The 54,927-nt window shown below is 50.5% G+C and carries 66 protein-coding genes, 1 tRNA gene and 7 pseudogenes (1 of these 74 only partly in view); 59 read left to right on the top strand and 15 right to left on the bottom strand.

Annotated elements, in window-relative coordinates:
* Positions 1-44: 44 nt before the first annotated feature.
* Both AACU94_RS13370 and rsmC read right to left on the bottom strand, forming a co-directional pair.
* Positions 45-131 (bottom strand) — tRNA-Leu (locus tag AACU94_RS13370).
* A gap of 310 nt (positions 132-441) precedes the next feature.
* A complete protein-coding gene (rsmC, locus tag AACU94_RS13375) occupies positions 442-1,473 on the bottom strand; it encodes a 16S rRNA (guanine(1207)-N(2))-methyltransferase RsmC (protein WP_001272311.1) in 1,032 nt (343 codons plus the stop codon).
* A 102-nt stretch (positions 1,474-1,575) separates the two neighbouring features.
* On the opposite strand from rsmC, the gene holD reads away from it, so the two are divergent.
* The 6 genes and pseudogenes from holD to AACU94_RS13400 all read left to right on the top strand — a co-directional run bounded on the left by holD (position 1,576) and on the right by AACU94_RS13400 (position 5,444).
* Entirely contained in the window at positions 1,576-1,989 is a 414-nt protein-coding gene (gene holD, locus AACU94_RS13380) for a DNA polymerase III subunit psi (protein ID WP_135489584.1), read from the top strand.
* Entirely contained in the window at positions 1,958-2,404 is a 447-nt protein-coding gene (rimI, locus tag AACU94_RS13385) for a ribosomal protein S18-alanine N-acetyltransferase (RefSeq protein WP_001092450.1), read from the top strand. Before holD ends, rimI begins: the two co-directional genes overlap by 32 nt.
* Before the next feature lie 14 nt (positions 2,405-2,418).
* Entirely contained in the window at positions 2,419-3,096 is a 678-nt protein-coding gene (gene yjjG, locus AACU94_RS13390; protein ID WP_000870705.1) for a pyrimidine 5'-nucleotidase, read from the top strand.
* Between the two features lie 90 nt (positions 3,097-3,186).
* A pseudogene (locus tag AACU94_RS24735) lies at positions 3,187-3,255 on the top strand (hypothetical protein); the annotation flags it as partial.
* A gap of 226 nt (positions 3,256-3,481) precedes the next feature.
* Complete coding sequence (locus AACU94_RS13395; RefSeq protein WP_021536712.1) at positions 3,482-4,705, top strand: tyrosine-type recombinase/integrase; 1,224 nt, start codon at positions 3,482-3,484, stop codon at positions 4,703-4,705.
* Between the two features lie 187 nt (positions 4,706-4,892).
* Positions 4,893-5,444, top strand: a complete 552-nt coding sequence (locus AACU94_RS13400; protein ID WP_021541576.1) for a hypothetical protein — start codon at positions 4,893-4,895, stop codon at positions 5,442-5,444.
* A 104-nt stretch (positions 5,445-5,548) separates the two neighbouring features.
* Here AACU94_RS13400 and AACU94_RS13405 read toward each other — a convergent pair whose 3' ends face one another.
* The 7 genes and pseudogenes from AACU94_RS13405 to AACU94_RS13430 form a co-directional block, all read right to left on the bottom strand.
* Positions 5,549-5,737: a hypothetical protein gene (locus AACU94_RS13405; protein ID WP_021536714.1), complete on the bottom strand. Its 189-nt coding sequence runs from the start codon at positions 5,735-5,737 to the stop codon at positions 5,549-5,551.
* 322 nt (positions 5,738-6,059) lie between these two features.
* On the bottom strand, positions 6,060-6,254 hold the full coding sequence (locus AACU94_RS13410) for a DNA-binding protein (protein ID WP_001061365.1): 195 nt from the start codon (positions 6,252-6,254) through the stop codon (positions 6,060-6,062).
* A pseudogene (locus AACU94_RS13415) lies at positions 6,254-6,493 on the bottom strand (DUF551 domain-containing protein); the annotation flags it as partial. The gene AACU94_RS13410 and the pseudogene AACU94_RS13415, both read right to left, overlap by 1 nt.
* 255 nt (positions 6,494-6,748) lie before the next feature.
* Positions 6,749-6,874: pseudogene (locus AACU94_RS24740) on the bottom strand (hypothetical protein); the annotation flags it as partial.
* Positions 6,855-7,235, bottom strand: coding sequence for a hypothetical protein (locus AACU94_RS13420; protein ID WP_135489586.1), 381 nt, complete (start codon positions 7,233-7,235; stop codon positions 6,855-6,857). The pseudogene AACU94_RS24740 and the gene AACU94_RS13420, both read right to left, overlap by 20 nt.
* Positions 7,226-7,762, bottom strand: coding sequence for a 5'-deoxynucleotidase (gene yfdR / locus AACU94_RS13425; RefSeq protein ID WP_135489587.1), 537 nt, complete (start codon positions 7,760-7,762; stop codon positions 7,226-7,228). The genes AACU94_RS13420 and yfdR overlap by 10 nt, the downstream gene beginning before the upstream one ends.
* Before the next feature lie 744 nt (positions 7,763-8,506).
* The gene (locus AACU94_RS13430) at positions 8,507-9,181 is read right to left on the bottom strand and encodes a LexA family protein (RefSeq protein WP_021530636.1); all 675 of its coding nucleotides are present in this window, start codon (positions 9,179-9,181) and stop codon (positions 8,507-8,509) included.
* 90 nt (positions 9,182-9,271) lie between these two features.
* On the opposite strand from AACU94_RS13430, the gene AACU94_RS13435 reads away from it, so the two are divergent.
* The 43 genes and pseudogenes from AACU94_RS13435 to AACU94_RS13645 all read left to right on the top strand — a co-directional run bounded on the left by AACU94_RS13435 (position 9,272) and on the right by AACU94_RS13645 (position 40,202).
* Positions 9,272-9,472 (top strand): transcriptional regulator, encoded by a 201-nt coding sequence (locus AACU94_RS13435; RefSeq protein WP_021527487.1) that lies wholly within the window; start codon positions 9,272-9,274, stop codon positions 9,470-9,472.
* A 43-nt stretch (positions 9,473-9,515) separates the two neighbouring features.
* Positions 9,516-10,067: a protein YmfL gene (gene ymfL / locus AACU94_RS13440; protein ID WP_021559688.1), complete on the top strand. Its 552-nt coding sequence runs from the start codon at positions 9,516-9,518 to the stop codon at positions 10,065-10,067.
* Between the two features lie 145 nt (positions 10,068-10,212).
* Entirely contained in the window at positions 10,213-10,392 is a 180-nt protein-coding gene (locus tag AACU94_RS13445; RefSeq protein ID WP_001341559.1) for a DUF4222 domain-containing protein, read from the top strand.
* Positions 10,322-10,900 carry an ash family protein gene (locus tag AACU94_RS13450; protein WP_240726476.1) on the top strand — a complete coding sequence of 193 codons (579 nt, stop codon included), beginning with the start codon at positions 10,322-10,324 and terminating at the stop codon, positions 10,898-10,900. The genes AACU94_RS13445 and AACU94_RS13450 overlap by 71 nt, the downstream gene beginning before the upstream one ends.
* Positions 10,893-11,129, top strand: a complete 237-nt coding sequence (locus tag AACU94_RS13455) for a hypothetical protein (protein ID WP_000933942.1) — start codon at positions 10,893-10,895, stop codon at positions 11,127-11,129. The genes AACU94_RS13450 and AACU94_RS13455 overlap by 8 nt, the downstream gene beginning before the upstream one ends.
* A complete protein-coding gene (locus AACU94_RS13460; RefSeq protein WP_086624028.1) occupies positions 11,126-11,944 on the top strand; it encodes a helix-turn-helix domain-containing protein in 819 nt (272 codons plus the stop codon). Before AACU94_RS13455 ends, AACU94_RS13460 begins: the two co-directional genes overlap by 4 nt.
* Positions 11,941-12,435, top strand: coding sequence for a PerC family transcriptional regulator (locus AACU94_RS13465; protein ID WP_135489589.1), 495 nt, complete (start codon positions 11,941-11,943; stop codon positions 12,433-12,435). Before AACU94_RS13460 ends, AACU94_RS13465 begins: the two co-directional genes overlap by 4 nt.
* Positions 12,435-13,088: a phage N-6-adenine-methyltransferase gene (locus tag AACU94_RS13470; protein ID WP_021527493.1), complete on the top strand. Its 654-nt coding sequence runs from the start codon at positions 12,435-12,437 to the stop codon at positions 13,086-13,088. Before AACU94_RS13465 ends, AACU94_RS13470 begins: the two co-directional genes overlap by 1 nt.
* Complete coding sequence (locus AACU94_RS13475; protein ID WP_135489590.1) at positions 13,085-13,411, top strand: LexA family protein; 327 nt, start codon at positions 13,085-13,087, stop codon at positions 13,409-13,411. The genes AACU94_RS13470 and AACU94_RS13475 overlap by 4 nt, the downstream gene beginning before the upstream one ends.
* Entirely contained in the window at positions 13,408-13,797 is a 390-nt protein-coding gene (locus AACU94_RS13480; protein WP_000767113.1) for a RusA family crossover junction endodeoxyribonuclease, read from the top strand. Before AACU94_RS13475 ends, AACU94_RS13480 begins: the two co-directional genes overlap by 4 nt.
* A gap of 19 nt (positions 13,798-13,816) precedes the next feature.
* On the top strand, positions 13,817-14,614 hold the full coding sequence (locus tag AACU94_RS13485; protein ID WP_135489591.1) for a KilA-N domain-containing protein: 798 nt from the start codon (positions 13,817-13,819) through the stop codon (positions 14,612-14,614).
* Positions 14,615-14,621: 7 nt separating this feature from the next.
* On the top strand, positions 14,622-15,611 hold the full coding sequence (locus tag AACU94_RS13490) for a DUF968 domain-containing protein (protein ID WP_108630981.1): 990 nt from the start codon (positions 14,622-14,624) through the stop codon (positions 15,609-15,611).
* A 13-nt stretch (positions 15,612-15,624) separates the two neighbouring features.
* The gene (locus tag AACU94_RS13495) at positions 15,625-16,377 is read left to right on the top strand and encodes an antitermination protein (protein WP_042098546.1); all 753 of its coding nucleotides are present in this window, start codon (positions 15,625-15,627) and stop codon (positions 16,375-16,377) included.
* Between the two features lie 191 nt (positions 16,378-16,568).
* Positions 16,569-16,772 (top strand): hypothetical protein, encoded by a 204-nt coding sequence (locus AACU94_RS13500; RefSeq protein WP_097291074.1) that lies wholly within the window; start codon positions 16,569-16,571, stop codon positions 16,770-16,772.
* A gap of 129 nt (positions 16,773-16,901) precedes the next feature.
* On the top strand, positions 16,902-17,237 hold the full coding sequence (locus tag AACU94_RS13505) for a phage holin, lambda family (RefSeq protein WP_024946499.1): 336 nt from the start codon (positions 16,902-16,904) through the stop codon (positions 17,235-17,237).
* Between the two features lie 3 nt (positions 17,238-17,240).
* On the top strand, positions 17,241-17,717 hold the full coding sequence (locus AACU94_RS13510) for a glycoside hydrolase family 24 protein (protein ID WP_135489592.1): 477 nt from the start codon (positions 17,241-17,243) through the stop codon (positions 17,715-17,717).
* Positions 17,718-17,908: 191 nt separating this feature from the next.
* On the top strand, positions 17,909-18,250 hold the full coding sequence (gene lysC / locus AACU94_RS13520; protein ID WP_445298352.1) for an Rz1-like lysis system protein LysC: 342 nt from the start codon (positions 17,909-17,911) through the stop codon (positions 18,248-18,250).
* Positions 18,251-18,829: 579 nt separating this feature from the next.
* Entirely contained in the window at positions 18,830-19,180 is a 351-nt protein-coding gene (locus AACU94_RS13525) for an HNH endonuclease (RefSeq protein ID WP_097439791.1), read from the top strand.
* 124 nt (positions 19,181-19,304) lie between these two features.
* Positions 19,305-19,799: a phage terminase small subunit P27 family gene (locus AACU94_RS13530; protein ID WP_000929184.1), complete on the top strand. Its 495-nt coding sequence runs from the start codon at positions 19,305-19,307 to the stop codon at positions 19,797-19,799.
* A complete protein-coding gene (locus tag AACU94_RS13535; RefSeq protein WP_240726477.1) occupies positions 19,796-21,529 on the top strand; it encodes a terminase large subunit in 1,734 nt (577 codons plus the stop codon). Before AACU94_RS13530 ends, AACU94_RS13535 begins: the two co-directional genes overlap by 4 nt.
* Before the next feature lie 11 nt (positions 21,530-21,540).
* Positions 21,541-21,723 (top strand): protein YmfR, encoded by a 183-nt coding sequence (gene ymfR, locus AACU94_RS13540; RefSeq protein ID WP_024233354.1) that lies wholly within the window; start codon positions 21,541-21,543, stop codon positions 21,721-21,723.
* The gene (locus AACU94_RS13545; protein WP_000466255.1) at positions 21,723-22,964 is read left to right on the top strand and encodes a phage portal protein; all 1,242 of its coding nucleotides are present in this window, start codon (positions 21,723-21,725) and stop codon (positions 22,962-22,964) included. The genes ymfR and AACU94_RS13545 overlap by 1 nt, the downstream gene beginning before the upstream one ends.
* Positions 22,942-23,592 carry an HK97 family phage prohead protease gene (locus tag AACU94_RS13550; protein WP_001193633.1) on the top strand — a complete coding sequence of 217 codons (651 nt, stop codon included), beginning with the start codon at positions 22,942-22,944 and terminating at the stop codon, positions 23,590-23,592. The genes AACU94_RS13545 and AACU94_RS13550 overlap by 23 nt, the downstream gene beginning before the upstream one ends.
* Before the next feature lie 14 nt (positions 23,593-23,606).
* On the top strand, positions 23,607-24,812 hold the full coding sequence (locus tag AACU94_RS13555; protein ID WP_135489594.1) for a phage major capsid protein: 1,206 nt from the start codon (positions 23,607-23,609) through the stop codon (positions 24,810-24,812).
* Positions 24,813-24,861: 49 nt separating this feature from the next.
* A complete protein-coding gene (locus AACU94_RS13560; protein ID WP_021543574.1) occupies positions 24,862-25,050 on the top strand; it encodes a hypothetical protein in 189 nt (62 codons plus the stop codon).
* 11 nt (positions 25,051-25,061) lie between these two features.
* Entirely contained in the window at positions 25,062-25,367 is a 306-nt protein-coding gene (locus AACU94_RS13565; RefSeq protein WP_021543573.1) for a head-tail connector protein, read from the top strand.
* A 9-nt stretch (positions 25,368-25,376) separates the two neighbouring features.
* Positions 25,377-25,715, top strand: a complete 339-nt coding sequence (locus AACU94_RS13570; RefSeq protein ID WP_021543572.1) for a phage head closure protein — start codon at positions 25,377-25,379, stop codon at positions 25,713-25,715.
* The gene (locus AACU94_RS13575; protein WP_135489595.1) at positions 25,712-26,161 is read left to right on the top strand and encodes an HK97-gp10 family putative phage morphogenesis protein; all 450 of its coding nucleotides are present in this window, start codon (positions 25,712-25,714) and stop codon (positions 26,159-26,161) included. The genes AACU94_RS13570 and AACU94_RS13575 overlap by 4 nt, the downstream gene beginning before the upstream one ends.
* Positions 26,158-26,502, top strand: a complete 345-nt coding sequence (gene gp17 / locus AACU94_RS13580; RefSeq protein WP_063084496.1) for a tail completion protein gp17 — start codon at positions 26,158-26,160, stop codon at positions 26,500-26,502. Before AACU94_RS13575 ends, gp17 begins: the two co-directional genes overlap by 4 nt.
* Positions 26,503-26,561: 59 nt before the next feature.
* Positions 26,562-27,266 carry an immunoglobulin domain-containing protein gene (locus AACU94_RS13585; protein ID WP_024188899.1) on the top strand — a complete coding sequence of 235 codons (705 nt, stop codon included), beginning with the start codon at positions 26,562-26,564 and terminating at the stop codon, positions 27,264-27,266.
* A gap of 14 nt (positions 27,267-27,280) precedes the next feature.
* Positions 27,281-27,652: a phage tail assembly chaperone gene (locus tag AACU94_RS13590; RefSeq protein WP_021543568.1), complete on the top strand. Its 372-nt coding sequence runs from the start codon at positions 27,281-27,283 to the stop codon at positions 27,650-27,652.
* A 23-nt stretch (positions 27,653-27,675) separates the two neighbouring features.
* Positions 27,676-27,954 carry a phage tail assembly protein T gene (locus AACU94_RS13595; protein ID WP_021543567.1) on the top strand — a complete coding sequence of 93 codons (279 nt, stop codon included), beginning with the start codon at positions 27,676-27,678 and terminating at the stop codon, positions 27,952-27,954.
* A 58-nt stretch (positions 27,955-28,012) separates the two neighbouring features.
* Positions 28,013-28,354: a zinc ribbon domain-containing protein gene (locus AACU94_RS13600; protein WP_021543566.1), complete on the top strand. Its 342-nt coding sequence runs from the start codon at positions 28,013-28,015 to the stop codon at positions 28,352-28,354.
* Between the two features lie 45 nt (positions 28,355-28,399).
* Positions 28,400-31,642 carry a phage tail tape measure protein gene (locus tag AACU94_RS13605; RefSeq protein WP_135489596.1) on the top strand — a complete coding sequence of 1,081 codons (3,243 nt, stop codon included), beginning with the start codon at positions 28,400-28,402 and terminating at the stop codon, positions 31,640-31,642.
* On the top strand, positions 31,635-31,976 hold the full coding sequence (locus AACU94_RS13610; RefSeq protein WP_021543564.1) for a phage tail protein: 342 nt from the start codon (positions 31,635-31,637) through the stop codon (positions 31,974-31,976). The genes AACU94_RS13605 and AACU94_RS13610 overlap by 8 nt, the downstream gene beginning before the upstream one ends.
* Positions 31,976-32,674, top strand: coding sequence for a phage minor tail protein L (locus AACU94_RS13615; RefSeq protein ID WP_135489597.1), 699 nt, complete (start codon positions 31,976-31,978; stop codon positions 32,672-32,674). Before AACU94_RS13610 ends, AACU94_RS13615 begins: the two co-directional genes overlap by 1 nt.
* 5 nt (positions 32,675-32,679) lie before the next feature.
* Positions 32,680-33,423, top strand: a complete 744-nt coding sequence (locus AACU94_RS13620; RefSeq protein ID WP_135489598.1) for a C40 family peptidase — start codon at positions 32,680-32,682, stop codon at positions 33,421-33,423.
* Positions 33,321-33,968 (top strand): tail assembly protein, encoded by a 648-nt coding sequence (locus tag AACU94_RS13625; protein ID WP_135489599.1) that lies wholly within the window; start codon positions 33,321-33,323, stop codon positions 33,966-33,968. Before AACU94_RS13620 ends, AACU94_RS13625 begins: the two co-directional genes overlap by 103 nt.
* A gap of 60 nt (positions 33,969-34,028) precedes the next feature.
* Positions 34,029-37,511: a phage attachment tail tip protein J gene (gene gpJ / locus AACU94_RS13630; protein WP_135489600.1), complete on the top strand. Its 3,483-nt coding sequence runs from the start codon at positions 34,029-34,031 to the stop codon at positions 37,509-37,511.
* A 58-nt stretch (positions 37,512-37,569) separates the two neighbouring features.
* Positions 37,570-37,933 (top strand): annotated as a pseudogene (locus AACU94_RS24745) (prophage tail fiber N-terminal domain-containing protein); the annotation flags it as partial.
* 632 nt (positions 37,934-38,565) lie between these two features.
* Positions 38,566-39,627, top strand: a pseudogene (locus AACU94_RS24750) (phage head spike fiber domain-containing protein); the annotation flags it as partial.
* Positions 39,624-39,902, top strand: coding sequence for a hypothetical protein (locus tag AACU94_RS13640; protein ID WP_135489602.1), 279 nt, complete (start codon positions 39,624-39,626; stop codon positions 39,900-39,902). The pseudogene AACU94_RS24750 and the gene AACU94_RS13640, both read left to right, overlap by 4 nt.
* A 12-nt stretch (positions 39,903-39,914) precedes the next feature.
* Positions 39,915-40,202: pseudogene (locus AACU94_RS13645) on the top strand (hypothetical protein).
* A gap of 107 nt (positions 40,203-40,309) precedes the next feature.
* Here the strand turns inward: AACU94_RS13645 and AACU94_RS13650 are convergent.
* From AACU94_RS13650 to AACU94_RS13660, 3 genes are all read right to left on the bottom strand, one after another.
* Positions 40,310-41,680 (bottom strand): reverse transcriptase domain-containing protein, encoded by a 1,371-nt coding sequence (locus AACU94_RS13650; protein WP_135489603.1) that lies wholly within the window; start codon positions 41,678-41,680, stop codon positions 40,310-40,312.
* Positions 41,667-42,209, bottom strand: coding sequence for an SLATT domain-containing protein (locus tag AACU94_RS13655; protein WP_135489604.1), 543 nt, complete (start codon positions 42,207-42,209; stop codon positions 41,667-41,669). The genes AACU94_RS13650 and AACU94_RS13655 overlap by 14 nt, the downstream gene beginning before the upstream one ends.
* A 223-nt stretch (positions 42,210-42,432) precedes the next feature.
* On the bottom strand, positions 42,433-42,681 hold the full coding sequence (locus AACU94_RS13660; protein WP_135489605.1) for a DinI-like family protein: 249 nt from the start codon (positions 42,679-42,681) through the stop codon (positions 42,433-42,435).
* A gap of 385 nt (positions 42,682-43,066) precedes the next feature.
* Here AACU94_RS13660 and AACU94_RS13665 point away from each other — a divergent pair, with 385 nt between their 5' ends.
* Positions 43,067-43,633 carry a DUF4760 domain-containing protein gene (locus AACU94_RS13665; protein WP_240726479.1) on the top strand — a complete coding sequence of 189 codons (567 nt, stop codon included), beginning with the start codon at positions 43,067-43,069 and terminating at the stop codon, positions 43,631-43,633.
* Between the two features lie 465 nt (positions 43,634-44,098).
* Positions 44,099-44,185 (top strand): annotated as a pseudogene (locus AACU94_RS13670) (capsid protein); the annotation flags it as partial.
* On the opposite strand, the gene AACU94_RS13675 reads toward AACU94_RS13670, so the two are convergent.
* Entirely contained in the window at positions 44,182-44,430 is a 249-nt protein-coding gene (locus tag AACU94_RS13675; protein ID WP_001217539.1) for a DinI-like family protein, read from the bottom strand. The pseudogene AACU94_RS13670 and the gene AACU94_RS13675 sit on opposite strands and share 4 nt — an antisense overlap.
* A 219-nt stretch (positions 44,431-44,649) precedes the next feature.
* Between AACU94_RS13675 and prfC the strand changes: the two genes are divergently transcribed.
* The 5 genes from prfC to AACU94_RS13700 all read left to right on the top strand — a co-directional run bounded on the left by prfC (position 44,650) and on the right by AACU94_RS13700 (position 49,502).
* Positions 44,650-46,236: a peptide chain release factor 3 gene (prfC, locus tag AACU94_RS13680; RefSeq protein ID WP_130217542.1), complete on the top strand. Its 1,587-nt coding sequence runs from the start codon at positions 44,650-44,652 to the stop codon at positions 46,234-46,236.
* A gap of 401 nt (positions 46,237-46,637) precedes the next feature.
* On the top strand, positions 46,638-47,243 hold the full coding sequence (osmY, locus tag AACU94_RS13685) for a molecular chaperone OsmY (RefSeq protein WP_130217540.1): 606 nt from the start codon (positions 46,638-46,640) through the stop codon (positions 47,241-47,243).
* A gap of 126 nt (positions 47,244-47,369) precedes the next feature.
* On the top strand, positions 47,370-47,531 hold the full coding sequence (locus AACU94_RS13690; protein WP_000490275.1) for a DUF1328 domain-containing protein: 162 nt from the start codon (positions 47,370-47,372) through the stop codon (positions 47,529-47,531).
* A 121-nt stretch (positions 47,532-47,652) separates the two neighbouring features.
* The gene (locus tag AACU94_RS13695) at positions 47,653-48,726 is read left to right on the top strand and encodes a patatin-like phospholipase family protein (protein ID WP_130221689.1); all 1,074 of its coding nucleotides are present in this window, start codon (positions 47,653-47,655) and stop codon (positions 48,724-48,726) included.
* Entirely contained in the window at positions 48,723-49,502 is a 780-nt protein-coding gene (locus AACU94_RS13700; RefSeq protein WP_135489606.1) for a metal-dependent hydrolase, read from the top strand. The genes AACU94_RS13695 and AACU94_RS13700 overlap by 4 nt, the downstream gene beginning before the upstream one ends.
* A gap of 116 nt (positions 49,503-49,618) precedes the next feature.
* Here AACU94_RS13700 and AACU94_RS13705 read toward each other — a convergent pair whose 3' ends face one another.
* Both AACU94_RS13705 and AACU94_RS13710 read right to left on the bottom strand, forming a co-directional pair.
* Entirely contained in the window at positions 49,619-50,482 is an 864-nt protein-coding gene (locus AACU94_RS13705) for a YjjW family glycine radical enzyme activase (RefSeq protein WP_135489607.1), read from the bottom strand.
* The gene (locus AACU94_RS13710) at positions 50,454-52,004 is read right to left on the bottom strand and encodes a YjjI family glycine radical enzyme (RefSeq protein WP_135489608.1); all 1,551 of its coding nucleotides are present in this window, start codon (positions 52,002-52,004) and stop codon (positions 50,454-50,456) included. Before AACU94_RS13710 ends, AACU94_RS13705 begins: the two co-directional genes overlap by 29 nt.
* 257 nt (positions 52,005-52,261) lie before the next feature.
* Here AACU94_RS13710 and deoC point away from each other — a divergent pair, with 257 nt between their 5' ends.
* The 3 genes from deoC to deoB all read left to right on the top strand — a co-directional run.
* On the top strand, positions 52,262-53,041 hold the full coding sequence (gene deoC, locus AACU94_RS13715; protein WP_001295412.1) for a deoxyribose-phosphate aldolase: 780 nt from the start codon (positions 52,262-52,264) through the stop codon (positions 53,039-53,041).
* A 125-nt stretch (positions 53,042-53,166) separates the two neighbouring features.
* Complete coding sequence (gene deoA, locus AACU94_RS13720; RefSeq protein WP_000477811.1) at positions 53,167-54,489, top strand: thymidine phosphorylase; 1,323 nt, start codon at positions 53,167-53,169, stop codon at positions 54,487-54,489.
* Between the two features lie 51 nt (positions 54,490-54,540).
* A protein-coding gene (gene deoB, locus AACU94_RS13725) for a phosphopentomutase (RefSeq protein ID WP_000816471.1) crosses the window boundary here: on the top strand, positions 54,541-54,927 show its beginning. Its footprint extends 837 nt past the window's final position; 387 of the gene's 1,224 nt are visible here — the first part of the coding sequence; the start codon lies at positions 54,541-54,543; the stop codon falls past the right edge of the window.

Here is a 54,927-nt window from a genome sequence, read left to right on the forward strand (position 1 = left end):
ATTCCGCCACCTTCGCCCAGTGCGAGCAATATCAACGTGGTTTTTGGTGCGAGGGGGGGGACTTGAACCCCCACGTCCGAAAGGACACTAACACCTGAAGCTAGCGCGTCTACCAATTCCGCCACCTTCGCATACCATCAATTCTTAAAAAAGAATTGCTACCACGGAGGCGCATTCTAGTTGTTTTCAGCTTTTCGTCAATAGTTAATTATCGCCTGATGTGTAATTGCTGGAAAAATGGCCATCAGGAAACTAGCGTGCAGGTTTGGTAGGTCGGATAAGGCGTTCACGCCGCATCCGACACGGTATTTGGGTGCAAATGCCAGATGCGACGCTGGCGCGTCTTATCTGGCCTACGAAGGGCTAACGTGCAGGTTTTGTAGGTTGTATAAGGCGTTCACGCCGCATCCAGCACGGTATGCGGCGACAGGTGCTAGATACTTAACCTTTCTTCGCCTGGCGGGTCATAATGGCGCGATACACCTTGAAGCGCCCGGTTTGCGCGATCACTTCGTGGAAGCCAAATGTCTCATCCAGCACGTCCGGATAAGGCAGGAAGGCGTTCGCTACAATTCGCAACTCGCCGCCGCTATTAAGATGACGCACCGCGCCGCGAATTAGCGTTTGCGCCGCATCCAGGCTGGTTTGCATCCCATCGTGGAACGGCGGGTTGGAGATGATCATATCAAAACGACCTTTCACCTCGGAAAAGACGTTGCTGGCAAAGACTTCACCTTCAACACCGTTGGCCGCAAGCGTCGCACGGCTGGCTTCTACCGCCGGGGCAGAGACATCGCACAAGGTGAGACGAATTTTCGGCGAATGGCGCGCAAAGGCAACTGAAAGCACACCCGCGCCACAGCCGACATCCAGCACTTTACCTTTCGTGTGCGGAGTTAACGTCGAGAGCAGCAACTGGCTACCGACATCCAGACCGTCGCGGCTAAACACGCCCGGCAGCGTTTTGACCGTCAGGCCATCGACGTTATACTCGCCCCAGAATTTATCGGCATCAAATACCGGCTGTTTTTCCAGACGACCAAAATAGAGGCCACAGCGACGGGCGCTGTCGACTTTATTCAACGGCGCATAATCGGCCAGCATCTGCTCGGCGCTGCGTACGCCGCTGCGGTTTTCACCAACAACAAAAATATCCGTCCCCACCGGCAGCAGAGAAAGTAAATTCATCAACTGGAACTGGGCTTCTGGTTTATTCTTCGGCCAGTAGTAAATCAGCGTATCGCAATCTGCGACGTCATCCGCCGTGGCGACCAGACTAAAACGGGCGTTATCTCCCATCTGGCGGCTTAACACCTGCCAGTGGTGGAATTGCTGGGTATGAGCACGGCTGGCCGCGGTATCTAAACGCGCGGGCAGGTCATCCTGTAAGTCTCCGGCAAACAGAATACGGCTTTGTTCGAAATCATCACTGTGACGCAGCAAGACTTCACTTGCCGGGGTAAATGCAGACATGGAATGCTCCTCAATTGATACTGGCGGCGATTATAGCCATATGTTGGCGCGGTATCGACGAATTTGCTATATTTGCGCCCCTGACAACAGGAGCGATTCGCTATGACATCCCGACGAGACTGGCAGTTACAGCAACTGGGCATTACCCAGTGGTCGCTGCGTCGCCCTGGCGCGTTGCAGGGGGAGATTGCCATTGCGATCCCGGCACACGTCCGTCTGGTGATGGTGGCAAACGATCTTCCCGCCCTGACCGATCCCCTGGTGAGCGACGTTCTGCGTGCATTAACCGTCAGCCCCGATCAAGTGCTGCAACTGAAGCCAGATAGGATCGCGATGCTGCCGCAAGGCAGTCGCTGCAACAGCTGGCGGTTGGGTACTGACGAACCGCTATCACTGGAAGGCGCTCAGGTGGCATCACCGGCGCTCACCGAATTACGGGCAAACCCAACGGCACGCGCCGCGTTATGGCAACAAATTTGCACATATGAACACGATTTCTTCCCTCGAAACGACTGATTTACCAGCGGCTTTCCACATTGAACAACGCGCCCACGCCTTTCCGTGGAGTGAAAAAACGTTTGCCAGCAATCAGGGCGAGCGTTATCTCAACTTTCAGTTAACGCAAAACGGCAAAATGGCGGCGTTTGCGATTACGCAAGTGGTGCTGGATGAAGCTACATTGTTCAATATTGCGGTCGATCCCGACTATCAGCGTCAGGGACTGGGAAGGGCGCTGCTGGAACATCTGATCGACGAACTGGAAAAACGGGGCGTGGCGACGCTCTGGCTGGAAGTCCGTGCCTCAAACGCTGCCGCCATTGCCCTGTACGAAAGTTTAGGCTTTAACGAGGCGACGATTCGCCGCAATTACTACCCCACCACGGACGGTCGCGAAGACGCCATCATCATGGCGTTGCCAATCAGTATGTAAGACAAGGTGGAATAATGAAGTGGGACTGGATTTTCTTTGATGCCGATGAAACGCTGTTTACCTTTGACTCATTCACCGGCTTGCAGCGGATGTTTCTTGACTACAGCGTCACCTTTACCGCTGAAGATTTTCAGGACTATCAGGCCGTTAACAAGCCACTGTGGGTGGATTATCAAAACGGCGCGATCACTTCATTACAGCTTCAGCACGGGCGTTTTGAAAGCTGGGCCGAACGGCTGAACGTCGAGCCGGGTAAACTCAACGATGCCTTTATTAATGCGATGGCAGAAATCTGCACGCCGCTGCCGGGCGCGGTTTCCCTGCTTAACGCCATTCGTGGTAACGCCAAAATCGGCATCATCACCAACGGTTTTAGCGCCTTGCAGCAAGTGCGTCTGGAACGCACGGGCCTGCGTGATTACTTCGATTTGCTGGTGATTTCCGAAGAAGTTGGCGTTGCCAAACCGAATAAGAAAATTTTCGATTATGCGCTGGAACAGGCGGGCAATCCTGACCGTTCACGCGTGCTGATGGTTGGCGACACTGCCGAGTCCGATATTCTCGGTGGCATCAACGCCGGGCTTGCGACCTGCTGGCTGAATGCGCACAATCGCGAGCAACCAGAAGGCATCGCGCCCACCTGGACCGTCTCTTCGTTGCACGAACTGGAGCAGCTCCTGTGTAAACACTGATTGCCTCCCCCCCGTTGATGGGTAAAATAGCCGCAATTTTTCGTTTTCAACAAGCGCGGCGCGATGCCGCTTACTCAAGAAGAAAGAATTATGACGTTGTCTCCTTATTTGCAAGAGGTGGCGAAGCGCCGCACTTTTGCCATTATTTCTCACCCCAATAATTAAGCCCAAATTAAAGCTCTTTTACTCTTTCAAAGTCCTTTCAGTTAATTGAGTGCTAATCATATAACTCATTTAATAACATGATGTTATGTGGTTTCTTTAATTGAAAATTCTTTCATGTAACTTTAAATCGATCAGCTTGCTTTCATCAAAAATCTGTACATGTGCTTGTACATAATGTACAAAACAGCAGAGGTGTTTTTTTATTTGTACAAGGTGAGTAATGGCGCTGTCTGATGCGTGGTTGCGTTCAGTCGTTGGAAAGGAACGTGATAAGGTTTTGGTTAAATCCGATCGTGATGGTCTGTCTGTCAGAGTATCACCGAAAGGTCGCGTAGTGTTCCAATATCGTTATCAATGGGCAGGGAAAGGTGAGCGCCTTGATATCGGAACTTACCCGGCAACTGGATTAAAAGAGGCCAGAGAAGAGGTTATCCGTCTCCGTGGTGAACTCGAGTCAAACCGCAATCCACGATTAGTCAAGCAGGCTGAAAAACGAAAAGCTACTGAAGCCATGACGGTAGAGTCTGTGATCCGTGCCTGGTATGAAGCATATTGTGTAAAAAATAAAAAAGGTTCTGAACAGATACTCCGCTCGTTTGAGCTGCACCTGTTCTCTAAAATCGGGAATATCCCTCACGATGCAGCTACATTGCATGATTGGTTAGAAGTCCTGGAGCCTCTTAGCACTAAGACTCCAGCAATAGCAGACCGATTGCTAATTAACGCAAAGCAGGCCCATGTCTGGGCGTATAAGAGAAAGCTCATTGAAACTCGCCCGCTGTCGGATATCACGGGTAAAGATATGGATATCCGTAAAGGTCAGAAGAAACGGTTTCTGACACATGATGAAATTAAAATCCTTTATGCTGCGATCGATGGTTCTCGAATGGTTCCTAAATACCGGGCCTTCATTAAACTATTGCTGCATTTTGGCTGCCGTAGTTCAGAGCTAATTACCGCCAGGGTGGACGATTTTGATTTCATTAATAAAGTATGGACTGTACCACCAGAACGACATAAGACTGGGGAGATAACAGGCGAACCGCTAAAGCGGCCCATTATTGAACCGGTTGAAGAGCTTATAAAGTACGCTATTTCTATGAACAATGGTTCCGATATGCTTTTTACTAAGGAAGGAAGCAGGGAACCCGTTGGTCGGACATCATTGCAGTCGCTGCCTTACAATTTAATGCAGTACGCATGGCGGCGTTTGGGGTATCAATTCCCTCATTGGTCTCTTCATGATTTGAGGCGAACAGCACGAACAAACTTTTCTGATCTTACTGCGCCTCATATTGCAGAAATAATGCTAGGTCATAAACTGCCAGGGGTATGGCAAGTTTATGACAAGAGCGATTATCTAGAAGAACAGCGTAAAGCCTACCAGGCATGGTGGGAGAGAGTTGAATCGATCGTTACTTGTACTAACTCAGACACCAACTGATAGTTCGCTCTGAGCTAGGAACGGATATTCTTATACAAACGGTGTCGCCAGATTGCAGTAAAACTATTGATTGATAAGTGAGCAGACACAGATAAGCAGTCAATGAAACCAAAACTTCGCCAGCGATGACATTATCTGCAAGTCCTTTACTACAAACCTCCCATTTAGCTCTAATGTAAGGAATGCTATGCACCATCCAATACCCGCACAGTTAGATACGCCTGAAACCCTGAATTTTTGTCTGAAAGTTGTTCCTGATGCTCATGCTGTATTGATTAAAAATGAACCTTTCTCGGGAGCGGAAGTTATGGACTGCTTTTCGAATGTTGAAATGGTGATTGAACAGAATGGCGGAAGAGCTGTTTACGGTTGGGCTATCTGGCAGGTACCGGGAGTTTATATTGAAGCTGAGTTCCACTGTATTTGGGAGAATGATGCTGGAGAAATGCTGGATATCACGCCATATCCTTATAGTACGGAAAATATTTTATTTCTACCTGATAGTACGCGGATTTATAGGGGGCAGCAGGTAGACAATATCCGCCAGGCTCTTGTAAATGATCCTGATGTGATCAGATGGTTGTATCTTGCTAGAAAACGTTTTGAAATATTAAATACTGGTGACCTAGCGAACCAGCATGGGCATATTGAATTGCCACCCAAATTAGCCAAAGAGTTTAGCAAAGTTGTCGATGAGATAGAAAGGCTGTATTCCCGACTAAATCTCCGATATTCATGACGAGAGGGTATTGCTATAACCACTGACCATTGAAGATAACGCCTACGGCAGGCTGTTCGAGTTAGTTGTATTATGGCGGCATATGCCGCCAGTTTTAATCAGTATTAGCACAGCCACGAGGTCATACCTGTAATTACGGCTTTAGTTAATGCAATTAACTCCTTGTCAGAAAGTTCTTCTAGTTCCTTTCCAGGAAATAGGCCTGGTAACATGTCATTAGCAATATGTTCCAGCTCAATATATTTTCCTAAAAGTAAGGAGTCTTTGTATAGTTCAATCAGTTCTTCTTTCATCGATAAATCCCTCATTCTACGCTAGAAAAAACAATCAGTTAACGTTATATAACTAGGCGATACTCCCAGAATTCAATTCACAATAGTGCGCACTTATTGTGAAAAGTCGGTCGTGATATGTTTTGCAGATTGCCTAAAGTGACAGTATCTTGCAGCGCATACATCAAGAATCGCCGCCGGGCGCACCAGCTGACTGACCTGTTCCCCGTTGTTCAAGGATAGCGTTGCATCGACCCGTTGAACTCACAGCATAGCGCAAGCTGTCAGATTAGGTTTGGCTTTGTGCCATAGATGTGTCAGCTCCCATCTGAGATAATACACGTTACTCAATAACTCCAGCAAACCTGTATATCTTGCGTGATGCCCATTTATTTGGGCAGGATTTAATATCAGGATCTGGAAAATCAGGCCTGTATTTCTGGCCAGTTCTCCTGTTTACGCTATTCCAGCGAAGAACAGTCGATACTGAAACGCCACAGAATTCGGCAACTTGTTTTGTTGTCATTAAGTTGTTCATTACTTCACCTCCTGCGGCGGCTCCGGTAGCGGTATCCAGTGGGTTACTTTCGATGCCGGTTCTTCCCCATCGTCAGTAACTGCCCACCATTTGTTTCTCGACCAATCGTAATACCCTTCGAAGGTATCGCACTCAGTCCAGCCGTAAGACTTACCCCAACACCAAACATACCGTTTATCGTTCGGCATTCGCTCACTACAGCTTATCCAACCATCCGGAATTACCGGAGAGTTGCCCGACAGCTCGTTCAACTTGTAAGTCTGGCTTACAGGTTCGGCACCATGAATCATGGCGGTGCGGCGGGCGTTCCAGCCTTCATCAAAACCGACTATGCCATTATTTAAAGACGGACGAGCATCTGGCACCACCGGTACTGGTTTGGCTATATATAGCGGCTGAACATACCAGCCCTTTGATAACCAACTGTCAGCAATGTTTTTACTCCTGGTTATTGCCGGAATACCTAAGCCATTGTCTGAATGCAGCCATGCCACCGGATCCTCTTCCAGCGATGCCAGAGCAATTTCATAAGCACGGCGCTCAATATCGTCTCGAACCTCTAGGCTGCTGATTCGTTCTTTGATTTCTTTAATCAGTTCTTTATTGGTAAATGTGGTCATTATGCTCAGCCTCCGGCGCTTTTGGCATTACTGCCCAGTGAGTGATATTGACGTTTTCAAGGTCCCCGACCTGAAATGTCCACTGCCATTCTCCGGTTTCTTTTTGCCCCCATGTGTACCAGAGAGAACGCCAGCCAATCAGCCAGCCTTCTCCGTTAGCATCAAATAACAGAACACTTTCATTTGCTGGTGGCAGTTCAGCTGACACTGGTATTATTTTGTTTTCCAGTGCCGCACATTTAGCTTCAAGCGCGTCGAATTTACGTACCAGGTACTCAGCATTTGTTTCGTTCACTTTCAGATCTCGCGGTACACATCTCCCACGAAGAAACCCTTCCATTTCGAAAACATTCATGCGCATTTGCGTAACTCCGATAACTCGTTAAAACGTTCCATAAACATCCCGTAGGCATGGTCCGGTGCCAGTGGAATCACTTTGAACATATCTGTTGCCGGGATACCTTCCAGTACAGGCCAGAAAGAGCCATCATCAAGCCCGAGATCGCGGCGTTCGGTTGCCAGCATAATGAGATCGGCATATTTCACTGGCGTGCTCATAACCGGAGGTAACCCGTATTTCTCACGGATTACGGCGTCTATTTTTTCTTCCATCCGTTTATAGTCAGGAAGAAGGCGTTTCAGTGGTGCGGGGATGTCCTGGCAATACGCTTCTGTTGCATCATGCATTAACGCTTCAAAAGCAAATTCCTGATGCACCAGCTGGCTGCAAAGCACCGCATGTTGGGCGACGCTGTAGAAGTGAGAAAGATGACCGGCAAAGCGGCAGATATTTGAAAGGGAAACCGCGATATCGTTAATAACGATGTCGTCTTTATTTATCTTGTCATAATAAAAATGCTTCCCGGAAAAAGTTTTAATAAATGACATTTCGTTCTCCACTTTATATGCGCTGCACCGCGCTGAATTTTGGGAAAAGGAAGCCCTCACCATCCGGCGATTATTGAGTCAATTACGTTTCAATAGATGCCCCAGCAGGGGCGGTTAGTTTCTCCACAAAACAGAGAAGAACACCTGCGGTGACAGCCGCCCGGATGGATTGGGTTATGAGCCCGTCGTCCGGTGATGCTCTTCTCTGTTTTGTAAAAAGAGCGGTACCAGCCGGAAGCAATGGTACAAACTGATACCGCCAAGGCAGTGGCTGTTGTGGCGGGGTTGTCACTCAGGCGTATGGTCAGCCTGACAACCCGGTGTCCTCAACGGGGAAAGAGTAACCCCGCCATACTTACCGCCGCGCCATTTCGCGGATTACCACAACGCTGAGAGCACTTAGCCAGTTCGGCGCCACACTTTGTCTCGGCTCCATAAATGCTCTTATCGTTGCACCCTGGTCTCTTCCCAGGCGTCAAACCGAATCGCCACGCTGGTTAGGCGTCTTATCAGCATCATCATTGACTTGCACATTCCGGCTACCTGGTTTGTTTGCCCGAGCAAGGAGTGGATTGTCCCCTTTAACGTCTCCAGACCGCTAACGACGCATGTGCCATACGCCGTGTTACAACCAAACTTTGTTTGAATCTTGCCTGTTGCATGTTTCTTTTGGATACATTATGTATCCCAAGGGTACATTGTCAAGTATAAAAAAACCTGCCGAAGCAGGTTCATAAATATTGATTAGGTCTTTATTTTGTATCTTCTTGGTTTTCCCGAGAAAATCACTGTACCAATTATAGAGCAATTACCGTTGATCTTAATGTAAGGTTCAGGCCAGTTTGGGTTTAATGCTTTGAGGTAACGCTGTGTTCCATCTTCTATCAACCGCTTGAAGGTGGTTTCGCCTGTATCGTGCATCAATGCAATAACGTCGTCACCGTGGCAGGCAGGGACTTCAGGATCAACAAAAATCATGTCTCCTGGGCGGTACTCATCAATCATTGAATCACCAATCACCCGCAAGATATAAGTCATTTCACCACAGGGTACAGGGCAGGGATAAGTTTCTGCTGTGCTCAAATCAACCTCAGAATAACCAACTTCTTTCCATGCTCCGGCCTGTACCCATGATATGACAGGGACTAACGTTATTTGTTTGTTAGTGATTGAAACATCAGGTTTTTTTGTGATGTTCGTTGTCTGGTGTTCTTGATCAAGCCATCCGACAGGCAGGTCGAAACATTTTTCGATGTGCCGTGCCATGCTGTCACCGATATTTTTAGTTGCACCATCTCCCATAAACCTGCTGGTCTGGGTTGGCTCGCGATCAATCATGGTGGCAAAGGAAGAATTCCCGCCAACACCATCTCTCAGTTTTCTGGCGTTAGACCGCCGGATGTCATGGACTGTTTTCATAATGAAATTAAAACCCTTGTACCGTTAAGGTACAAGTATCTTGAAGGTTCATTTTAATCATGTAATATGTACATCGGAGGTACATATTGTATGAAAGCGTATTGGGACTCTTTAACCAAAGAACAGCAGGGCGAGTTGGCCGGAAAAGTTGGCTCAACACCAGGCTACTTACGGCTGGTTTTCAATGGTTATAAAAAAGCCAGTTTTGTGCTGGCTAAAAAAATTGAGCAATGCACGTCAGGTGCAATTACGAAATCTGACTTAAGACCGGATATCTATCCGAAAGATTAACAGAACACCTTCAATTTTTAACCACAGAACGATGAGGCTAACCGTGGGTAAGCATCACTGGAAAGTAGAAAAACAGCCTGAGTGGTACGTGAAAGCTGTCAGAAAAACTATCGCGGCATTGCCGGGGGGTTACGCTGAAGCTGCTGACTGGCTGGATGTAACAGAGAACGCATTATTTAACCGCCTTCGTGCCGATGGCGATCAGATTTTCCCGCTGGGATGGGCAATGATTTTACAGCGCGCGGCTGGCACTCACTACATTGCGGATGCTGTCGCACAGTCTGCTGGTGGGGTGTTTGTATCGCTTCCTGAAATTGAGGAAGTAGAGAACGCCGATATAAACCAGCGCCTGCTGGAAGTCATCGAACAGATCGGGAGTTACTCAAAGCAGATTCGTTCGGCAATCGAAGATGGGGTAGTGGAGCCACACGAGCAGACAGCAATTAATGATGAGTTGTATCTGTCAATTTCGAAGCTCCAGGAGCATGCAGCACTGGTCTACAAAATCTTTTGCGCTCCAGAAAAGAGTGACGCCCGCGAGTGTGCAGCTCCGGGCGTCGTGGCGTTTTGTGTCTGTGGAGAAACTAACGCATGAACAGTTTAACGGCAAATAATCGTTTGTCGCAACAGCTGGTGGTCAGTGTCGCTGAACACCTGTTGTTACGGCATGAATGCAGATTACCAAATCACCTGGCTGTAAGTAACCACAGAGAACTTTACCTGACTGTGGGGGGCGAGTTGTGCAGGAACTTAACCGCTGGTTTCGTGACGGAAGAGGGCTTTATGTCCATGTTATTCGTTGGGAGCCAGAAACACAGCGCGTTATCTATCTTCGCAAAGACTACCCGCATGAGTGCTTTAGTCCTTTGTGGAAATTCAGGCGTGATTTTGTTGAGTGTGAAGGACCACCAGCACATTGATTCTGCCATTCTGGGACGTTACACTGTTCAGGCACCTTATAAAGCGGGTGCCGGGATTGGCGTCCTGGAATTGCATACGGCGACAATTGGCGCGTTAGCGTCTTTTTTGTTGCTACAACTCAGCTATACCCAAATTATGGTGGGCTGGGTGGGGGCACCGAAAGGTGCGCCGGTTTCCGTATGCGCCGGTTACGCCAACCCTGCTCAGTTCACCACCAGCGAAATTGGCGTTTCCGGTGGTGGAAGTTATCCATTGCATACGGAGGCTGCCATCATGGCTACTGTCCCAGCCCTCTCTCGTCTGAATGATGACGACTTACATAAACTCAGTTATGTAACAACTGCACTACGTGCTCTGCGCAAGGTAACTCTTTCGGATCCGCAGGCGCATCAGGTTCTGGTAGAAACCCTTCTTAACTTGCAGGCTGAACGTATTCGTCTGGCGGATAAGGCTAATTTTCATATTCACCGTCTCCTTAATATCAGCGGAGGGCATCGTCATGCTTAATCCGTTGATTCTCAATATTTGCCGTTTGCTTCAGCGTAAAAAAACATCAATTCCTACAGTTGGGCAGTGGTACACCACGCCTGCAGGGCATGTTCTACGTGTTAGCCTGGTTGACCGTGAATGTCAGAAGGTGATTTGTGAACCGCTGGGCCGTAATTACCGCGTCAGTATGCCGCTTATAGCCTTTCGCTCCGGAAAAAACATGAAGCATCTCGGAGGTGCAGCATGAGTATGGAGCTGATGGTTAAAGCGATGAAAATTCGAGTGGGTAATCCATTGCGAAAACTGGTTCTGATCAAGCTGGCTGATAATGCCAGCGATCAGGGTGAGTGCTGGCCCAGCTACCAGCATATTGCTGACCAGTGCGAGATTAGCAAACGTTCTGTGATGAATCATATTGCGGCCCTTTGTGAGTCCGGGCTGGTAAAAAAAGTCACCCGGAAAGGTGAAAAAGGTAACTCAAGTAATATCTATCTCCTTCATCTGGATGGTGCAGGAGATTCACTAGGGGGTAGTGCAAATAATTCACTATCTGGTGCAGCAAATTCACCAGGTAGTGCAGGAGTTGCACCAGGGGGTAGTGCAGGAGATTCACCCAGAACCAGTCACTCTTTTGAACCAGTCAAAGAATCAGTCAATGAACCAATAGCTTTTGGTGCATCTGCTGATGAGTCTGTGCGAGTTCGTTCAAACCGACCGGAATACTCTCCGGAGTTTGAGCAGGCATGGCTGGCATATCCCAAACGTGCTGGTGGCAATTCAAAATCTGCAGCCTTCAAAGCCTGGAAAGCCCGTTTGAATGAGGGGGTAAACCCCGAAACCATGCTGGAAGGTGTGAAACGCTACGCGGGCTGGGTATCTGCGATGGGTAACAGTGGCACACAATTTGTGAAACAGGCTGTCACGTTCTTTGGTCCGGATCGTCATTTCGAAGAATCCTGGGAAGTTCCTGCGGTATCTGCAGCCAGACGCGAGGACCCGTACTTCAAAGCCAGTTACGACAACGTGGACTACAGCCAGATCCCGGCAGGATTCAGGGGGTGATCATGAGTCTTTTGAATGAAGTTCAGAAATTCATTGAAGCCCATCCGGGGTGTACTTCCGGAGACATTGCGGATGCTTTTACAGGTTACTCACGGCAGCGCGTTCTGCAGTCAGCAAGCAAGTTACGTCAGAGTGGGCGTGTGGCTCACCGTTGTGAAGGGGATACACGCAGACATTTCCCGCGCCTGACTGAGAGAGCGCAGGAGCCGGAACCACAACCAGTTCGTGAAACCAGACCTGTGCGCAATTTCTATGTCGGCACTAACGATCCACGGGTGATTTTGTGCCTGACCCGCCAGGCTGAAGAACTGGAGTCAAGGGGCTTATACCGTCGTGCTGCAACCGTGTGGATGGCGGCATTCCGTGAAAGCCACTCCCAGCCAGAACGAAACAATTTTCTGGCGCGTCGTGAGCGGTGCTTACGGAAAAGCAGCAAGCGCGCTGCATCGGGTGAAGAGTGGTATCTGTCAGGGAATTACGTGGGGGCTTAATGAGTAATAAATATTGCCAGGCGCTGGTGGAACTGCGGAACAAACCAGTCCATGAACTGAAGGAAGTGGGCGATCAGTGGCGCACGCCGGACAACATTTTCTGGGGAATTAACACCCTGTTTGGCCCGTTTGTTCTGGATCTGTTCACTGACGGTGATAACGCCAAATGTGCTGCGTATTACACGGCGGAAGACAACGCGCTGGCGCATGACTGGTCAGAACGTCTTGCGGAGCTTAAAGGTGCTGCCTTTGGTAATCCCCCATACAGCCGCGCCAGTCAGCATGAGGGGCAATACATCACCGGCATGCGTTACATCATGAAACATGCCAGTGCCATGCGTGATAAGGGCGGGCGCTATGTTTTCCTGATCAAAGCTGCCACCAGCGAAGTGTGGTGGCCGGAAGATGCGGACCATATTGCTTTTATTCGCGGGCGTATTGGTTTTGAACTGCCTGCCTGGTTTATCCCGAAGGACGAGAAGCAGGTGCCGACAGGAGCGTTCTTCGCTGGTGCTATTGCTGTTTTCGACAAGACCTGGAAGGGACCGGCAATCAGCTACATCGGGCGCGATGAACTTGAGGCATGTGGTGAGGCGTTTCTGGCGCAGGTTCGCCAGCAGGCGGAAAAACTGGTCAGGGAGATGGCGGCATGACGACGTTAACTCAATGCCAGCAGCAGGTGCTGGATATGCTGATTTCTTATCAGAAAGAACGTGGCTTCCCGCCAACCAATCAGGAGGTGGCAACCATGCTGGGATACCGTTCGGTGAATGCAGCGGTGGAGCATCTTCGCTCACTGGAGAAAAAAGGCGTCATCACGATAAAGCGTGGTGTGGCCCGGGGGATAACGCTTCATACCGCGGTGAAGGACGACGACAGCGAGGCGGTCGAGATTATCCGATCACTGCTTGCCGGTGAGGAAAACGCCAGGCTGCGTGCAGCCTACTGGTTACATGAGAGGGGCCTGAAAGTATGAAGCTGATTCTGCCTTTTCCGCCCAGCGTGAACACGTACTGGCGACACCCCAACAAAGGGGCGTTTGCAGGTAAGAGCCTGATAAGCGCGGCGGGACGCAAATTCCAGAGCGCGGCGTGTGCAGCAATAGTTGAGCAGTTACGTCGTCTGCCAAAACCAACGTCGGCACCTGCTTCAGTGGAGATCGTGTTGTTTCCTCCGGATAACCGGATCCGCGATCTGGACAACTATAACAAGGCGCTGTTTGACGCCCTGACCCACGCGGGTGTGTGGGAAGACGACAGTCAGGTGAAAAGAATGCTGGTGGAGTGGGGACCGGTTATCCCGGAAGGGAAGGTCGAGATCACTATCAGTAAGTACGAGAAAACGGCGGGTGCAGCCGCCTGATCAAGAGGAGAAACGAAGTATGAATAATCTGATGGTCATTGATGGTATTGAAGTTCGTCGTGATGCTTATGGGCGTTACAGCCTGAACGATCTGCACAGGGCTGCCGGTTCTCTGGATAAGCATAAGCCTGCATACTGGCTCCGCAATGAGCAAACTGAACGTTTAATAAGCGAGTTGCAGATTTGCAACTCGGTCAATATAGAGCCAGTTAACGTTATTCGTGGCGGAAATAACCAGGGGACGTATGTCTGCAAAGAACTGGTGTATGCCTATGCAATGTGGATCAGCCCGTCATTCCATCTGAAGGTGATCCGTACTTTCGACATGGTAACCAGCGCACCTGAAAAATTATCCGGACAGGCTGCTGACAAGATGCAGGCTGGCGTGATTCTGCTGGACTTTATGCGTCGGGAGTTAAACCTGTCTAACTCATCTGTGCTTGGGGCCTGTCAGAAACTCCAGGAGGCTGTTGGCTTACCGAATCTGGCACCGCGCTATGCCATTGATGCTCCTGCTGACGCGCCTGATGGCTCAAGTCGCCCTACGCTGTCGCTGAGTGCACTGCTGAAACAGTATGGTATCCGCCTTACGGCTAATCAGGCATATCACCAGATGGTGAAGCTGGGGATCGTCGAACAGCGCGAACGATACAGCCGTACCGCGATTAACAACATCAAAAAATTCTGGTCGCTGACAGCGAAAGGCTGCATGTTCGGCAAGAACATCACCAGTCCCGCAAATCCGCGCGAGACGCAGCCGCATTTCTTCGAATCCCGATTCCCTGAGCTGTTAAAGCTGCTCGATACCGTTCATTGAGGTGACCGTGAGAGCACTACTGACCCCTGAAATTGCCCCGCGCATGGGGATCGTATTGTTCAGGCCAGGTTCAGAGCTGATGCCCTTGTTTATGCAGGGGCGTGTCCTGCTGGAGCCTGAGCCGGAACGTTATTCATCTTTCGCCAGTGGTGCCGTTCCGGCGGCATCACAACCGCTGGCGGATGATCCTGCCGTTCAGGCCGTGTTCCGCAATGAGGCAGTGATCCGTCGTGCTGGTGGCGTGGAATGTCTTGAAAGCTGGTTACTTCGTGAAAAAGGCTGCCAGTGGCCTCATTCCGACTGGCACAGCGAGAACATGACCACAATGCGACACGCGCCGGGCGCAATCCGTCTGTGCTGGCACTGCGATAACCAGCTGCGCGATCAGTTCACGGAACGGCTGGAATCAATGGCAACGGATAACTGTGCCCGCTGGGTGTTGTCTGTAGTCCGTCGGGATCTCGGTTTTGATGATAACCATGCCGTGACAATGCCGGAACTGTGCTGGTGGCTGATTCGTAATGACCTGGCGGATGCCTTACCTGAAAGCGCAGCCCGTAAGGCGCTGAGATTACCGAAACCTGTTGTGCCGTCTGTCACCCGGGAAAGTGACCTTGTGCCTTCGGTTCCTGCCACCAGCATCATCCAGGATAAAGCGAAAAAGGTGCTGGCGCTGAAAGTGGATCCGGAGTCGCCAGAGTCTTTTATGTTACGCCCAAAACGCCGCCGCTGGGTTAATGAAAAGTACACGCGCTGGGTTAAGACACAGCCGTGTGCATGTTGTGGAAAGCCTGCTGATGATCCCCACCACCTGATAGGCCATGGTCAGGGTGGAATGGGTACAAAAGCGCATGACCTCTTTGTGTTGCCTTTGTGCAGAAAGCATCACGACGAGCTGCATGCGGATACCGTGGCATTTGAAGAGAAGTATGGCTCTCAGCTGGAGCTGATATTTCGTTTTATCGATCGTGCGCTGGCAATTGGCGTATTGGCGTAAGTGGAGAACGAGCATGAACCTTGAAGCCTTACCAAAATATTACTCCCCAAAATCTCCAAAATTGAGCGATGACGCACCGGCGACAGGCTCAGGTGGTTTAACGATTACGGATGTGATGGCTGCGCAGGGGATGGTGCAGTCGAAAGCACCGCTTGGGTTTGCCTTATTCCTGGCAAAAGTTGGTGTTCAGGATCCTCAATTTGCGATTGAAGGTCTGCTCAATTACGCGATGGCACTGGATAACCCGACATTGAACAAATTGAGTGAAGAAACCCGGTTACAGATCATCCCTTACCTTGTGAATTTTGCCTTTGCTGATTATTCCAGGTCTGCGGCAAGTAAGGCTCGCTGTGAGCATTGTGCTGGTACTGGATTTCATAATGTATTGCGCGAAGTGGTGAAACACTCCAGAAGCGGGGAATCTGTTATCAAGGAAGAGTGGGTGAAGGAACTATGTCAGCATTGCCATGGTAAGGGAGAAGTCAGCACGGCTTGCAGAGGGTGTAAGGGTAAAGGCATTGTCCTGGATGAAAAAAGAACCCGGCTTCATGGCGCGCCTGTTTATAAGATTTGTGGGCGTTGCAATGGAAATCGGTTTAGTCGTTTACCGACCACACTGGCACGACGTCATGTCCAGAAGCTGGTACCAGACCTGACTGATTATCAGTGGTACAAAGGATATGCAGACGTCATTGATAAACTGGTAACAAAGTGCTGGCAGGAAGAAGCATTCGCAGAGTTACAGTTGCAAAAAGTGACACGATAGCTACATTTTTAATGATTTTCTCCGCATAATGCTTGCAATTTTCAAAAAATATGGTTAGCCTTAACGTAAAGATGGGCATTGAATGTCTAACTTTTATAAACCCGCTCAGGCGGGTTTATGTTGCATGTTTTTTGAACAGGTGATATTGTGATCTCCATCACATTTGTGATGCTGGTTGAAAGGAGATCACCATGCAAAATAGTAAACACACGACCAAGAAGGTCGTGGCAATTGCAAATAATATTGAGATTGGCTCAGTATTAGTGTCTGCTACTCAGAAAAGTATTCTGCTGAATACTGGTTGGGAATTACCAATTATAGAAGTAGACAAGCTGTCTCATTCCTATGAGGTTTACATTAAACCTCGTCATAAAACCCTCCATCCTTCGCGATGATGAAAGTAAGATTTTTGAGGCCGCCTACGGGCGGCCTTTTTTATGCGCACTTCTGCAAATCAGCGTTATAACCAGCTTCTTTCCCTTTTACTCGTTGCACTTCCGGTAACCGGAGGTGGGAATTATGAAATGCACAACGATCCTCATTCCTGGCCTGACTTACTTGAATTGTTACAGAGCTGGTGGCGTGGAGACACACCACTGGGCGCAGTGATTATGTCGATTGTTATGGCTGGATTGCGCATTGCCTATTTTGGCGGTGGTGGTGGCTGGAAGCGAAAAACGCTCGAGATTTTGCTCTGTGGTGCTCTTACGCTGACTTTTGCATCCGCGCTTGAGTATGTCGGATGGCCTAAATCGCTTTCTGTTGCCATTGGTGGCGGCGTTGGGCTGATCGGTGTCGATGCTATTCGTGGGGCTGCAATGCGAGTAATCGGTAACAAGTTTGGTAGCTCGAAGGAGTAATTTATGCAGGTGTTAAATTCCCAGCGTAAAGCTTTCCTTGATATGGTGGCATGGTCAGAAGGAACGGATAACGGGCGACAACCGACACGTAACCACGGTTATGACGTTATTGTCGGTGGAGAACTCTTCACTGATTACTCCGATCACCCTCGCAAACTTGTCACGCTAAACCCGAAACTCAAATCAACAGCTGCAGGCCGTTATCAACTTCTTTCACGCTGGTGGGATGCTTACCGCAAGCAGCTTGGGCTGAAAGACTTCTCTCCCAGAAGCCAGGATTCAGTGGCATTACAGCAGATTAAAGAGCGTGGCGCTTTACCGATGATTGATCGCGGTGATATCCGTCAGGCTATCGATCGTTGCAGCAATATCTGGGCGTCATTACCCGGTGCAGGTTACAGTCAGTATGAACATAAAATCGGTGACCTGATTGCCCGATTTAAAGAGGCTGGTGGGGTGGTAAATGAAGTTGAGTTATAAGCTGGTTATCTCTGCTTTCTTCGTTACTGTCGTCAGTTCTATCATCTGGTCAGCCAACTACTACAGCAAATATCAGCACGAAAAGAAACGTGCTGATGATGCTGCACGAAATGCTGAATCAGCAACTGCTATTACCAATAACGTCCTGCAATCAGTGCAAATCATAAATACAGTTCTGGAGGCTAACCAGCATGCAAAACAGCAGATCGCACTGGAGTCACAGAGAACCCAGGAAGATATCAAAGCGGCTGTTGCGGATGATGATTGTGCTTCACGTCCTGTGCCTGCTGCCGCTGCTGACCGGTTGCGGAAATTCGCGAACGGTTTACGTGAGCGCTCCGGTGGCACCACTGCCAGCCAGTCTGACTTCTGATACTCCTGTACCGTTTATACCCAATCCGCTGACGTATGGTGCCAGTCTGGAGTTGAATGTGAGTCTGTTGTCAGCGTTGGGACAATGCAATATTGACAAAGCGGGGATTAGAAAGATAGAGGCGAGCCGGTCAGGTAGAAATGAATCAGGCTCAAAGTGAAGCGGAAAAGGTCTGTGGCACAAACTGATGCTGCCATAATTACAGCCTGATGACTTGTGGAATGAAACATGTTGAACCTCCTTAATTGATGTGATTCGAGTGAGGAAGGCATTCTGTCCTTCTATAGTGTCCAGTAAATCAAACAGGAAGCTTGTCTCACGTGTGAGACAAGCCTCTCCATTAGCGAGTTGTATTGATTACAACTCTTCAAAGAGTTCATTACTGGGTAGATGAAAATAGTTTCACGACGAATGGAGGAGACTATGTCGGTGGCTTCTTCATTGGAGTACATATGCTCCCTCGAACCTCAAAAGCATGCCGAGTTCGCGGCTGCCGCCATACCACGACTGACCCGTGTTGAAGCTCCGTAATTGATGTTATTCGAGTGAGGAAGGCATTCTGCCCCCCTATACTGTCCAGTAAATCAAACAGGAAACTTGCCTCACGCGTGAGACAAGCCTCTCCCATCAGTGAGTTGTATTGATCTCGACTCTTCAAAGAATTCATTACTGGGTAGATGAAAATAGTTTCACGACGAATGGAGGAGGCTATGTCGGTAGCTTCTTCATTGGAGTACATATGCCACCACGAACCCCAAAAGCCTGCCGTGTTCGCGGCTGCCGCCATACCACAACTGACCCGTCAGGCTATTGCGAAAGCCACAAAAGTGAAGGCTGGAAGCAATACAAGCCAGGACAATCCCGTCATCAGCGCGGTTATGGTTCGAAGTGGGACGGTATCCGCGTGCGCGTCCTGAAGCGTGACAAAGGTTTATGTCAGTTATGTCTGCGTGCTGGTGTGGTGCGTGAGGCGAAAACCGTTGACCACATAATTCCTAAAGCGCATGGCGGCACAGATTCAGACAGCAATCTGCAGAGCCTGTGCTGGCCGTGTCATAAGGCGAAGACGGCTCGTGAACGGCTGAAGTAAGAACCAGTTCCCACTGCCAGAGGGGAGGGCGGGTCAAATCCCTGTGACCTGACGCCTTCAGGACTGCCCGCCCCATCGTTTTTTTATACCCGCGAAAAATGAAATTTAACCAGGAGTGCCGCATATGGCTGGAACGGCGGGGCGTTCCGGGCGTCGCCCCAAGCCAACGGCGCGCAAGGCGCTGGCCGGAAACCCCGGCAAGCGAGCCCTGAACAAAGATGAACCCGTTTTTACGCCCATCAAAGGTGTTGAGCCACCGGAGTGGTTCGCTGAAGAAGAGCTCCCTCTCGCCACGATCATGTGGCAACTGACAACCAAAGAACTCTGCGGTCAGGGCCTGCTGTGCGTGACTGACCTCGCAGTGCTTGAGCGGTGGTGCGTGGCCTATGAGTTCTGGCGACGTGCTGTGAAAAATATTGCCAGACAGGGCAACACCATCACCGGTGCAATGGGCGGCATGGTCAAAAATCCGGAGCTGACCGCCAAAAAAGAACAGGAGTCCGAGATGAGCAGTACGGGGGCAATGCTCGGACTCGACCCCAGCAGCCGCCAGCGTCTGATTGGCCTGGCGGGGCAGAAGAAAGCCACTAACCCGTTTCTGAAAATTATCGAATCATGAGCCGGAAATCTTACCCCAACGTAAATGCTGCAAATCAGTATGCCCGGGATGTCGTGCGCGGAAAGATTGTTGCCTGCCAGTTTGTGATTCAGGCCTGCCAGCGCCATCTTGATGACCTGATGGCGGAAAAAAGTAAGTCGTTTCGTTACCGCTTCGACAAGGACCTGGCTGAACGGGCCGCCAAATTTATTCAGCTGTTGCCGCACACCAAGGGTGAGTGGGCATTTAAACGGATGCCCATCACGCTGGAGCCGTGGCAGCTATTTGTGATCTGCTGTGCGTTTGGCTGGGTCAATAAAGGCACCCGGTTGCGCCGCTTCCGGGAGGTGTATACCGAAATTCCCCGTAAGAACGGCAAATCGGCAATCTCTGCCGGTGTTGCCCTGTATTGTTTTGCCTGTGATAACGAGTTCGGCGCGGAAGTGTATTCCGGTGCCACGACGGAGAAACAGGCATGGGAAGTCTTTCGTCCGGCACGACTGATGTGTAAACGCACACCCATGCTGACGGAAGCGTTCGGGATTGAGGTTAACGCCTCAAACATGAACCGTCCGGAGGATGGTGCGCGGTTTGAACCGCTGATCGGTAACCCCGGTGATGGTTCATCACCCCACTGTGCCGTGGTGGATGAATATCACGAGCACGCCACAGATGCGCTTTACACCACAATGCTTACCGGGATGGGGGCGCGACGCCAGCCACTGATGTGGGCCATCACCACCGCCGGGTACAACATTGAGGGGCCGTGCTATGACAAGCGGCGGGAAGTTCTCGAGATGCTCAACGGTTCGGTACCCAACGATGAACTGTTCGGGATCATCTATACCGTTGACGAAGGCGATGACTGGACCGACCCGGAGGTGCTGGAAAAAGCCAACCCGAATATTGGCGTGTCGGTTTATCGCGAATTTTTGTTAAGTCAGCAGCAGCGTGCGAAAAATAACGCCCGTCTGGCAAACGTCTTTAAAACAAAACACCTCAATATCTGGGTGTCGGCGCGTTCGGCGTATTTCAACCTGGTGAGCTGGCAGAGCTGCGAGGATAAATCACTGACCCTTGAGCAGTTCGAGGGGCAGCCGTGCATTCTGGCCTTTGACCTGGCGCGTAAGCTGGATATGAACAGCATGGCGCGACTTTATACTCGCGAGATTGACGGTAAAACGCATTACTACAGTGTGGCCCCGCGTTTCTGGGTACCGTATGACACGGTGTACAGCGTCGAGAAAAATGAAGATCGACGGACAGCCGAACGCTTTCAGAAATGGGTGGAAATGGGCGTTCTGACCGTTACCGATGGTGCGGAGGTGGATTATCGCTACATCCTCGAGGAGGCCAAAGCGGCGAACAAAATCAGCCCGGTCAGTGAGTCACCCATCGACCCCTTCGGGGCGACCGGGTTGTCACATGACCTTGCTGATGAAGACCTGAACCCCATCACTATCATTCAGAACTACACCAACATGTCCGACCCGATGAAAGAGCTGGAAGCGGCAATTGAATCGGGGCGCTTTCATCATGATGGCAATCCCATCATGACCTGGTGTATCGGCAACGTGGTCGGCAAAACCATTCCGGGTAACGATGATGTGGTGAAGCCCGTCAAAGAGCAGGCGGAAAACAAAATCGATGGTGCAGTTGCGCTGATTATGGCGGTTGGCAGAGCCATGCTGTACGAGAAAGAAGACACGCTGTCTGACCACATTGAGTCCTATGGGATCCGCTCGCTTTAACTGAGGTAATTATGATCATGCTGATTTTCGCGCCTCTGGTGGGCGTGCTGGGGGCGCTTTTGCTGGCGTATGGTGCCTGGCTGATTTATCCCCCGGCGGGGTTTGTTGTTGCCGGGGCGTTGTGCCTGTTCTGGTCGTGGCTGGTGGCGCGATATCTCGACCGTACACAGTCGTCTGTCGGCGGAGGTAAATAGTGTTCTTTTCGGGATTATTTCAACGAAAAAGTGACGCGCCGGTGACCACGCCAGCAGAGCTGGCGGATGCTATCGGGCTGTCATATGACACCTATACCGGAAAGCAGATCAGCAGCCAGCGGGCCATGCGACTGACGGCGGTTTTTTCCTGCGTCAGGGTGCTGGCAGAGTCGGTCGGGATGTTGCCCTGCAATCTGTATCACCTGAACGGCAGCCTGAAACAGAGAGCCACCGGCGAACGTCTGCATAAGCTGATCTCCACGCATCCCAATGGCTATATGACGCCGCAGGAGTTCTGGGAGCTGGTGGTCACCTGTCTGTGCCTGCGGGGAAACTTTTACGCCTACAAAGTGAAAGCATTTGGTGAAGTGGCTGAACTGCTGCCCGTCGATCCCGGCTGTGTGGTACCGAAGCTTAACAGTAGCTGGGAGCCGGTCTATCAGGTCACATTCCCGGACGGCTCCACGGATGTACTGAGCCAGGAAGATATCTGGCATGTGCGCACGCTGACGCTGGACGGACTGGTGGGGCTGAATCCCATCGCCTATGCCCGCGAGGCAATATCGCTGGCAGCTGCGACCGAAGAGCACGGGGCCAGACTGTTCAGCAATGGCGCGGTGACGTCCGGTGTGTTGCGTACAGAACAGACGCTGTCGGATCAGGCTTATGAGCGCCTGAAGAAAGATTTTGAGGAGCGTCACACCGGGCTTGGCAATGCTCACCGCCCGATGATCCTTGAGATGGGGCTGGACTGGAAGTCGATGGCGCTGAACGCCGAGGACAGCCAGTTCCTGGAAACCCGCAAGTTTCAGCTTGAAGAAATCTGTCGTCTGTTCCGTGTGCCATTGCACATGGTGCAGAACACCGATCGCGCCACCTTCAACAATATCGAAGAGCTGGGGCTGGGATTTATCAACTATTCACTGGTGCCGTATCTGACCCGCATTGAGCAGCGGATCAACACCGGACTGGTACGAAAAAGTAAGCAGGGCGTTTATTACGCCAAATTTAACGCCGGGGCGTTACTGCGCGGGGATATGAAGTCCCGTTTTGAAGCCTACGCCACCGGGATCAACTGGGGAATTTACTCTCCCAATGACTGCCGCGACCTGGAAGATATGAATCCGCGTCCCGGTGGTGATGTCTATCTCACACCGATGAACATGACCACGAAACCCTCCGATGGCAGTAAAGCCGGTAAGCAGAAGGATAACGCCAATGCAGACGAAACAACGTCTTGATGTACCGCTGAGTCTGAAATCTGTCAGTGACTCCGGTGAGTTTGAAGGGTATGGCTCCGTCTTTGGTGTAAAGGACAGCCACGATGATGTGGTGATGTCCGGGGCATTTGCTGCTTCCCTGCGGGCGTGGAGTGACAGAAAAGCGTTACCTGCGCTGCTCTGGCAGCACCGCATGGATGAGCCCATCGGCGTTTACACCGAAATGAAGGAAGACGATGTCGGGCTTTACGTCAGGGGGCGGTTGCTCATTGATGATGATCCCCTGGCAAAACGCGCACATGCACACATGAAGGCCGGTTCGTTAACCGGCCTTTCTATTGGGTACGTCCTGAAGGACTGGGAATACGACCGGACGAAAGAAGCCTTTCTGCTGAAAGAAATCGACCTCTGGGAAGTCAGTCTGGTGACGTTCCCGTCTAACGACGAGGCGCGGATCAGCGACGTCAAGAACGCGCTGGCCCGCGGGGAAATCCCCGAACAGAAAAAAATCGAAAGAGTCCTGCGTGATGTCGGACTCTCCCGTACCCAGGCCAAAGCATTCATGGCCGGGGGCTATGGCGCACTGTCCCTGCGCGACGCTGAGGATGTGGGCTCTGCACTGAATGCACTTAAAAATCTGAACTTCTAATCAGGAGAAATACGATGGCGGTTGATATTAAAGATGTGGAACAGGTCGCGCAGGAGCTGCAGCAGAAGTTTGACGACTTCAAGGCAAAGAACGACAAGCGCGTGGATGCGATTGAGCAGGAAAAAGGCAAACTTGCCGGGCAGGTGGAAACCCTGAACGGGAAACTCAGCGAGCTGGAAAATCTCAAAAGCGACCTTGAAAAAGAGCTGCTTGAGCTGAAACGTCCGGCAGGTGGTGCGCAAAATAAACTGGCCACAGAGCACAAAGAGGCGTTTGTGGGCTTTCTGCGTAAAGGCCGTGAAGACGGTCTGCGCGATCTGGAGCGCAAGGCATTGCAGGTGGGCACCGATGAAGACGGTGGCTATGCCGTGCCGGAAGCACTGGATCGCAACATTCTTACCCTGCTGAAAGATGAAGTGGTGATGCGCCAGGAAGCCACGGTGATCACTGTTGGCGGTTCCGACTACAAAAAACTGGTGAATCTGGGCGGCACGGCTTCCGGATGGGTGGGCGAGACTGACGCGCGCCCCCAGACTGCCACCTCAAAACTGGGACTGATTGAACCTTTCATGGGGGAAATCTACGGTAACCCGCAGGCCACTCAGAAAATGCTGGATGATGCCTTCTTCAACGTGGAGGCCTGGATCAACAGCGAGCTGGCGACCGAATTTGCCGAACAGGAAGAAATTGCCTTTACCACCGGTGATGGCACCAAGAAGCCAAAAGGGTTCCTGGCGTATGAATCCACCGATGAAACCGATAAGGTTCGTGCGTTCGGTAAACTTCAGCATATTGTATCCGGTGAAGCGACGACGGTGACCGCAGATGCCATTATCAAACTGATTTACACGCTGCGTAAGGCACACCGCACTGGCGCGAAGTTCATGATGAACAACAACAGCCTGTTTGCCATCCGTCTGCTGAAAGACACCGAGGGTAACTATCTGTGGCGTCCGGGGCTGGAGCTGGGGCAACCGTCCTCTCTGGCGGGTTACGGTATCGCTGAAAACGAACAGATGCCGGATATCGCCGCTGATGCGAAAGCTATTGCATTTGGTAACTTCAAACGGGGTTACACCATCGTTGACCGTATCGGCACCCGCATTCTGCGCGACCCGTACACCAATAAACCGTTTGTCGGTTTTTATACCACCAAGCGCACCGGCGGGATGCTGGTCGATTCGCAGGCCATCAAACTGCTGAAGATTGCAGCGGCGTAATCACTCAGGGGCGCTGAACTGCGCCCCCTGTTCTGACGGGTGAAGAATCATGATCCTGAAACAAGATCTGAAATGGTCACCGGACGGTATGCGCGTTGAGATCATTCGTGCTGGTGAGTATGAAGATAAAGAATTACCCGAACGGGTACGTGAAATTGCCACTGCAGCAGGGATTGTTTCTGATAAGAGAACACCTGTTGCACGGGTATCTGATAAGGCTAAAAAACAGCATTCATAGAGGTAGCCCAAATGATGCCTACTCTGGAAGAGCTTCGTGTTCAGTGCCGGATTGATGATGACAATGAACAGGAGAATGCACTTCTTATGATGTATCTGGCAGCAGCCAGAGAAGAGGCTGAAAAGTTTTTAAACCGGACACTTCACGATGAAACTGTTCCTGATCAGGATACGACCGGGCTTGTAATAACACCGCTGATAAAGCTGCGTCTTATGCAACTGGTTGGCTACTGGTACGAGAACAGGGAAATGCAGGATGCTGTACCTGATTTTTTCTATACCGGACTCCGAATGTATCGGTTTCATCCCGGAACATAGGAGGATTTCATGCAGGCAGGAAGATTACGTGATCGCGTGGTTATTCTGAATATTACGACCTCCCGTACCCCTTCCGGTCACCCGGAGGAAACCCTGAAAGAGGGGGCTACGGTATGGGCAGAGGTTAAGGGGATCAGTGGGCGGGAACGTATATCGGGCGGTGCGGAAACCGCGCAGACAACAGTCAGAGTCTGGATGCGATTTCGGCGCGATGTGACGGCCGCCTCACGTCTGAAAGTGCTGACAGGGGCATTCAAGGGAGCCATTCTGAATATCGACGGGCCGCCGATCCCGGACGCACGATCCTCCAGGCTTGAAATACTTTGCAGCCAGAGAGGTGGAATGTGACGGATTTTAGTCTGGATTTTTCTGGCCTGGCGGATATTGCAAGAGATCTGGAACTTCTCAGCAGAGCAGAGAGTAATAAGGTGCTTCGCGATGCCTCCCGTGCCGGTGCAGAGGTTATCCGGGAGGCGGTTATTGACCATGCGCCAGAGCTAACCGGAAAACTGAAGAAAAACGTGGTTATTCTGACTCAGCGTTCACGGCGTCGTGGTGAAATTATCTCTGGTGTCCACATTCGTGGGCGGAATCTGCGAACCGGAAACAGTGATAACAGCATGAAAGCCAGCGATCCGCGAAACGCGTTTTACTGGCGTTTCGTGGAGCTGGGGACTATCAATATGCCTGCCCATCCGTTCATTCGCCCGGCCTTTGATATGACAGAGGAGCTGGCAGCACAGGTTGCCATGAAGCATATGAATCAGGCTATTGATGGGGTGCTGAGTAAATGAGAGAAGCCACGCTGTATGCTCTTCTGTCCAAACTGGCCGGAGGGCAGGTTTATCCTTATGTGGTCCCGCTGACGGAGGGAAAGCCTGCGGTATTTCCACCATGGCTGGTGTTTTCAGTGGTGTCTGACATCGCGTCTGATGTGCTTGATGGTCAGGCTGAATCCAGAATCACAGTGCAGATTGATATCTGGGCAACGGCTCCTGATGACGCAGATGATATCCGTGAGCAGGCGCTTGATGCGGTAAGGGAACTGGCACCATCCGTTATTTCTAAAACTCAGGGTTATGATCCTGATTCCCGTCTGAGCAGAGCTACGCTTGAATTTCAGGTAATTGCCTGAGGTTGTTAATGATTTTACCCACCCGCCGCTGGCGGGTTTTTTATTTTCAGGAGACGAGTATGTCCTCTAATTTTGAACGTTCTCAGCAGACCAAAGTCATGATCTCGTCTGCACCGGTAACGGCAGAAACGCTGAGTTCTGCCAGTTTTCTTGAACTGAGCTGTACGATTAAAGAGGTTCAGTTTACCGCCGGGCAGAAACAGGATATTGATGTCACTACGCTGTGTTCTACCGAGCAGGAGAATATCAACGGTCTTGGGGCTGCTTCAGAGATTTCCATGTCAGGAAACTTTTATCTCAACGCTGCCCAGAACGCGTTGCGTAGTGCTTATGACAACGACACCACATACGGTTTCAAAGTTATTTTCCCGTCAGGAAATGGATTTACCTTTATGGCAGAAGTTCGCCAGCATACCTGGTCTGTGGGAACCAACGGTGTTGTTGCTGCCACATTTTCCCTGCGCCTGAAAGGAAAGCCCTCTCTGACCACTGAACCTTTGAAACTCCTCTCTGATTTGAAAAGTACACTACAGGTTTCTGCCAGTGAAACGCTGAATATGTCTGTTGAGGCATCAGGTGGTGTGCCTCCTTATTCATATGTCTGGAAGAAAGGCAGCTCTCCAGTTTCCGGGCAGACATCGGCAACTTTCAACAAGGCCTCCGTGACATCCGGAGATGCCGGTGCGTATACCTGTGAGGTTTCTGATTCAGCAAGCCCGGTTAATAAGGTGACCTCCACTTCCTGCACCGTAACTGTCAGTTAAGGAGGATGAAATCTATGTCTAAAAATATCCGCAATCTGGCACTGGCGACGATGTCTGGTTTTCGCCACAAAACAGTTGATGTTCCTGAGTGGGAAGGTACAACGGTTGTATTACGGGAACCCTCTGCAGAAGCCTGGTTACGTTGGCAGGAGATCGTTAAAACCGGAGATGATGATACACCGTTATCAGTTGCGGAGCGTGCCCGCCGAAATCTGGAAGCGGATGTTGAACTGTTCATCGATGTTCTGTGTGATACCGGGATGCAACCCGTGTTTTCAGCGGATGATCGGGAGCAGGTACTTGCAGTATATGGTCCGGTACATGCGCGACTGCTTCGTCAGTCACTGGAACTGATCACTGATGCTGAAGTTATTAAAAAAAAGTAGCACTTCCGGGTATTCGTTTTCTGATGATGCTGGCGCTCAGGATGGGGCGCACATTGTCAGAGTTACGCCGGGAAATGTCTGCATCGGAAATCATGATGTGGGCAGAATTTGACAGGATCAGCCCGCTGGGTGACGAGCGGGCTGATATCCGGGCTGCCCAGATAGTTTCTGCAGTTTACGGGGCGCAGGGTGTCAAAGTTCCACTGAATGAAGCGATTCTTCAGTGGGAGGTCGTTCCTGCAAATAATATTAAAGATCCGTTCACAGCGTTTGAAAATGCATTATTTGCAGCGACACAATGATCTTCTTACTTTACTGGATTATGATTCCGATTTTTATTAAGTAAATAAGGAGATATTGATGGAAGTTATTCTTATTGCGCTAGTCCTGGGGTTAATTCCGGCTATTATCGCGCAAAGTAAAGGGCGTTCATTTTGGGGATGGTGGATATACGGAGCCTTACTCTTTATCGTTGCCCTAGTTCATTCACTTGTAATCCAAAAAGATGAAAAAACGCATGAGCAACAAATGGTGAGCAATGGCATGAAAAAATGCCCTTACTGTGCGGAGTTGATCAAAGAAGAAGCCATTAAGTGTAAGCATTGCGGTAGTGATTTAACACATAACCCTGATAGTACCGTTTCGCAAAAAACGGATGATGAATATCTTGAAGAAGCAAGGCGTAAGGCTGGGCTTCTTTAAAAGCAAAAACCGCTTCGGCGGTTTTTTTTTGCCTGGAGAACGAGAATGGCGTCACTACGCGAACTGATTATAAAAATCTCGGCAAATTCGCAGTCATTCCAGTCAGAAATTGCGCGAGCTTCACGTATGGGACAGGAGTACTACCGTACCATGCAGAACGGAGGTCGACAGTCTGCAGCTGCATCCCGTGATATGCGGCGAGCACTGGCAGAAGTGACCGAGCAGATAAATACGGCGAAGTCTTCGGCAATGAATATGGCTGGCGCATTTGCCGGTGCTTTTGCCACTGGACATCTTATATCTCTTGCGGATGAATGGAGCTCAGTAAATGCCCGTCTGAAGCAGGCCACGCAGTCCAGCGATGATTTCCAGGCATCACAGCGCGAATTAATGGCGATCAGCCAGAGAACGGGTACTGCTTTTGCTGATAACGCCAGTCTTTTTGCACGTTCGGCTTCTTCCATGCGGGAATATGGTTACAGATCTGAGGAAGTACTGAAAGTTACCGAGGCCATTTCTACAGGATTGAAATTGTCCGGAGCCAGTTCTGCGGAAGCCAGCTCGGTGATCACTCAGTTCAGCCAGGCACTGGCGCAAGGGGTTCTGCGCGGTGAAGAGTTTAATTCAGTAAATGAAAGCGGTGATCGTGTTATTCGTGCTCTGGCTGCAGGAATGGGGGTTGCCCGTAAAGATCTGAAGGCAATGGCGGATGATGGAAAGCTGACCGCCGATAAGGTTGTTCCTGCACTGATTAGCCAGCTTGGTACGCTGCGGGATGAATATGCAGCCATGCCTGATACCGTATCATCCTCTGCAACCAAAGTTGAAAACGCCTTTATGGCCTGGGTTGGTGGTGCGAATGATGCCAGCGGTGCAACGAAAACGCTTACCGGAATAATGAATGGTGTTGCGAATAATATTGATACGGTTGCCACGGCGGCGGGAGCTCTGGTTGCAATTGGTGTAGCCCGATATTTTGGCAATATGGCGTCTTCTGCGGGCTCTGCAACTGCCGGGTTAATTACTGCTGCCAGAAACGAAGTGGCTCTTGCTGAGGCACAGCTCAGAGGGACACAGATAGCAACAGCCAGAGCGCGGGCGGCATTGTATCGTGCGCAGCAGGCGGTTGTGGCTGCCCGTGGTACAGAAAAACAGGCTGCAGCAGAAGCGAAACTGGCAACCGCACAGGCTTCACTTACCCGTAATATTGCTGCCAGAACAGCGGCACAGGCAACGCTGAATAACGTTACGTCAGTTAGTAGTCGGTTGTTAAGCGGTGCTCTGGGGCTGGTTGGTGGTGTGCCTGGACTTGTCATGCTGGGGGCGGCGGCCTGGTACACAATGTATCAGAACCAGGAGCAGGCCAGAGAATCAGCGCGTCAGTATGCCGCAACAATCGATGAAATTCGCCAGAAAACGTCTGCAATGTCACTTCCTGAAGCGGCAGATAATGAGGAAAAGACGCGGCAGGCTCTGGAGGAGCAGAACAGGTTAATTGACGAGCAGAAAAGTAAGATTAAATCCTTACAGGAAAAAATTGCTGGCTATCAGTATGTCCTGGCAAACCCGGGCTGGACAACCGATAACGGTTTTATGATTAACCACATGACGTCGGTGAAAACTGTCACAGAAGGGCTTGCAGAAGCAACAAGTCAGCTGGCTGTTGAGCAGTCCCGACTTTCCGGAATGCAGGAAAAAGCCCAGTCAATCCAGGATGTGCTTGCCGGGCTGGAAGAACGACGAGTGGCGCTGATCCGCCAACAGGCAGCGGAACAAAACAAAGCATATCAGTCATTACTGATCATGAATGGCCAATATACCGAGTTTAATCGTCTTCTTGGGCTTGGTAATGAATTACTTCAGCAGCGACAGGGGCTGGTGAATGTACCGTTACGGCTGCCACAGGCTGCTCTGGATGATAAACAGCAGAACGCGCTGAATAACACTGAGCGAGAGCTGACCTTATCCCGTCTGAAGGGGGAAGCGCGTGAGCGTACTCGTCTGGGCTATGTAGCGGATGATCTCGGTTTTGTGGGGGATGCCTATCAGACGGCAAGGCAAACTTATATCAACAACGCGCTGGAAGCATGGCGTAACAACCAGGCGAATAAGCCAAAGGTACGTGGTGGAAAATCGGAAGCAGAAAAAACGGAAGATGCTTATAACAGACTGATTAAACAACAAAAAGAACAAATAGCACTGGCAGGACAGAATACTGAACTGGCTAAGATGAAATACCAGGTCAGCCAGGGCGAATTATCAACCTTATCAGAAGCGCAGAAACAAACCCTTTTACAGAATGCAGCACTCATCGACCAGAAAAAAATTCGTGAGCAAATTGCTGCTTATGAAAGCAGCCTGGCGGACAGTAACGCCAGTGTCAGGGCATCAAATGAGGCTCAGTTGTTAGGGTATGGAGACGGAACACGAATACGTGAGCGGCTTCAGGAAATGTGGAACATCCGACAGGAGTTTGAGCAGAAAAATAATGAGTTGCTGAGACAGTACCAGACCGGAGAAATCGAAGAAGCCCTGTGGAAACAGGAAAAAACGCTGAATGAAAAATATCTGGAGGAGCGTCTCAACGATCAGCAGGATTATTATGCAAAGGCCGATGCTTTACGCAGTAACTGGAATGCCGGGCTCAAAGAGGGGCTGACGAACTGGGCAGACAGTGCCACTGATTATTCTTCACAGGCGGCAGACGTGGTCGTTTCCACTATGGATGGTCTGGTTTCAAATATTTCCGAGGCACTGGCCGGAAACGTTGTGGACTGGAGAAACTGGGGGAGTTCGATCCTTCAGGAAGTTTCAAAAATCCTGATGAACGTGGCCATTGTTAACGGGCTGAAATCACTCTCCGGGACAATGTCGGGAGCGGGGGGATGGATTGGTAGTGTTGGCGACTGGCTTTCCGGTGCAGTAGCGAACGCAAAAGGCGGTGTTTACACATCGGCAAATCTGAGTGCTTACAGTAACACCATTGTGGATACGCCGACGTACTTTGCTTTTGCGAAAGGTGCCGGGCTGATGGGGGAAGCCGGACCTGAAGCTATCATGCCGCTTACGCGGGCGGCGGACGGTTCTCTTGGGGTCAGGGCTATTGGCAATGTGAATGGTGGTGGCGGATTTGTCTATTCTCCCGTGTATCACATCAATATTCAGAATAAAGGGAGCAATGGCGAGATTGATACGCAGTCAGCCAGGGGGCTGGTGGATCTGATCGACAGCAGGGTTGTGTCAATTATGCAGTCATCACGTCGGGACGGAGGATTATGCAGTGCCTGAACCTGAAGTTTTTAACTGGATCCCCCGCGAGGGGATGGAGACGACACGAAAGCCATCTGTTATTACAGTAAAGTTCGGTGACGGATATGAACAGCGACGGGCTGGTGGTCTGAATGCGGATCTGAAAACCTTTAAACCGGTATTTCGTGTCACAGATGAATATTCCCGCGCCGCGCTGGACAGTTTTTTATCCCGTCATGCCGGGATGCGTGCTTTTTTGTGGCGTCCGCCAAAACACAACAGGACTGTGAGGGTTGTCTGCAGGGAGTGGAGTACTTCGGATAATGCCATGTATACCGATTTTAACTGTACCTTTGAAGAGGTCACTCACTGATGCAGGATATACAACAGGAAACACTGAATGAGTGTACAAAAGCGGAGCAATCCGCACTGGTCGTGCTCTGGGAAGTCGATCTGACAGAAGTCGGTGGCGAGCGTTATTTTTTCTGTAATGAGCAGAACGAAAAAGGTGAGTCAGTCACCTGGCAGGGGCGGCAGTATCAGACGTATCCCATTCAGGGGAGCGGATTTGAGATGAACGGCAAAGGAGCCAGTGCCAGACCAACACTGAAAGTCTCTAATCTGCACGGTATGGTCACCGGGATGGCGGAAGATCTGCAGAGTCTGGTCGGCGGAACGGTGGTCCGGCGTAAGGTTTACGCCCGTTTTCTGGATGCGGTGAACTTCGTCAACGGAAACAGTGACGCCGATCCGGAGCAGGAGGTGATCAGCCGCTGGCACATCGAGCAGTGCAGCGAACTGAACGCGGTCAGTGCCTCCTTTGTATTGTCCACGCCGACTGAAACGGATGGCGCTGTTTTTCCGGGGCGTATCATGCTGGACAACACCTGCACCTGGACCTATCGCGGTGATGAGTGCGGTTATAGCGGACCTGCTGTCGCGGATGAATATGACCAGCCGACGACCGATATCACGAAGGATAAATGCAGCAAATGCCTGAGTGGCTGTAAGTTTCGCAATAATGTCGGCAACTTTGGCGGCTTCCTTTCCATTAACAAACTTTCGCAGTAAATCCCATGACACAGACAGAATCAGCGATTCTGGCGCACGCCCGGCGATGTGCGCCAGCGGAGTCGTGCGGCTTCGTGGTGAGAACGCCGGAAGGGGAAAGATATTTTCCCTGCGTAAATATCTCCGGTGAGCCGGAGGATTATTTCCGGATGTCGCCGGAGGAGTGGCTGCAGGCAGAGATGCAGGGTGAGATTGTCGCGCTGGTGCACAGCCATCCCGGTGGTCTGCCCTGGCTGAGTGAGGCCGACCGGCGGCTGCAGGTGCAGAGTGATTTGCCGTGGTGGCTGGTCTGCCGGGGGGCGATTCACAAGTTCCGCTGTGTGCCACATCTTACCGGGCGGCGCTTTGAGCACGGGGTGACGGACTGTTACACGCTGTTCCGGGACGCTTACCATCTGGCGGGGATTGAGATGCCGGAGTTTCATCGCGGGGATGACTGGTGGCGTAACGGCCAGAATCTCTATCTGGATAATCTGGAGGCAACGGGGCTGTATCAGGTGCCGTTGTCAGCGGCGCAGCCGGGCGATGTGCTGCTGTGCTGTTTTGGTTCATCGGTGCCGAATCATGCCGCCATTTACTGTGGTGACGGCGAGCTGCTGCACCATATTCCTGAACAACTGAGCAAACGAGAGAGGTATACCGACAAATGGCAGCGACGCACACACTCCCTCTGGCGTCACCGGGTATGGCACGCATCTGCCTTTACGGGGATTTACAACGATTTGGCCGCCGCATCGACCTTCGTGTGAAAACGGGGGCCGAAGCCATCCGGGCGCTGGCCACGCAGCTTCCGGCGTTTCGCCAGAAACTGAATGAGGGCTGGTATCAGGTGCGCATTGCCGGGCGTGATGCAGGCGAAAATGAATTATCTGCCCGTCTTAATGAGCCGCTGGTAAATGGTGTCGTGATCCACATTGTGCCGCGTCTGGCGGGAGCTAAAAGTGGCGGTGTTTTTCAGGCAGTGCTGGGTGCGGCGCTGATTGCGGTGGCATGGTGGAACCCTGTGGGCTGGCTGGGTGCCGCGGCTGTATCGGGCATGTATGCGGCAGGGGCCAGTATGATCCTGGGTGGTGTGGCCCAGATGCTGGCACCGAAAGCCCGGACGCCCACAGCGACCAGCACGGATAACGGTAAACAGAACACCTATTTCTCCTCACTGGATAACATGGTTGCCCAGGGCAATGTTCTGCCCGTTCTGTACGGTGAAATGCGCGTGGGGTCACGGGTGGTTTCTCAGGAGATCAGCACGGCAGACGAAGGGGATGGTGGTCAGGTTGTGGTGATTGGTCGCTGATGCAAAATGTTTTATGTGAAACCGCCTGCGGGCGGTTTTGTCGTTTATGGAGCGTGAGGAATGGGTAAAGGCAGCAGTAAGGGGCATACCCCGCGCGAAGCGAAGGACAACCTCAAATCCACGCAGTTGCTGAGTGTGATCGATGCCATCAGTGAAGGGCCGGTTGAAGGTCCGGTGGATGGATTAAAAAGCGTGCTGCTGAACAGTACGCCGGTGCTGGACAATGAGGGGAATACCAACATCTCCGGCGTCACGGTGGTGTTCCGGGCAGGTGAGCAGGAGCAGTCACCGCCGGAGGGATTTGAATCCTCCGGCTCCGAGACGGTGCTGGGTACGGAAGTGAAATATGACACGCCGATCACCCGGACCATCACGTCGGCAAACATCGACCGTCTGCGCTTTACCTTCGGCGTGCAGGCACTGGTGGAAACCACCTCAAAGGGTGACCGGAATCCGTCGGAAGTCCGCCTGCTGGTTCAGATACAGCGTAATGGTGGCTGGGTGACGGAAAAAGACATCACCATTAAGGGCAAAACCACGTCGCAGTATCTGGCCTCGGTGGTGGTGGATAACCTGCCGCCGCGCCCGTTTAATATCCGGATGCGCAGGATGACGCCGGACAGCACCACAGACCAGCTGCAGAACAAAACGCTCTGGTCGTCATACACCGAAATCATCGATGTGAAACAGTGCTACCCGAACACGGCACTGGTCGGCGTGCAGGTGGATTCGGAGCAGTTCGGCAGCCAGCAGGTGAGTCGTAATTATCATCTGCGCGGGCGCATTCTGCAGGTGCCGTCGAACTATAACCCGCAGACGCGGCAATACAGCGGTATCTGGGACGGAACGTTTAAGCCAGCATACAGCAACAACATGGCCTGGTGTTTGTGGGATATGCTGACCCATCCGCGCTACGGCATGGGGAAACGTCTTGGTGCAGCAGATGTGGATAAATGGGCGCTGTATGTCATCGGCCAGAATTGCGACCAGTCGGTGCCGGACGGTTTTGGCGGCACGGAGCCGCGCATCACCTGTAACGCTTACCTGACCACACAGCGTAAGGCGTGGGATGTGCTCAGTGATTTCTGTTCGGCGATGCGCTGTATGCCGGTATGGAACGGGCAGACGCTGACGTTCGTGCAGGACCGACCGTCGGATAAGGTGTGGACCTATAACCGCAGTAATGTGGTGATGCCGGATGATGGCGCGCCGTTCCGCTACAGCTTCAGCGCCCTGAAGGACCGCCATAATGCCGTTGAGGTGAACTGGATTGACCCGAATAACGGCTGGGAGACGGCGACAGAGCTTGTGGAGGACACGCAGGCCATTCTCCGTTACGGTCGTAACGTCACGAAAATGGATGCTTTTGGCTGTACCAGCCGGGGGCAGGCACACCGCGCCGGGCTGTGGCTGATTAAAACGGAGCTGCTGGAAACGCAGACCGTGGACTTCAGCGTGGGCGCAGAAGGGCTGCGCCATGTACCGGGTGATGTTATTGAAATCTGCGATGATGACTATGCGGGGATCAGCATTGGCGGGCGCGTGCTGGCGGTGAACAGCCAGACCCGGACGCTGACGCTCGACCGTGAAATCACGCTGCCATCCTCCGGTACCACGCTGATAAGCCTGGTTGACGGGCAGGGGAGTCCGGTCAGCGTGGAGGTTCAGTCCGTCACCGACGGCGTGAAGGTGAAAGTGAGTCGGGTTCCTGACGGCGTTGCCGAATACAGCGTGTGGGGGCTGAAGCTGCCGACGCTGCGCCAGCGCCTGTTCCGCTGTGTGAGTATCCGTGAGAACGATGACGGCACGTATGCCATCACTGCCGTGCAGCATGTACCGGAGAAAGAAGCCATCGTGGATAACGGGGCGCACTTTGACGGCGACCAGAGCGGAACGGTGAACGGTGTCACGCCGCCCGCGGTGCAGCACCTGACTGCAGAAGTCACCGCAGACAGCGGGGAATACCAGGTGCTGGCGCGCTGGGACACGCCGAAGGTGGTGAAGGGGGTGAGCTTTATGCTTCGCCTGACCGTGGCAGCGGATGACGGCAGTGAGCGGCTGGTCAGCACGGCCAGGACGACGGAAACCACATACCGCTTCAGGCAACTGGCGCTGGGGAACTACAGGCTGACAGTCCGGGCGGTAAATGCGTGGGGGCAGCAGGGGGATCCGGCGTCGGTATCGTTCCGGATTGCCGCACCGGCAGCGCCATCGCGGATTGAGCTGACGCCGGGCTATTTTCAGATAACCGCAACGCCGCATCTTGCCGTTTATGATCCGACGGTACAGTTTGAGTTCTGGTTCTCGGAAAAGCAGATTGCGGATATCAGGCAGGTTGAAGCCAGCGCGCGTTATCTTGGTACGGCGCTGTACTGGATAGCCGCCAGTATCAATATCAAACCGGGCCATGATTATTATTTTTACATTCGCAGTGTGAACACCGTTGGCAAATCGGCATTTGTGGAGGCTGTTGGCCAGCCGAGTGATGATGCATCCGGCTATCTGGATTTTTTCAAAGGAGAGATAGGGAAAACCCATCTGGCTCAGGAGTTGTGGACGCAGATTGATAACGGTCAGCTTGCGCCTGACCTGGCTGAAATCAGGACGTCCATTACGGATGTCAGCAATGAAATCACGCAGACCGTCAATAAGAAACTGGAAGACCAGAGTGCAGCGATCCAGCAGATACAGAAGGTTCAGGTTGATACAAATAATAACCTGAACAGCATGTGGGCTGTGAAGCTGCAGCAGATGCAGGACGGACGCCTTTATATCGCGGGTATTGGTGCCGGTATTGAGAATACCCCTGACGGTATGCAGAGTCAGGTGCTGCTGGCGGCGGACAGGATTGCGATGATTAATCCTGCGAATGGCAATACAAAGCCGATGTTTGTTGGTCAGGGCGATCAGATATTTATGAATGAAGTGTTCCTGAAATATCTGACGGCTCCCACCATTACCAGCGGCGGTAATCCTCCGGCATTTTCCCTGACACCGGACGGGCGGCTGACGGCGAAAAATGCGGATATCAGCGGTAACGTGAACGCGAACTCCGGGACGCTCAACAATGTCACGATTAATCAGAACTGCCGGATTCTGGGAAAACTGTCAGCCAACCAGATTGAAGGCGATATTGTTAAAACGGTGGGAAAAGCCTTTCCGAGAAATAGCAGTTATGCCAGCGGTACAATAACGGTCACGGTGTACGATGACCAGGCTTTTGACCGTCAGATAGTAATCCCCCCCGTTCTGTTTCGCGGTGGTAAGCATGAAAACTTCAACAGCAACAACCAACAGTCATACTGGTATTCAACCTGTAAGCTGCAGGTGCTGAAGAACGGACAGGAAATCTTTCAGCAACCCGCGACGGATGTCAGCAGGGTATTTTCATCAGTCATTGATATGCCTGCCGGACACGGCCATGTCACCCTGACTTTCAATGTTTCTTCATATGGTGCAAATAACTGGACGCCAACGACCAGTATCAGCGACCTTCTTGTTGTCGTGATGAAGAAATCAACAGCCGGCATCAGTATCAGTTGAATTTTAAAACCCAAATTCGGGCACCAGAAATGGTGCCTTTTTTATTTGTGGAGTGAATATGGCAGTACAGATTTCAGGTGTGCTGAAAGACGGTGCAGGAAAACCGATACAGAACTGCACCATTCAGCTCAAAGCAAAACGTAACAGCACCACAGTTGTGGTGAACACGGTGGCCTCAGAAAATCCGGATGAAGCCGGACGTTACAGCATGGATGTTGAGTATGGCCAGTACAGCGTCGCCCTGCTGGTTGAAGGTTTTCCGCCTTCACATGCCGGGACCATCACCGTGTATGAGGATTCTAAGCCGGGGACATTGAATGATTTTCTGGGCGCTGCAACAGAAGATGATGTTCGTCCGGAGGCACTGTATCGTTTTGAAAAGATGGTGGAAGAGGCGGCACGCAACGCTGAAGCCGCCTCTCAGAGCGCAGCGGCAGCAAAGAAATCAGAAACAGCAGCGGCATCGTCCAGGAACGCGGCGAAAACATCAGAGACGAATGCAGGTAACAGCGCGAAAGCGGCAGCTTCTTCAAAAACAGCCGCACAAAATGCAGCAACAGCGGCAGAACGTTCAGAGACAAATGCCCGTGCGTCAGAGGAAGCCTCCGCAGACAGTGAAGAGGCTTCCCGCCGTAATGCAGAGTCAGCCGCTGAGAATGCCGGAATCGCCACCACAAAAGCGCGGGAGGCCGCAGCAGACGCAACAAAGGCCGGGCAGAAAAAGGATGAGGCTCTGTCGGCAGCGACACGAGCTGAAAAGGCGGCAGACCGCGCAGAAGCCGCAGCGGAAGTGACTGCAGAGCCCTATGCGAATATAGTGCCGCCGCTGCCTGATGTGTGGATACCGTTTAACGATTCACTGGATATGATTACGGGGTTTTCGCCATCATATAAAAAGATTGTTATTGGTGACGATGAAATAACAGTGCCAGGCGACAAGATTGTTAAGTTTAAACGAGCTTCAACAGCAACATATATCAATAAGTCAGGCTCGTTTGTTGTGGCAGATGTTGATGAAGCCAGATTTGAAAAGTCTGGTTTACTGATAGAAGGGCAACGTACTAATAATTTCATTAACAGTAATGCACCAGAAGCATGGAACTTTAATAATAAACGTCTTGATGTAAACAGTAATCTCGATCCATTTGGATTCAGCTATGGTGTTCTGACGTATAAAGATTCATCTGATACCGGGCCTGTGACGCTCATTTCAACAGGAACAGGTCGGGTTATCTCTGTGGAAAATGGTGACTCTGTTACAATTTCTGCCCGATTCAAGGGAAACGGAATCAGGGCGAGAATGCGCATATCGAAGCTGAATGATGATGGCGCAGGGAATACTTTTATAGCAGATGCGCTTCTGGATTTGAGCAATCTGACATTAAAAAGTGATGTGCTTTCGTCATCTTTCGTAGTGGAAAACAGCGGATGGATATTCTTTCAGTCAACCTATAAATCTGATTCATCACAAAATATATATGCCCGAATAGAAATGTATCAACAGGAAGGCAATGAAATTAAGGTCGGTGACAGTATATCAATGGCAACGCCTCAGGTTGAGAAAGGAACTGCTGCATCATCATTCATCATAACAGGGGGAACACCGGCAACGCGAGCCAGTGATATTGTGACAATCCCATTAAATAAAAACTGGGTGCGAAGGCCACTGACAGTACTGACAGAGTGCAGTGTCTCATGGGACGTTATGCCAAATACCACGGGCGCAGCAAGGATATTAAATATTTCCACTACGGGAGACTCAACAGATATAGCTGACCAGAGTTATATGTATCTTGGTTTTATCTCAAAGGGCTCAAAAGCAATCATCACGAATGGAAAGGGAACTATGGCAGAGATAAAAAGTGACATTGCTGTTTCAGGGCGAAAAAACATTATTGGCGGAAGGTTTAAAGAAGACGGGAGTCTGTCTGTAGTGGTAAATGGAAATATCGGTGGTGCATCGGTTTCGCCTTATAATGATACAAGATATCTTAATGGTTTCATGAATATAGGGGGGCAATCCTCCACCGGAGACAGGCATTTATTTGGACATGTCAGAAATCTGCGAATCTGGCACAGGGAATTGAATGACAGGCAATTAAAAGAGGCCGTATGAAAGATTTAACTTTGAAGTTTCATGACAAACTGCAGTTTAAGGCCTTCCTGTCATCTCTTGGCTGGGCGGAAGATGAAGACCTCCAGAATAAACTGTTAGTTGATGAAATTGGTGTCACCTACACAGAAACAGGGGTAACTGAAGAGGGAGAACCTGTCTGTATCCGGAATGACGGTTATTTTGTCAACATTCGTATTCTTGATGACTTGTTTGATGTTTCTGTATTCTCTGATTATGTCGTGGAGCTGGAAACACCGCTTCGGGAATGGAGCTGAAAGGAGGAAATAATGGATATAAGCCCCTTACTTCATGCACTTTGTGCTGTAGCTGCGCAGATACTGGTTGGTCTTTTTACCGGAAACTGGGTTTACGGTGCGATAGCCGGTTGTACGTTCTTCATTGCGCGTGAACACACCTAGGCAGAATATCGCTGGATTGAAATGTTCGGGCATGGCAAGCGTATGAATATGCCGTGGTGGGGCGGTTTTGATCCACGTGCTTGGGATGTGGCAAGCCTGATGGATTTTGCGGTGCCGGTGGTAGCGTGTCTGCTGGTCTGGCTGTTTATCCGTTAAACATAAAAAGCCGCAGCAACTTGTCATGGCAGGATACTGCGGCTGGTTTGTGAGTTTAAATAGTGTGTTTATTACGGTATATTTAAAGGACTTAATGGATTACATATCTATGATATTCCTGAAATATCCTCTTCAAGTTCTTTTACTGATTTCGCAATTTTAAATTTAAATTTCCTCTCTATTTCACTATTGCTAAGTTTTTTTTCCTTCTCTTTCCCTATCCACATAGAAACAAGTTCTCGTTTCTGAGATATATGTAGATTGTCAAAGTTAGGTATGTATTTAAAAGTCTCCGCTCTACCTCTGCGGAGTTCATAGAAAGTTTTAATCAAAGACTTTGGTTTTATTTCTGATAAAAGGCCGAATCGGCGGATAAGATTATTGATAGTATGATTAACAGAGCGAAGTTGAGCTGTTGAGGTTATTTGTGAGAAGTACGATACCCATCCCAATCGTTTACCTTCAAACACACATCCCGTAATTCTGAGATTTAGTTTCCACTGACAATATGCAACAGCTCGTTCTTTATCGCGCTTACTTTTAGCTTGTAGTAGAGCGTGCCTATATGCAGTAAAAATTTTTGCTAAGGATGACTCAAATCTAAGAATGCTCTCATGTTTTATCAATAATTCTCGATTTTCTATGTGGTATCCCAAAAAGTTAAAACTTTCATCCAAGCTGCCTACTTTGGATTTTGAGTTCTCTTCATTTAATGGATGTGGGTTTAAATTTAATGATTGAAGCTTATCAATGATATGAGATGTTATTTTTGTTGCTTGATATTTGGGCGTTAAAATAAGAATGTCATCAACGTATCGCATGTACCATATGCCATGCATTTTATTGATTTCATCATCGAAATTAGATAGTGATATTTCAGCTAAAATGTTTGATATCGCTAATCCCTGAGGTACTCCTCTGGTATTATTAGGGATACCTTTGCTTCCTGTACTTCCACTTACAGTAGGTACGATTAATGATGATGTTATTAACTGTCTAATTTCTTTTTTTCTAATCTTATTTTTTATTGCATTAAATATCAATTTATGTTCAATTGAAGGATAGAAACTTTTAAGATCTATTTTTGCATATTCAGCATATAGACTGCAGTTTAATGCTTCTTTCAATGAGTCAATTACTGTATGTGGTAGTTTTAATCTGGAATTAGGATATATTTCCGTAAGGCATTCACAGAGAGCCCTAAGAGTAATTCTGTCCCTAGCAGTTGGTATGGAAATCTGTCTGGGGGTAGAGTTAGCCCCTTTAGATATTAATTTTTCTTTATATGCTGTAAATTTATAATTGCCAGAATTAACCTTTTCAAAAATGAAAGTGATCTCATTGTTTATTGTTAAATCAAGTTTTGATGGGCGAATCCGATCTATGCCAATCGCTCCTGATTCTTTGATTTTTTCAGTGTATACTTTTAGAAGGTTTTTTTTCGAGAATGACTTTTTAAAAATTCTACTTGCAGTCATAGTCAATCCAAAGATATATTAATGGTAGTATATAAAGTGCGGCAGTAATAAATATTCGAAGTAATATCCATAAATTAACAATTATTTTTTCTTTTTGTGTGGGGAGCCTCGTCGTAAGTCCAACTTGAGTTACCCTTGAAACTTTATCATCTATCTCACGATGATTCTCAACCTCATTGAGCAAATTAAAATATTTTTCTTTCTGTTCAGGAGTTAATTGTTGGCCGTTGGTAATGTCAAAATAGAGTCGCTGTAGTGCAATATAATTCCTTCTCATGGCTATTGCTCGACCACGAAAATCTAGGTTAGATACGATCAGAGAAATACCTAGTAGAGCCACTGAAAGTATCGCTGCAACGATATCTGTATTATCTCCTAGAACTTTTGGAAATCGTAACGTTACAATTGAAAGCACCGCACTCAATATAGCATACCAAACGAGGATTAATTGAGAGTGTTTTTCAAGCCATTCTAGTCGATGGTGCGCTTGGATACGGGCTTTATATGTAAACCAAATATTGTCATGCATAAAAGATCCTTTTTTAAAAGCGGAAGGGGCAGGATATATTGGAACCGTTGAACATCCTGCCCGGCAGGATCAGTGAGCATAAGCTCAACAGTAAAATATTACTGTTCATTATCAGAGCCGCCCTTGCATGCGCAAGAGGAAAAACCTGCCCCATCCTTTTGAATTATTACAATTTAATGATCTTAAAGTCAATACAAGTGAATGGTGTCCAGGGATGATGAACTTAATGAACAAACCACTCGTCAGCAGACTCCCAAGTATCTTTCAGAGTTTCCTGAACAACAGTTTTAGCTGAATCTTTATCGGTGGTGCGCGTAACAGAAAGGCCATCGTTGCTGGTGGCTTTTACGATCACCTCTACATCGTCATAACGCTTACTGATGCGTCGAGTTAATTCTTCCTTTGACGCATCCACAGCACCGTTTGGCATTTTAGTCATTTTCTCTTTGGCTATGCAGATCTCAATACGCATAAAAATCCTTCCATACTGTGTTTGTATACAGTGTTATTTAGGGCTGTATAAATAAACAGCATTAAGGCATCGTGTTATCTGCTCAAGTTAAAAGAAATGGATACATTCGCAAAGATTTTGATGGATTACTGACACATTCATAATGATCTAGCAGTAACGCCAGATCTCGCCGTAAAGGGTTTGAAAGACGTTTCCAGTTTCCCAGTACTCGCTCAGTTTCGCCCTACATAACTGTTTTTAATGTCTCCCATCACTGATATTCATCTCTTGCCATCTCATGATCTTCCCGACAATAATAATAGGCCGGCACACCAGTCTGACAAACTGAAATGACAATATCCCCGGCGTGACCGTAAAGTTACATCATTTCTGGCAGGAGCCTCACTTGAAATACAAATGGCACTTATTCTGGGCAATCATCATTCTTTGCGTTATTGGAACAGGGGGGCTTGCCATGATTGCGTATAATAGTCCCCCCCCTTTAGGCAGTAGTGTATTTATTGAGGTCACGAAAACCGTCTCCCTGTGTCTAGGTGGACTCGGTGTCATACTGCCCCTGTATATCAATGCTACAAACGCAGTGGAAAGCAGGATGGCAGAAAAAATTGAGAATACGTTTCGCCTGATTGAAAAATGGGATGACCCTCATCTTTTCTCGGCCAGGAAATTGACTCGGGAAATAAAAGAAGCTAGGTCATCATTAAGTGATAATGATCTGGTCAAAAGAATCAAAGCAGATGAAGAGCTCAAACAGTCGGTTATTCTGGTCTCAAACTATTTTGAACAGGTCCGTTTCTCCGTTGTAAATAACCGTATTGATGTCGCCCAGTTCAGGTTAATTCTGGGACCAGTAATCACGGACATTATCACGCGTTTTGAACCTTATTTTAAAACGTTCGGACAAGAATATATGGATGACTTTAGGCAACTAGTAACCCTGATGAAGGGGTAACGCACTAGCCCGACATTCGACGCTCAGTTTCCCGGCATTATATCCTTCTGTAATGGCACACAGAATTTGGTTACTTGAACGGAGGTGATATGTTCACCTCAGAACAATATAGGTGTTCTGAAGAAACGAAGAAATGAATGACTATATCTCGCTCATAGCAGACGCTTACATCAGTTATGGCTAAAAGGCTGGCATGACGGTGACAGGCCATACTGAAAGAAAAGTGGGCTGTTGTTTGTGGTCGCATTGAGTGTGGAGAATGAGCAGAAACAAAAAGCCCGCGTAAGCGGGCTTTTATGTCACTCGGGAGCCGCGGCTCCTCTGCGTATCCTTTTTTGTCTCATCACCGTCTGGTCGGTGTCCTGCTGAGACTACTAATTTCCTGTTTTTGTTGGTGTCATCCTTACACCGTCCAATCATGATTGGGGAGCTGGCGGGAGTTGAAACCGTAGGCACGTCGTATGCGAGAACGTCCTGCGGTTGGCTGGTGAACTTCCGATAGTGCGAGTATTGCATGATTTCCAGCCGTTACTAATTTTACGTGCTAATTAGTGAACAAACCACTCGTCAGCAGACTCCCAGGTATCTTTCAGAGTTTCCTGAACAAAAGTTTTAGCTGAATCTTTATCGGCGGTGCGCGTAACAGAAAGGCCATCGTTGCTGGTGGCTTTTACGATCACCTCTACATCGTCATAACGCTTACTGATGCGTCGAGTTAATTCTTCCTTTAACGCATCCACAGCACCGTTTGGCATTTTAGTCATTTTCTCTTTGGCTATGCAGATCTCAATACGCATAAAAATCCCTCTACACTGTTTTTGTATACAGTGTTATTTTTAACTGTATGAATAAACAGTGTCAATAGAACAAAGATTGCTGCATGTACAAATGTTCTTTGGCTACAAATACACCTACTGATCATGTTCTGCTATGCTCTGATACCTCCAAAATGTACAATCAGCGGCATGAATTTTTCTTTGTACATATGATTGTACATAATCAAAGAGACAACAATTATGACAAGCCTTTTGGCCGCAGAGGTAGCGAAAAGAAGAACCTTTGCAATTATTTCTCACCCGGACGCCGGTAAAACCACCATCACCGAGAAGGTGCTGCTGTTCGGACAGGCCATTCAGACCGCCGGTACAGTAAAAGGCCGTGGTTCTAACCAGCACGCTAAGTCGGACTGGATGGAGATGGAAAAGCAGCGTGGTATCTCTATTACCACTTCTGTGATGCAGTTCCCTTATAAGGATTGCCTGGTTAACCTGCTCGACACCCCGGGGCACGAAGACTTCTCGGAAGATACCTATCGTACTCTGACCGCGGTGGACTGCTGCCTGATGGTTATCGACGCCGCAAAAGGTGTTGAAGATCGTACCCGTAAGCTGATGGAAGTTACCCGTCTGCGCGACACGCCGATCCTCACCTTCATGAACAAACTTGACCGTGATATCCGCGACCCGATGGAACTGCTCGATGAAGTTGAGAACGAGCTGAAAATCGGCTGCGCACCGATCACCTGGCCGATTGGCTGCGGCAAGCTGTTTAAAGGCGTTTACCACCTTTATAAAGATGAAACCTATCTCTATCAGAGCGGTAAAGGCCACACCATTCAGGAAGTCCGCATTGTTAAAGGGCTGAATAACCCGGATCTCGATGCTGCGGTCGGTGAAGATCTGGCACAGCAGCTGCGTGACGAACTGGAACTGGTGAAAGGCGCGTCTAACGAGTTCGACAAAGAATTATTCCTTGCGGGCGAAATCACTCCGGTATTCTTCGGTACTGCGCTGGGTAACTTCGGCGTCGATCATATGCTGGATGGCCTGGTGGAGTGGGCACCTGCGCCGATGCCGCGTCAGACTGATACCCGTACCGTAGAAGCGAGCGAAGACAAATTTACCGGCTTCGTATTTAAAATTCAGGCCAACATGGACCCGAAACACCGCGACCGCGTGGCGTTTATGCGTGTGGTGTCCGGTAAATATGAAAAAGGCATGAAACTGCGCCAGGTGCGCACCGCGAAAGATGTGGTGATCTCCGACGCGCTGACCTTTATGGCGGGTGACCGTTCGCACGTTGAAGAAGCGTATCCGGGCGACATCCTTGGTCTGCACAACCACGGCACTATTCAGATCGGCGACACCTTTACCCAAGGTGAGATGATGAAGTTCACCGGTATTCCGAACTTCGCACCAGAACTGTTCCGTCGCATCCGCCTGAAAGATCCGCTGAAGCAAAAACAGCTGCTCAAAGGGTTGGTACAGCTTTCCGAAGAGGGCGCGGTGCAGGTGTTCCGTCCGATCTCCAACAACGATCTGATCGTTGGTGCGGTTGGTGTGCTGCAGTTTGATGTGGTGGTATCGCGCCTGAAGAGCGAATACAACGTCGAAGCGGTGTATGAGTCAGTCAACGTCGCCACCGCCCGCTGGGTAGAATGCGCGGACGCGAAGAAATTCGAAGAGTTCAAGCGTAAGAACGAAAGCCAACTGGCGCTTGATGGCGGCGACAACCTCGCTTACATCGCCACCAGCATGGTCAACCTGCGCCTGGCGCAGGAGCGTTACCCGGACGTTCAGTTCCACCAGACCCGCGAGCATTAATTCTTGCCTCCAGGGCGCGGTAACCGCCGCGCCCTGTCAATTTCCCTTCCTTATTAGCCGCTTGCGGAATGTTCTTAAAACATTCGCTTTTGCTTATGTTTGCGCGTTTTTTAGTCGATACGGCGAGCGGTTTCAAAATTGTGATCTATATTTAACAAAGTGATGACATTTGTGACGGCTTTAAATACCGATCAATACGTAAATATCAGTATTTAAAACCGTTAACTGTCATCCGATTGATATTAATAACTGATTCAGAGGCTGTAATGGTCGTTATTCATCACTCATCGCTTTTGTGATGGCGACCATTGACTTCTGTACAGGGTGAAGTCTCTCCCTTTCAGCAATGCAACCTCGTGTTGCCTGGCTCAAATTACGAGCAAACATACAGGAATAAATCGATGACTATGACAAGACTGAAGATTTCGAAAACTCTGCTGGCTGTAATGTTGACCTCTGCCGTCGCGACCGGCTCTGCTTTTGCGGAAAACAGCGCGCAGACAACCAATGAAAGCGCAGGGCAAAAAGTCGATAGCTCTATGAATAAAGTCGGTAATTTCATGGATGACAGCGCCATCACCGCGAAAGTGAAGGCGGCCCTGGTGGATCATGACAACATCAAGAGCACTGATATCTCTGTCAAAACCGATCAAAAAGTTGTGACCCTGAGCGGTTTCGTTGAAAGCCAGGCCCAGGCCGAAGAGGCTGTGAAAGTGGCGAAAGGCGTTGAAGGCGTGACCTCTGTCAGCGACAAACTGCACGTTCGCGACGCTAAAGAAGGCTCTGTGAAGGGCTATGCGGGTGACACCGCCACCACCAGTGAAATCAAAGCCAAACTGCTGGCGGATGACATCGTCCCTTCCCGTCATGTGAAAGTTGAAACCACCGACGGCGTGGTTCAGCTCTCCGGTACCGTCGATTCCCAGGCACAAAGCGACCGTGCTGAAAGTATCGCCAAAGCGGTAGATGGTGTGAAAAGCGTTAAAAATGATCTGAAAACTAAGTAATTCGTCGTAATTCGTTCTCCCGAACTTTGTCGGGAGGCGCGATGTGCACCACACTAAAAATATCGCATTGAGTGATTTTCACGCTCATATCAAGCGGTGACATTAACTATGGTAAAGGAGACGCTTATGTTTCGTTGGGGCATCATATTTCTGGTTATCGCGTTAATCGCCGCCGCACTTGGGTTTGGTGGTCTGGCCGGTACCGCTGCAGGCGCAGCTAAAATTGTCTTTGTCGTCGGGATTATTCTGTTCCTGGTGAGTTTGTTTATGGGCCGAAAACGACCCTAGATTTCAAACTATTAAGAAAATTTTATACAAAGCCAGTCCAGCGGACTGGCTTTTGCGGTTTTAGCGAATAATAAATTGCGTTACTTTGTCAGTCTTTCACAACAAAAACAGGAAGGCAGAGGTGGGGCAGCGAATACCTGTAACGCTTGGTAATATTGCGCCGTTGTCGCTAAGGCCGTTCCAGCCTGGACGAATAGCTCTGGTGTGCGAAGGCGGCGGGCAGCGTGGAATTTTCACGGCTGGTGTGCTGGATGAGTTTATGCGCGCGCAGTTTAATCCTTTCGATCTTTATCTCGGCACATCTGCCGGGGCGCAGAACCTTTCGGCATATATCTGCAATCAGCCCGGATACGCGCGCAAAGTCATCATGCGCTATACCACAAAACGCGAATTTTTCGATCCAGTGCGCTTTGTCCGTGGAGGAAATCTTATCGATCTTGACTGGCTGGTGGAGGCCACCGCAAGCCAGATGCCGTTGCAAATGGACACCGCCGCGCGGCTGTTTGAGAGCGGTAAATCGTTTTATATGTGTGCCTGTCGTCAGGACGACTATGCGCCGAATTACTTTTTACCGACCAAACAAAACTGGCTGGATGTGATTCGCGCCTCCAGTGCGATACCTGGCTTTTATCGTAGCGGAGTGTCGCTGGAAGGCATTAACTACCTGGATGGTGGGATCAGTGATGCGATTCCGGTTAAAGAGGCGGCAAGGCAGGGCGCTAAAACGTTGGTCGTCATCCGCACTGTGCCGTCACAAATGTACTACACGCCGCAGTGGTTCAAACGCATGGAACGCTGGCTGGGTGACAGTAGCCTGCAGCCGCTGGTCAATCTGGTGCAGCATCATGAAACCAGCTATCGTGACATTCAGCAGTTTATTGAGAAACCACCGGGCAAGCTGCGGATATTCGAAATTTATCCGCCGAAGCCATTGCATAGTATCGCGCTTGGCAGTCGGATTCCGGCGCTGCGTGAAGACTATAAACTTGGGCGTTTATGCGGTCGTTATTTCCTCGCCACGGTTGGCAAGCTATTAACTGAAAAAGCGCCGCTTACCCGCCATCTGGTGCCAGTGGTGACGCCGGAATCGATAGTCATTCCGCCTGCGCCAGTCGCCAACGATACGCTGGTTGCCGAAGTGAGCGACGCTCCGCAGGCGAACGACCCGACATTTAACAATGAGGATCTGGCTTGATTTGCCGTTTTATCGACACCCACTGCCATTTTGATTTCCCGCCGTTTAGCGGCGATGAAGAGGCCAGCCTGCAACGCGCGGCACAAGCGGGCGTAGGCAAGATCATTGTTCCGGCAACCGAGGCGGCAAATTTTGCCCGCGTGTTGGCACTGGCGGAAAATTATCAGCCACTGTATGCCGCATTGGGCTTGCATCCTGGTATGTTGGAAAAACATAACGATGCATCGCTGGAGCAGTTACAGCAGGCGCTGGAAAGGCGTCCGGCGAAGGTGGTGGCGGTGGGGGAGATCGGTCTGGATCTCTTCGGCGATGATCCGCAATTTGAGAGGCAGCAGTGGTTGCTCGACGAACAACTGAAACTGGCGAAACGCTACGATCTGCCGGTGATCCTTCATTCACGGCGCACGCACGACAAACTGGCGATGCATCTTAAGCGTCACGATTTGCCGTGCACTGGCGTGGTTCACGGTTTTTCCGGCAGCTTGCAGCAGGCCGAACGGTTTGTACAGCTGGGCTACAAAATTGGCGTAGGCGGTACTATCACCTATCCACGCGCCAGTAAAACCCGCGATGTCATCGCAAAATTACCGTTGGCATCGTTGTTGCTGGAAACCGACGCGCCAGATATGCCGCTCAACGGTTTTCAGGGGCAGCCTAACCGCCCGGAGCAGGCTGCCCGTGTGTTTGCCGTGCTTTGCGAGTTACGCCCGGAACCGGCGGATGAGATTGCGCAAGCGTTGCTTAATAACACGTATACGTTGTTTAACGTGCCGTAGGTCGGATAAGGCGTTCACGCCGCATCCGGCAGTTGGCGCACAATGCCAGATGCGACGCTTGACGCGTCTTATCATGCCTGGAGGCCAGTGCCGAACCGTAGGCCGCATCCGGCATGTCACAAATACAGCGCCGGGAATATTAACCGGCTCACCCCGCGCACCTTTAACGCATCAGCCAACGACTCAACGTCTTCCGGCGTGGCGCTCGGCCAGCTTTGCGCCTCGCCATACACGCCGTGGGCATGAAATGCGTTCAGGCGAACCGGAACATCTCCAAGTCCCTTGATAAACGCCGCCAGTTCTTCGATGTGTTGCAAATAATCCACCTGGCCTGGGATTACCAGCAAACGCAGTTCCGCCAGCTTGCCGCGCTCTGCCAGCAAACAGATGCTGCGCTTAATCTGCTGATTATCGCGTCCGGTTAGTTGTTGATGGCACGCGCTCCCCCACGCTTTGAGATCGAGCATTGCGCCGTCACACACCGGGAGTAATTTTTCCCAGCCGGTTTCGCTCAACATGCCGTTACTGTCCACGAGGCAGGTGAGATGGCACAGTTGCGGATCGTTTTTGATGGCAGTAAACAGCGCCACCACAAACGGCAGCTGGGTCGTGGCTTCGCCGCCGCTCACCGTTATCCCTTCGATAAACAGCACTGCTTTGCGGACATGGCTAAGCACCTCGTCCACGCTCATGGATTGCGCCATTGGCGTGGCGTGTTGCGGACACATCTTCAGGCAGGTATCACATTGCTCGCAGACCACAGCGTTCCACAGCACTTTGCCGTCAACAATCTGCAACGCCTGATGCGGACAATGTGGCACGCACTCCCCACAGTCATTGCAACGTCCCATCGTCCACGGATTGTGACAGTTTTTGCAGCGCAGATTGCAGCCCTGCAAAAACAGAGCCAGACGACTGCCTGGCCCGTCAACGCAGGAGAAGGGGATAATCTTACTGACTAAAGCGCATCTGCTGTTCATGGCTTATCACGCGCGGCTGGCGTTCCAGAATACGAGTGTTGCGTGCGGCTTCTTCGCCCAGCCAGGTGGTGTTGGTGCGTGAACCTTCGGCGCGATATTTTTCTAAATCCGACAAACGCACCATATAACCGGTAACGCGAACCAGATCGTTACCGCTGACATTGGCGGTAAATTCACGCATTCCGGCTTTAAAGGCACCGAGGCAAAGCTGTACCAGTGCCTGCGGGTTACGTTTGATGGTTTCGTCGAGCGTCAGAATGTCGCTGATGCCGGAATAATAATAAGCATGATGCGGGGCGACAGTTTGCAGATGGGTGATCGGATCTGGCTCATCGCCATACGGCAAACGCGCGCCCGGCGTGGTGCCGATATCGGAACTGATCCCCGACTGTGCGTGCAACATGGCGCGTTTTTGCCAGCCATATTTCACAGGGGTATTGGCGACAAACTCCGCCAGTTGCGCGCTGATGCGATAACCCACTTCATTTGCAGCGGTTTCTTTACCGTAGCGCGCGGCAATCCCTTCTTTCTCGCACAGCAAGTTAACCGCTTCCGCCAGCCCATACATGCCAAACATTGGCACAAAACGTTCAGGGTTAATCAGCCCTTCTTTCACCAGGAAGCTATTCTCAAAGAAGTGTGATTGTTGATAGAGGAATTCACACCGCGCATCGATGATGGCGATCTGCTGTTGGCAGTAGTGCGGTAGAGTGCGCGTAAAGAAGTCTTCCAGCGATTCGCTGCGCTCGGCAATGGCTTTCAGGTTAAGGCGCACCAGCGTGCTGCCACCACCCGCCAGCGGCAGTGAGTTGTAACAGCTTACAATCCCGTAGCCCCCTTTTGTGAAAATTTTATCATGCACCGGACCGTTGGCGATGTGCGGTTTGCTACATTCACAGATGTTTTTCGCCACTTCCAGCAGCAGGTCATCAGGGGTAATTTCAGGATCGTAGATAAAGGTCAGGTTCGGTGAAACCTGCTTCAGCTCTGCGTCTGCGCGTAAAATTGCTCGGGTAATGGGCGAATCAGACGGGCCGATATTGGCGTGCATAAAGGCGTCTGGCAGGGTTCTGTCGAGGTAACGCCAGAAACGTTTTATTCGAATGTCGATCTCGTCTTGTGTTAGAATTCTAACATACGGTTGCAACAACGCATCCAGCTGCCCCAGGTAGACCGGCATCGATGTGACCGAAGGGACATGATGATAAAGAATGGTCAACAGAGAGAGCGCGTCATCAAGATCTTTCGCGCCTTCCAGCTCCAGCCATTCGGAACCGTTCGCCAGAAAACGGGCGTAATCGGGTAAGACATAGCGCGGTTTGTACGGCGCATGACCTTCAAACATATCGCAGATTACGCCTTCATCCAGCGCGCGGCGGGCTTCGGCAGGTAGCTGCGGATAAGGCAGATTGTTTTCTGCTTCCAGCGCCAGAAAATGGCGTTTCTGCTCCGGACTAAGCACCGGACTTGTGACAATTTGCTGGCAACGTTGTTGCAGTGCAATCTCGTGAGAAGTGGGCATCTTCTTTTCCTTTTATGCCAAAGGTGATGCGCCATTGTAAGAAGTTTCGTGATGTTCACTTTGATCCTGATGCGTTTGTCACCATCGGTGCATTCATTTGAAAGTGAATTATTTGAACCAGATCGCATTACCGTAATGCAAATTTGTAAGTAGATTTTCTTAATTGTGATGTATATCGAAGTGTGTTGCGGAGTCGATGTTAGAATACTAACAAACTCGCAAGGTGAATTTTATTGGCGACAAGCCAGGAGAATGAAATGACTGATCTGAAAGCAAGCAGCCTGCGTGCACTGAAATTGATGGACCTGACTACCCTGAATGACGACGACACCGACGAGAAAGTGATCGCCCTGTGTCATCAGGCCAAAACTCCGGTCGGCAATACCGCTGCTATCTGTATCTATCCTCGCTTTATCCCGATTGCTCGCAAAACGCTGAAAGAGCAGGGCACCCCGGAAATCCGTATTGCTACGGTAACCAACTTCCCACACGGTAACGATGACATTGAAATTGCACTGGCAGAAACCCGTGCGGCAATCGCCTACGGTGCTGATGAAGTTGACGTGGTGTTCCCGTACCGTGCGCTGATGGCGGGCAACGAGCAAGTTGGTTTTGATCTGGTGAAAGCCTGTAAAGAGGCTTGCGCAGCGGCGAACGTACTGCTGAAAGTGATCATCGAAACCGGCGAACTGAAAGACGAAGCGCTGATCCGCAAAGCGTCTGAAATCTCCATCAAAGCGGGTGCCGACTTCATCAAAACCTCTACCGGTAAAGTGGCAGTGAACGCGACGCCGGAAAGCGCGCGCATCATGATGGAAGTGATCCGTGATATGGGCGTAGAGAAAACCGTTGGTTTCAAACCGGCGGGCGGCGTGCGTACTGCGGAAGATGCGCAGAAATATCTCGCCATTGCAGATGAACTGTTCGGTGCTGACTGGGCAGATGCGCGCCACTATCGCTTTGGCGCTTCCAGCCTGCTGGCAAGCCTGCTGAAAGCTCTGGGCCACGGCGACGGTAAGAGCGCCAGCAGCTACTAAGTAAGATGCTTTGCGCCTGATGCGCTGCGCTTATCAGGCCTACGAGACGTATCACCCGTAGGCCGGATAAGGCGTAGACGCATCCGGCAAAAGCCGCCTCATACTCTTTTCCACGGGAGGTTACCTTGTTTCTCGCACAAGAAATTATTCGTAAAAAACGTGATGGTCATGCGCTGAGTGATGAAGAAATTCGTTTCTTTATCAACGGCATTCGCGACAACACTATCTCCGAAGGGCAGATTGCCGCCCTCGCGATGACCATTTTCTTCCACGATATGACAATGCCTGAGCGTGTCTCGCTGACCATGGCGATGCGAGATTCAGGAACCGTTCTCGACTGGAAAAGCCTGCATCTGAATGGCCCGATTGTTGATAAACACTCGACCGGTGGCGTCGGCGATGTCACTTCGCTGATGTTAGGGCCAATGGTCGCAGCCTGCGGCGGCTATATTCCGATGATCTCCGGTCGCGGCCTCGGTCATACTGGCGGTACGCTCGACAAACTGGAATCCATCCCTGGCTTCGACATTTTCCCGGATGACAACCGTTTCCGCGAAATTATTAAAGACGTCGGCGTGGCGATTATCGGCCAGACCAGCTCACTGGCTCCGGCGGATAAACGTTTCTACGCGACCCGCGATATTACCGCAACCGTGGACTCCATTCCGCTGATCACCGCCTCTATTCTGGCGAAGAAACTGGCGGAAGGTTTGGACGCGCTGGTGATGGACGTGAAAGTGGGTAGCGGCGCGTTTATGCCGACCTACGAACTCTCTGAAGCCCTTGCCGAAGCGATTGTTGGCGTGGCTAACGGCGCTGGCGTGCGCACCACCGCGCTGCTCACCGATATGAATCAGGTGCTGGCCTCCAGTGCCGGTAACGCGGTTGAAGTACGTGAAGCGGTGCAGTTCCTGACGGGTGAGTATCGTAACCCGCGTTTGTTTGATGTCACGATGGCGCTGTGCGTGGAGATGCTTATCTCCGGTAAACTGGCGAAAGATGACGCCGAAGCGCGCGCGAAATTGCAGGCGGTGCTGGACAACGGTAAAGCGGCAGAAGTCTTCGGTCGTATGGTGGCAGCACAAAAAGGTCCGACCGACTTCGTTGAGAACTACGCGAAGTATCTGCCGACAGCGATGCTGACGAAAGCAGTCTATGCTGATACCGAAGGTTTTGTCAGTGAAATGGATACCCGTGCGCTGGGGATGGCAGTGGTTGCAATGGGCGGCGGTCGCCGTCAGGCATCTGACACCATCGATTACAGCGTCGGCTTTACTGATATGGCGCGTCTGGGTGACCAGGTAGACGGTCAGCGTCCGCTGGCGGTTATCCACGCGAAAGACGAAAACAGCTGGCAGGAAGCGGCGAAAGCGGTGAAAGCGGCAATTAAACTTGCCGATAAAGCACCGGAAAGCACACCAACTGTCTATCGTCGTATCAGTGAATAACGGTATACTGATCTGATCATTTAAATTTGAAGCACTGAGTACGGAGAACATATGAAACGTGCATTTATTATGGTGCTGGACTCATTCGGCATCGGCGCTACAGAAGATGCAGAACGCTTTGGTGACGTCGGGGCTGACACCCTGGGTCATATCGCAGAAGCCTGTGCCAAAGGCGAAGCTGATAACGGTCGTAAAGGCCCGCTCAATCTGCCAAATCTGACCCGTCTGGGGCTGGCGAAAGCACATGAAGGTTCTACCGGTTTCATTCCGGCAGGAATGGACGGCAACGCTGAAGTTATCGGCGCGTACGCATGGGCGCACGAAATGTCATCTGGTAAAGACACCCCGTCTGGTCACTGGGAAATCGCCGGTGTCCCGGTTCTGTTTGAGTGGGGATACTTCTCCGATCACGAAAACAGCTTTCCGCAAGAGCTGCTG

Origin of the sequence: Escherichia sp. E4702 (assembly GCF_963883545.1) — a bacterium.
Classification (GTDB): domain Bacteria; phylum Pseudomonadota; class Gammaproteobacteria; order Enterobacterales; family Enterobacteriaceae; genus Escherichia.

Bases quoted from the DNA above. Each gene is read 5' to 3' on its own strand.
- rsmC (WP_001272311.1), bottom strand. From the start codon at position 1,473: ATGTCTGCATTTACCCCGGCAAGTGAAGTCTTGCTGCGTCACAGTGAT.
- holD (WP_135489584.1), top strand. From the start codon at position 1,576: ATGACATCCCGACGAGACTGGCAGTTACAGCAACTGGGCATTACCCAG.
- rimI (WP_001092450.1), top strand. From the start codon at position 1,958: ATGAACACGATTTCTTCCCTCGAAACGACTGATTTACCAGCGGCTTTC.
- yjjG (WP_000870705.1), top strand. From the start codon at position 2,419: ATGAAGTGGGACTGGATTTTCTTTGATGCCGATGAAACGCTGTTTACC.
- AACU94_RS13395 (WP_021536712.1), top strand. From the start codon at position 3,482: ATGGCGCTGTCTGATGCGTGGTTGCGTTCAGTCGTTGGAAAGGAACGT.
- AACU94_RS13400 (WP_021541576.1), top strand. From the start codon at position 4,893: ATGCACCATCCAATACCCGCACAGTTAGATACGCCTGAAACCCTGAAT.
- AACU94_RS13405 (WP_021536714.1), bottom strand. From the start codon at position 5,737: ATGAAAGAAGAACTGATTGAACTATACAAAGACTCCTTACTTTTAGGA.
- AACU94_RS13410 (WP_001061365.1), bottom strand. From the start codon at position 6,254: ATGAACAACTTAATGACAACAAAACAAGTTGCCGAATTCTGTGGCGTT.
- AACU94_RS13420 (WP_135489586.1), bottom strand. From the start codon at position 7,235: ATGCGCATGAATGTTTTCGAAATGGAAGGGTTTCTTCGTGGGAGATGT.
- yfdR (WP_135489587.1), bottom strand. From the start codon at position 7,762: ATGTCATTTATTAAAACTTTTTCCGGGAAGCATTTTTATTATGACAAG.
- AACU94_RS13430 (WP_021530636.1), bottom strand. From the start codon at position 9,181: ATGAAAACAGTCCATGACATCCGGCGGTCTAACGCCAGAAAACTGAGA.
- AACU94_RS13435 (WP_021527487.1), top strand. From the start codon at position 9,272: ATGAAAGCGTATTGGGACTCTTTAACCAAAGAACAGCAGGGCGAGTTG.
- AACU94_RS13450 (WP_240726476.1), top strand. From the start codon at position 10,322: ATGAGTGCTTTAGTCCTTTGTGGAAATTCAGGCGTGATTTTGTTGAGT.
- AACU94_RS13455 (WP_000933942.1), top strand. From the start codon at position 10,893: ATGCTTAATCCGTTGATTCTCAATATTTGCCGTTTGCTTCAGCGTAAA.
- AACU94_RS13460 (WP_086624028.1), top strand. From the start codon at position 11,126: ATGAGTATGGAGCTGATGGTTAAAGCGATGAAAATTCGAGTGGGTAAT.
- AACU94_RS13470 (WP_021527493.1), top strand. From the start codon at position 12,435: ATGAGTAATAAATATTGCCAGGCGCTGGTGGAACTGCGGAACAAACCA.
- AACU94_RS13475 (WP_135489590.1), top strand. From the start codon at position 13,085: ATGACGACGTTAACTCAATGCCAGCAGCAGGTGCTGGATATGCTGATT.
- AACU94_RS13480 (WP_000767113.1), top strand. From the start codon at position 13,408: ATGAAGCTGATTCTGCCTTTTCCGCCCAGCGTGAACACGTACTGGCGA.
- AACU94_RS13485 (WP_135489591.1), top strand. From the start codon at position 13,817: ATGAATAATCTGATGGTCATTGATGGTATTGAAGTTCGTCGTGATGCT.
- AACU94_RS13495 (WP_042098546.1), top strand. From the start codon at position 15,625: ATGAACCTTGAAGCCTTACCAAAATATTACTCCCCAAAATCTCCAAAA.
- AACU94_RS13500 (WP_097291074.1), top strand. From the start codon at position 16,569: ATGCAAAATAGTAAACACACGACCAAGAAGGTCGTGGCAATTGCAAAT.
- AACU94_RS13505 (WP_024946499.1), top strand. From the start codon at position 16,902: ATGCACAACGATCCTCATTCCTGGCCTGACTTACTTGAATTGTTACAG.
- AACU94_RS13510 (WP_135489592.1), top strand. From the start codon at position 17,241: ATGCAGGTGTTAAATTCCCAGCGTAAAGCTTTCCTTGATATGGTGGCA.
- lysC (WP_445298352.1), top strand. From the start codon at position 17,909: ATGCAAAACAGCAGATCGCACTGGAGTCACAGAGAACCCAGGAAGATA.
- AACU94_RS13525 (WP_097439791.1), top strand. From the start codon at position 18,830: ATGCCACCACGAACCCCAAAAGCCTGCCGTGTTCGCGGCTGCCGCCAT.
- AACU94_RS13530 (WP_000929184.1), top strand. From the start codon at position 19,305: ATGGCTGGAACGGCGGGGCGTTCCGGGCGTCGCCCCAAGCCAACGGCG.
- AACU94_RS13535 (WP_240726477.1), top strand. From the start codon at position 19,796: ATGAGCCGGAAATCTTACCCCAACGTAAATGCTGCAAATCAGTATGCC.
- ymfR (WP_024233354.1), top strand. From the start codon at position 21,541: ATGATCATGCTGATTTTCGCGCCTCTGGTGGGCGTGCTGGGGGCGCTT.
- AACU94_RS13550 (WP_001193633.1), top strand. From the start codon at position 22,942: ATGCAGACGAAACAACGTCTTGATGTACCGCTGAGTCTGAAATCTGTC.
- AACU94_RS13555 (WP_135489594.1), top strand. From the start codon at position 23,607: ATGGCGGTTGATATTAAAGATGTGGAACAGGTCGCGCAGGAGCTGCAG.
- AACU94_RS13560 (WP_021543574.1), top strand. From the start codon at position 24,862: ATGATCCTGAAACAAGATCTGAAATGGTCACCGGACGGTATGCGCGTT.
- AACU94_RS13565 (WP_021543573.1), top strand. From the start codon at position 25,062: ATGATGCCTACTCTGGAAGAGCTTCGTGTTCAGTGCCGGATTGATGAT.
- AACU94_RS13570 (WP_021543572.1), top strand. From the start codon at position 25,377: ATGCAGGCAGGAAGATTACGTGATCGCGTGGTTATTCTGAATATTACG.
- gp17 (WP_063084496.1), top strand. From the start codon at position 26,158: ATGAGAGAAGCCACGCTGTATGCTCTTCTGTCCAAACTGGCCGGAGGG.
- AACU94_RS13585 (WP_024188899.1), top strand. From the start codon at position 26,562: ATGTCCTCTAATTTTGAACGTTCTCAGCAGACCAAAGTCATGATCTCG.
- AACU94_RS13590 (WP_021543568.1), top strand. From the start codon at position 27,281: ATGTCTAAAAATATCCGCAATCTGGCACTGGCGACGATGTCTGGTTTT.
- AACU94_RS13595 (WP_021543567.1), top strand. From the start codon at position 27,676: ATGATGCTGGCGCTCAGGATGGGGCGCACATTGTCAGAGTTACGCCGG.
- AACU94_RS13600 (WP_021543566.1), top strand. From the start codon at position 28,013: ATGGAAGTTATTCTTATTGCGCTAGTCCTGGGGTTAATTCCGGCTATT.
- AACU94_RS13605 (WP_135489596.1), top strand. From the start codon at position 28,400: ATGGCGTCACTACGCGAACTGATTATAAAAATCTCGGCAAATTCGCAG.
- AACU94_RS13615 (WP_135489597.1), top strand. From the start codon at position 31,976: ATGCAGGATATACAACAGGAAACACTGAATGAGTGTACAAAAGCGGAG.
- AACU94_RS13620 (WP_135489598.1), top strand. From the start codon at position 32,680: ATGACACAGACAGAATCAGCGATTCTGGCGCACGCCCGGCGATGTGCG.
- AACU94_RS13625 (WP_135489599.1), top strand. From the start codon at position 33,321: ATGGCAGCGACGCACACACTCCCTCTGGCGTCACCGGGTATGGCACGC.
- gpJ (WP_135489600.1), top strand. From the start codon at position 34,029: ATGGGTAAAGGCAGCAGTAAGGGGCATACCCCGCGCGAAGCGAAGGAC.
- AACU94_RS13640 (WP_135489602.1), top strand. From the start codon at position 39,624: ATGAAAGATTTAACTTTGAAGTTTCATGACAAACTGCAGTTTAAGGCC.
- AACU94_RS13650 (WP_135489603.1), bottom strand. From the start codon at position 41,680: ATGACTGCAAGTAGAATTTTTAAAAAGTCATTCTCGAAAAAAAACCTT.
- AACU94_RS13655 (WP_135489604.1), bottom strand. From the start codon at position 42,209: ATGCATGACAATATTTGGTTTACATATAAAGCCCGTATCCAAGCGCAC.
- AACU94_RS13660 (WP_135489605.1), bottom strand. From the start codon at position 42,681: ATGCGTATTGAGATCTGCATAGCCAAAGAGAAAATGACTAAAATGCCA.
- AACU94_RS13675 (WP_001217539.1), bottom strand. From the start codon at position 44,430: ATGCGTATTGAGATCTGCATAGCCAAAGAGAAAATGACTAAAATGCCA.
- prfC (WP_130217542.1), top strand. From the start codon at position 44,650: ATGACAAGCCTTTTGGCCGCAGAGGTAGCGAAAAGAAGAACCTTTGCA.
- osmY (WP_130217540.1), top strand. From the start codon at position 46,638: ATGACTATGACAAGACTGAAGATTTCGAAAACTCTGCTGGCTGTAATG.
- AACU94_RS13690 (WP_000490275.1), top strand. From the start codon at position 47,370: ATGTTTCGTTGGGGCATCATATTTCTGGTTATCGCGTTAATCGCCGCC.
- AACU94_RS13705 (WP_135489607.1), bottom strand. From the start codon at position 50,482: ATGAACAGCAGATGCGCTTTAGTCAGTAAGATTATCCCCTTCTCCTGC.
- AACU94_RS13710 (WP_135489608.1), bottom strand. From the start codon at position 52,004: ATGCCCACTTCTCACGAGATTGCACTGCAACAACGTTGCCAGCAAATT.
- deoC (WP_001295412.1), top strand. From the start codon at position 52,262: ATGACTGATCTGAAAGCAAGCAGCCTGCGTGCACTGAAATTGATGGAC.